The organism is Metapseudomonas resinovorans, from assembly GCF_002003485.1.
GTDB classification, from domain to species: Bacteria; Pseudomonadota; Gammaproteobacteria; order Pseudomonadales; family Pseudomonadaceae; genus Metapseudomonas; species Metapseudomonas resinovorans_D.
In genome coordinates this window covers 54,267-110,574 of record NZ_BDMA01000020.1, presented here as the reverse complement: position 1 = coordinate 110,574, position 56,308 = coordinate 54,267, and the positions used below count along the sequence as shown (strand labels likewise).

General features: G+C 62.3%; 49 protein-coding genes and 1 pseudogene (2 of these 50 only partly in view). 24 read left to right on the top strand and 26 right to left on the bottom strand.

Annotation, left to right across the window (positions count from 1 at the left end; genetic code table 11):
- Positions 1-947 carry the 3' portion of a DUF1329 domain-containing protein gene (locus MnOB_RS06395; RefSeq protein WP_158713770.1) on the top strand. The gene continues 403 nt to the left of window position 1, outside the view, so only the last 947 of its 1,350 coding nucleotides appear in the window; its start codon lies beyond the left edge, outside the window; its stop codon occupies positions 945-947.
- A 94-nt stretch (positions 948-1,041) separates the two neighbouring features.
- A complete protein-coding gene (locus MnOB_RS06390; RefSeq protein WP_234358201.1) occupies positions 1,042-2,598 on the top strand; it encodes an AMP-binding protein in 1,557 nt (518 codons plus the stop codon).
- A gap of 186 nt (positions 2,599-2,784) precedes the next feature.
- Here the strand turns inward: MnOB_RS06390 and MnOB_RS28560 are convergent.
- The 8 genes and pseudogenes from MnOB_RS28560 to MnOB_RS06355 all read right to left on the bottom strand — a co-directional run.
- Positions 2,785-2,955 (bottom strand): annotated as a pseudogene (locus tag MnOB_RS28560) (IS5/IS1182 family transposase); the annotation flags it as partial.
- A 6-nt stretch (positions 2,956-2,961) separates the two neighbouring features.
- Positions 2,962-3,795, bottom strand: coding sequence for a metalloregulator ArsR/SmtB family transcription factor (locus MnOB_RS28765; protein ID WP_077523166.1), 834 nt, complete (start codon positions 3,793-3,795; stop codon positions 2,962-2,964).
- Positions 3,796-3,829: 34 nt separating this feature from the next.
- Positions 3,830-6,037, bottom strand: coding sequence for an acyl-CoA dehydrogenase family protein (locus MnOB_RS06380; protein WP_077523164.1), 2,208 nt, complete (start codon positions 6,035-6,037; stop codon positions 3,830-3,832).
- Between the two features lie 25 nt (positions 6,038-6,062).
- Positions 6,063-7,082 (bottom strand): Rieske 2Fe-2S domain-containing protein, encoded by a 1,020-nt coding sequence (locus MnOB_RS06375; protein ID WP_077523162.1) that lies wholly within the window; start codon positions 7,080-7,082, stop codon positions 6,063-6,065.
- A gap of 46 nt (positions 7,083-7,128) precedes the next feature.
- Positions 7,129-8,682, bottom strand: a complete 1,554-nt coding sequence (locus tag MnOB_RS06370) for a class I adenylate-forming enzyme family protein (protein WP_077523160.1) — start codon at positions 8,680-8,682, stop codon at positions 7,129-7,131.
- Positions 8,675-9,841 carry an acyl-CoA dehydrogenase family protein gene (locus MnOB_RS06365; protein ID WP_077523158.1) on the bottom strand — a complete coding sequence of 389 codons (1,167 nt, stop codon included), beginning with the start codon at positions 9,839-9,841 and terminating at the stop codon, positions 8,675-8,677. Before MnOB_RS06365 ends, MnOB_RS06370 begins: the two co-directional genes overlap by 8 nt.
- A 2-nt stretch (positions 9,842-9,843) precedes the next feature.
- Complete coding sequence (locus MnOB_RS06360; RefSeq protein WP_077523156.1) at positions 9,844-11,046, bottom strand: acyl-CoA dehydrogenase family protein; 1,203 nt, start codon at positions 11,044-11,046, stop codon at positions 9,844-9,846.
- Between the two features lie 33 nt (positions 11,047-11,079).
- The gene (locus MnOB_RS06355) at positions 11,080-13,092 is read right to left on the bottom strand and encodes an oxidoreductase (protein WP_077523154.1); all 2,013 of its coding nucleotides are present in this window, start codon (positions 13,090-13,092) and stop codon (positions 11,080-11,082) included.
- A gap of 721 nt (positions 13,093-13,813) precedes the next feature.
- Between MnOB_RS06355 and MnOB_RS06350 the strand changes: the two genes are divergently transcribed.
- From MnOB_RS06350 to MnOB_RS06325, 6 genes are all read left to right on the top strand, one after another.
- The gene (locus tag MnOB_RS06350) at positions 13,814-15,418 is read left to right on the top strand and encodes a DUF1302 domain-containing protein (RefSeq protein WP_077523152.1); all 1,605 of its coding nucleotides are present in this window, start codon (positions 13,814-13,816) and stop codon (positions 15,416-15,418) included.
- Between the two features lie 39 nt (positions 15,419-15,457).
- Positions 15,458-16,837, top strand: coding sequence for a DUF1329 domain-containing protein (locus MnOB_RS06345; protein WP_077523150.1), 1,380 nt, complete (start codon positions 15,458-15,460; stop codon positions 16,835-16,837).
- A gap of 105 nt (positions 16,838-16,942) precedes the next feature.
- Entirely contained in the window at positions 16,943-18,007 is a 1,065-nt protein-coding gene (locus MnOB_RS06340; RefSeq protein WP_077523148.1) for a YCF48-related protein, read from the top strand.
- A gap of 35 nt (positions 18,008-18,042) precedes the next feature.
- Positions 18,043-20,547: an efflux RND transporter permease subunit gene (locus MnOB_RS06335; protein WP_077523146.1), complete on the top strand. Its 2,505-nt coding sequence runs from the start codon at positions 18,043-18,045 to the stop codon at positions 20,545-20,547.
- A 105-nt stretch (positions 20,548-20,652) separates the two neighbouring features.
- The gene (locus MnOB_RS06330) at positions 20,653-21,447 is read left to right on the top strand and encodes an SDR family oxidoreductase (protein WP_077523144.1); all 795 of its coding nucleotides are present in this window, start codon (positions 20,653-20,655) and stop codon (positions 21,445-21,447) included.
- 5 nt (positions 21,448-21,452) lie between these two features.
- Entirely contained in the window at positions 21,453-22,994 is a 1,542-nt protein-coding gene (locus MnOB_RS06325) for an AMP-binding protein (protein ID WP_077523142.1), read from the top strand.
- 92 nt (positions 22,995-23,086) lie between these two features.
- On the opposite strand, the gene MnOB_RS06320 is transcribed toward MnOB_RS06325, so the two are convergent.
- The gene (locus tag MnOB_RS06320) at positions 23,087-23,698 is read right to left on the bottom strand and encodes a cysteine hydrolase family protein (RefSeq protein WP_077523140.1); all 612 of its coding nucleotides are present in this window, start codon (positions 23,696-23,698) and stop codon (positions 23,087-23,089) included.
- A gap of 120 nt (positions 23,699-23,818) precedes the next feature.
- Here MnOB_RS06320 and MnOB_RS29515 point away from each other — a divergent pair, with 120 nt between their 5' ends.
- The 3 genes from MnOB_RS29515 (at position 23,819) to MnOB_RS06305 (ending at position 28,184) form a co-directional block, all read left to right on the top strand.
- Positions 23,819-26,161 carry an acyl-CoA dehydrogenase family protein gene (locus tag MnOB_RS29515; RefSeq protein WP_107504034.1) on the top strand — a complete coding sequence of 781 codons (2,343 nt, stop codon included), beginning with the start codon at positions 23,819-23,821 and terminating at the stop codon, positions 26,159-26,161.
- Positions 26,162-26,182: 21 nt separating this feature from the next.
- Complete coding sequence (locus MnOB_RS06310) at positions 26,183-27,370, top strand: acetyl-CoA C-acyltransferase (RefSeq protein WP_077523138.1); 1,188 nt, start codon at positions 26,183-26,185, stop codon at positions 27,368-27,370.
- 79 nt (positions 27,371-27,449) lie between these two features.
- Positions 27,450-28,184 (top strand): alpha/beta fold hydrolase, encoded by a 735-nt coding sequence (locus tag MnOB_RS06305; protein WP_077523136.1) that lies wholly within the window; start codon positions 27,450-27,452, stop codon positions 28,182-28,184.
- Between the two features lie 184 nt (positions 28,185-28,368).
- Here MnOB_RS06305 and MnOB_RS06300 read toward each other — a convergent pair whose 3' ends face one another.
- The 5 genes from MnOB_RS06300 to MnOB_RS06280 all read right to left on the bottom strand — a co-directional run bounded on the left by MnOB_RS06300 (position 28,369) and on the right by MnOB_RS06280 (position 33,551).
- Positions 28,369-29,511 carry an acyl-CoA dehydrogenase family protein gene (locus MnOB_RS06300; protein ID WP_077523134.1) on the bottom strand — a complete coding sequence of 381 codons (1,143 nt, stop codon included), beginning with the start codon at positions 29,509-29,511 and terminating at the stop codon, positions 28,369-28,371.
- A 3-nt stretch (positions 29,512-29,514) separates the two neighbouring features.
- On the bottom strand, positions 29,515-30,714 hold the full coding sequence (locus MnOB_RS06295) for an acyl-CoA dehydrogenase family protein (protein WP_077523132.1): 1,200 nt from the start codon (positions 30,712-30,714) through the stop codon (positions 29,515-29,517).
- 104 nt (positions 30,715-30,818) lie between these two features.
- Positions 30,819-32,021: an acyl-CoA dehydrogenase family protein gene (locus tag MnOB_RS06290; protein WP_234358200.1), complete on the bottom strand. Its 1,203-nt coding sequence runs from the start codon at positions 32,019-32,021 to the stop codon at positions 30,819-30,821.
- A gap of 5 nt (positions 32,022-32,026) precedes the next feature.
- On the bottom strand, positions 32,027-33,133 hold the full coding sequence (locus tag MnOB_RS06285; RefSeq protein WP_077523128.1) for an acyl-CoA dehydrogenase family protein: 1,107 nt from the start codon (positions 33,131-33,133) through the stop codon (positions 32,027-32,029).
- Positions 33,134-33,143: 10 nt separating this feature from the next.
- Positions 33,144-33,551 (bottom strand): Zn-ribbon domain-containing OB-fold protein, encoded by a 408-nt coding sequence (locus MnOB_RS06280; protein ID WP_016492783.1) that lies wholly within the window; start codon positions 33,549-33,551, stop codon positions 33,144-33,146.
- A 253-nt stretch (positions 33,552-33,804) separates the two neighbouring features.
- On the opposite strand from MnOB_RS06280, the gene MnOB_RS06275 reads away from it, so the two are divergent.
- The 3 genes from MnOB_RS06275 to MnOB_RS06265 are packed head-to-tail and all read left to right on the top strand — an operon-like array spanning position 33,805 to position 36,021.
- Positions 33,805-34,500, top strand: coding sequence for an SDR family NAD(P)-dependent oxidoreductase (locus MnOB_RS06275; protein ID WP_077523125.1), 696 nt, complete (start codon positions 33,805-33,807; stop codon positions 34,498-34,500).
- On the top strand, positions 34,500-35,243 hold the full coding sequence (locus tag MnOB_RS06270) for an enoyl-CoA hydratase-related protein (RefSeq protein ID WP_077523123.1): 744 nt from the start codon (positions 34,500-34,502) through the stop codon (positions 35,241-35,243). Before MnOB_RS06275 ends, MnOB_RS06270 begins: the two co-directional genes overlap by 1 nt.
- 10 nt (positions 35,244-35,253) lie before the next feature.
- The gene (locus tag MnOB_RS06265; RefSeq protein ID WP_077523121.1) at positions 35,254-36,021 is read left to right on the top strand and encodes an enoyl-CoA hydratase-related protein; all 768 of its coding nucleotides are present in this window, start codon (positions 35,254-35,256) and stop codon (positions 36,019-36,021) included.
- Between the two features lie 680 nt (positions 36,022-36,701).
- On the opposite strand, the gene MnOB_RS06260 is transcribed toward MnOB_RS06265, so the two are convergent.
- Both MnOB_RS06260 and MnOB_RS06255 read right to left on the bottom strand, forming a co-directional pair.
- Positions 36,702-37,349: an inositol monophosphatase family protein gene (locus tag MnOB_RS06260; protein ID WP_371579066.1), complete on the bottom strand. Its 648-nt coding sequence runs from the start codon at positions 37,347-37,349 to the stop codon at positions 36,702-36,704.
- Positions 37,350-37,651: 302 nt separating this feature from the next.
- Entirely contained in the window at positions 37,652-37,915 is a 264-nt protein-coding gene (locus MnOB_RS06255) for a type II toxin-antitoxin system Phd/YefM family antitoxin (protein WP_077523119.1), read from the bottom strand.
- Between the two features lie 417 nt (positions 37,916-38,332).
- On the opposite strand from MnOB_RS06255, the gene MnOB_RS06250 reads away from it, so the two are divergent.
- The gene (locus MnOB_RS06250; RefSeq protein ID WP_077523117.1) at positions 38,333-39,691 is read left to right on the top strand and encodes an SNIPE associated domain-containing protein; all 1,359 of its coding nucleotides are present in this window, start codon (positions 38,333-38,335) and stop codon (positions 39,689-39,691) included.
- 55 nt (positions 39,692-39,746) lie between these two features.
- On the opposite strand, the gene MnOB_RS29405 is transcribed toward MnOB_RS06250, so the two are convergent.
- Positions 39,747-40,049, bottom strand: a complete 303-nt coding sequence (locus MnOB_RS29405; RefSeq protein WP_285797861.1) for a BPSL0761 family protein — start codon at positions 40,047-40,049, stop codon at positions 39,747-39,749.
- 412 nt (positions 40,050-40,461) lie between these two features.
- Here MnOB_RS29405 and earP point away from each other — a divergent pair, with 412 nt between their 5' ends.
- The gene (gene earP / locus MnOB_RS06240; RefSeq protein ID WP_077523115.1) at positions 40,462-41,589 is read left to right on the top strand and encodes an elongation factor P maturation arginine rhamnosyltransferase EarP; all 1,128 of its coding nucleotides are present in this window, start codon (positions 40,462-40,464) and stop codon (positions 41,587-41,589) included.
- Positions 41,590-41,632: 43 nt separating this feature from the next.
- Positions 41,633-42,199, top strand: a complete 567-nt coding sequence (efp, locus tag MnOB_RS06235; RefSeq protein WP_077523113.1) for an elongation factor P — start codon at positions 41,633-41,635, stop codon at positions 42,197-42,199.
- Positions 42,200-42,257: 58 nt separating this feature from the next.
- Here efp and MnOB_RS06230 read toward each other — a convergent pair whose 3' ends face one another.
- Together MnOB_RS06230 and MnOB_RS06225 are read right to left on the bottom strand one after the other, a co-directional pair.
- The gene (locus tag MnOB_RS06230) at positions 42,258-43,277 is read right to left on the bottom strand and encodes an alpha/beta hydrolase (RefSeq protein WP_077523111.1); all 1,020 of its coding nucleotides are present in this window, start codon (positions 43,275-43,277) and stop codon (positions 42,258-42,260) included.
- 150 nt (positions 43,278-43,427) lie between these two features.
- A complete protein-coding gene (locus MnOB_RS06225; RefSeq protein ID WP_077523109.1) occupies positions 43,428-43,874 on the bottom strand; it encodes a MarR family winged helix-turn-helix transcriptional regulator in 447 nt (148 codons plus the stop codon).
- A 138-nt stretch (positions 43,875-44,012) separates the two neighbouring features.
- Here MnOB_RS06225 and MnOB_RS06220 point away from each other — a divergent pair, with 138 nt between their 5' ends.
- Entirely contained in the window at positions 44,013-44,522 is a 510-nt protein-coding gene (locus MnOB_RS06220) for an RDD family protein (RefSeq protein WP_077523107.1), read from the top strand.
- On the opposite strand, the gene MnOB_RS06215 is transcribed toward MnOB_RS06220, so the two are convergent.
- On the bottom strand, positions 44,523-45,476 hold the full coding sequence (locus MnOB_RS06215; RefSeq protein ID WP_077523105.1) for a LysR family transcriptional regulator: 954 nt from the start codon (positions 45,474-45,476) through the stop codon (positions 44,523-44,525).
- Positions 45,477-45,576: 100 nt separating this feature from the next.
- On the opposite strand from MnOB_RS06215, the gene MnOB_RS06210 reads away from it, so the two are divergent.
- Positions 45,577-46,329 carry a sulfite exporter TauE/SafE family protein gene (locus MnOB_RS06210; RefSeq protein WP_077523102.1) on the top strand — a complete coding sequence of 251 codons (753 nt, stop codon included), beginning with the start codon at positions 45,577-45,579 and terminating at the stop codon, positions 46,327-46,329.
- A 4-nt stretch (positions 46,330-46,333) separates the two neighbouring features.
- On the opposite strand, the gene MnOB_RS06205 is transcribed toward MnOB_RS06210, so the two are convergent.
- Entirely contained in the window at positions 46,334-47,185 is an 852-nt protein-coding gene (locus MnOB_RS06205) for a LysR substrate-binding domain-containing protein (RefSeq protein WP_077523099.1), read from the bottom strand.
- A gap of 97 nt (positions 47,186-47,282) precedes the next feature.
- On the opposite strand from MnOB_RS06205, the gene MnOB_RS06200 reads away from it, so the two are divergent.
- The 3 genes from MnOB_RS06200 (at position 47,283) to MnOB_RS06190 (ending at position 49,334) form a co-directional block, all read left to right on the top strand.
- Positions 47,283-47,516 carry a DUF1127 domain-containing protein gene (locus tag MnOB_RS06200; RefSeq protein ID WP_077523097.1) on the top strand — a complete coding sequence of 78 codons (234 nt, stop codon included), beginning with the start codon at positions 47,283-47,285 and terminating at the stop codon, positions 47,514-47,516.
- A 70-nt stretch (positions 47,517-47,586) separates the two neighbouring features.
- Positions 47,587-48,087 (top strand): DUF3291 domain-containing protein, encoded by a 501-nt coding sequence (locus tag MnOB_RS06195; protein ID WP_077523094.1) that lies wholly within the window; start codon positions 47,587-47,589, stop codon positions 48,085-48,087.
- 41 nt (positions 48,088-48,128) lie between these two features.
- A complete protein-coding gene (locus tag MnOB_RS06190; protein WP_077523092.1) occupies positions 48,129-49,334 on the top strand; it encodes a winged helix-turn-helix domain-containing protein in 1,206 nt (401 codons plus the stop codon).
- A 270-nt stretch (positions 49,335-49,604) separates the two neighbouring features.
- On the opposite strand, the gene MnOB_RS06185 is transcribed toward MnOB_RS06190, so the two are convergent.
- The 4 genes from MnOB_RS06185 to MnOB_RS06170 form a co-directional block, all read right to left on the bottom strand.
- Positions 49,605-50,954 carry a class II 3-deoxy-7-phosphoheptulonate synthase gene (locus tag MnOB_RS06185; RefSeq protein WP_077523089.1) on the bottom strand — a complete coding sequence of 450 codons (1,350 nt, stop codon included), beginning with the start codon at positions 50,952-50,954 and terminating at the stop codon, positions 49,605-49,607.
- A gap of 64 nt (positions 50,955-51,018) precedes the next feature.
- Positions 51,019-51,741: a sulfite exporter TauE/SafE family protein gene (locus MnOB_RS06180; RefSeq protein WP_077523087.1), complete on the bottom strand. Its 723-nt coding sequence runs from the start codon at positions 51,739-51,741 to the stop codon at positions 51,019-51,021.
- A complete protein-coding gene (locus MnOB_RS06175; protein WP_077523085.1) occupies positions 51,741-52,523 on the bottom strand; it encodes an SDR family NAD(P)-dependent oxidoreductase in 783 nt (260 codons plus the stop codon). Before MnOB_RS06175 ends, MnOB_RS06180 begins: the two co-directional genes overlap by 1 nt.
- 14 nt (positions 52,524-52,537) lie before the next feature.
- Positions 52,538-53,872 (bottom strand): flavin-containing monooxygenase, encoded by a 1,335-nt coding sequence (locus MnOB_RS06170; RefSeq protein ID WP_077523083.1) that lies wholly within the window; start codon positions 53,870-53,872, stop codon positions 52,538-52,540.
- 166 nt (positions 53,873-54,038) lie between these two features.
- Here MnOB_RS06170 and MnOB_RS06165 point away from each other — a divergent pair, with 166 nt between their 5' ends.
- The gene (locus MnOB_RS06165) at positions 54,039-54,785 is read left to right on the top strand and encodes a spermidine synthase (protein WP_077523081.1); all 747 of its coding nucleotides are present in this window, start codon (positions 54,039-54,041) and stop codon (positions 54,783-54,785) included.
- Between the two features lie 252 nt (positions 54,786-55,037).
- Here the strand turns inward: MnOB_RS06165 and MnOB_RS06160 are convergent, their stop codons facing one another.
- Positions 55,038-55,829, bottom strand: a complete 792-nt coding sequence (locus tag MnOB_RS06160) for a crotonase/enoyl-CoA hydratase family protein (protein WP_077523079.1) — start codon at positions 55,827-55,829, stop codon at positions 55,038-55,040.
- 371 nt (positions 55,830-56,200) lie between these two features.
- Between MnOB_RS06160 and MnOB_RS06155 the strand changes: the two genes are divergently transcribed.
- Positions 56,201-56,308, top strand: partial view of a DEAD/DEAH box helicase gene (locus tag MnOB_RS06155; protein WP_077523077.1) — the beginning only. The gene runs 1,578 nt beyond the window's last position; only the first 108 of its 1,686 coding nucleotides appear in the window; the start codon lies at positions 56,201-56,203; its stop codon lies beyond the right edge, outside the window.

Here is a 56,308-nt window from a genome sequence, read left to right as displayed (position 1 = left end):
ATGCCACTTCGGCACAGATGGTCGGTGAGAGCGATGGTGTCAGCGGCGCCCAGGGCGGTGTCCCGTTCCCCATTCCGAAGACTGCCGCTGAGGTGTTGTGGAACCACAACCTTTCATGGACACCGGAAGCCTACTTTCGCCACTCGCCGGGCTACCTGGTCGACACCTCAGGCAGCCGCATCGAGCTGACCACCCAGGACAACTATTACGAGTCCCCCTACTACAAACCTAATCAGCAGGCATCCTTCAGCGGCCCCTACATGAAGCTGTTCGTGCAAACCCGGTCTCCAGCACAGAGCAACGGCCGGCGCACCCTGATCCATTACTCGACCAATTATGCCGAGCAAGAGCAAAAGACTTGGATCTATACCCCTGGTCAGCGTCGAGTTCGGCTGGCACCCGACTTCAAGTACGACACCGCGGTTTCTACCTTCGGTGGCGCCATCTTCTACGACGAGGTGCTCCTGTACTCCGGGCGTCCGGACAAGTTCAACTGGAAGCTGGTCGGCCAAAAAGAGATGTTCGTACCAGCCAACAATTACGACTACTACGCGGCCAAGCCTGAACAGGTCCTGGGACCACAACACCTCAATCCTGATCTGGTGCGCTGGGAGTTGCAGCGTGTGTGGCAGATTGAAGGCACCCGCAAGGCCGGTGAACGACATGTCTACGACAAGCGCGTGTTCTATTACGACGGTGACACCTGGAAGCTGGTGCTGACCGACAACTGGGATTACTCCGGCACCCTAGCGCGTACCGGCCAGAACATCTGCGTGCAGGCCTACGATGCAGTGGAGCCGCAGTTCGCTTCCTGCGCCTCACAGGTGTATGACCTGCGTAAAGGCGCATACTCCAACGACAACGTCAGCTCGAAAATCATGGTGACGGCCGTACGCCCACCGCAAACCACTCAGCCGGCAACCCTGGCCGGACAGGGCGTGCGTTGACCATTGTCGCTTTGGCATTCACAACCCTTATCGCCGACCCACTGAACGGATGGCCTCTCGGTCTTCCAGGTCGGCCTACTCATGAGATATCGCGATGCTGATGACTTCCGAGGCTACCTTGCCGACGGCGCCAAGCTTCACCGCGTTGCTGCGCTACCGCGTGGCCGCTACCCCCGATGCACCCATGCTGCTCGATACTCAGGGTACATGCCTGAGCTTCGCCGAATACGCAGCGCAAGCCGAACGGATGGCCGCTTACTTGTTCGACCAGGGCGTACGCCCCGGAATGAAAGTGACGTGGCAGCTGCCCACCACGCTTGAGGCGGCGGTGCTGATCGCGGCACTGTCCCGCCTGGGGGTGGTGCAGAACCCTGTCATACACCTTTATCGTGAGCACGAGGTACGCCAGGTTTTGCGGCAGAATCGCCCCGCTTGCTTCATCGTTTCAGAGCGAGGGGAGGGCAACAGGCTGGCTGAAACCGTCCACCAGTCGGCCACCCGGGAGGGTCTTCGCTTGAAGGTTCTGGCATTGCCTGCGCGTCTTCCGAGTATGGGACGGGCCAAATTGCCGCTACCTCCAAAGGCTGACGACGTTCCAGCCTGGGTGTTCTACACCTCTGGCACGACTTCGGCGCCCAAGGGGGCATTGCACTGCGACGCCGCACTGATCGAGGCAGGCCGTGGCCTGGCCGAGAGCTACCAGTTCTCGCCGACGGACGTTGGCACAATCGCCTATCCCATCGCGCATATCGGCGGTCCCATGTACCTCGCCATGCTGATGATTGGCGGTGGTTCGGCGTTGCTGATGGAGCAGTTTTCTCCAACTGCGGCACGAGAGCTCTTCCAGCGCTACCGGGTGACCCTCAGTGGTGGCGCCACCGCACATTACCTGGGTTTTCTCAACGAGCAGGTGGGCCAGCCCGGCGAGCGGCTTTATCCAACGCTGCGCGTGCTCGGCGGCGGCGGCTCGGCGAGGCCGCCGGAGGTATTCCTGCGCGCTAGGAAGGAGTTGGGAGTGACTATCTGCCACAGCTACGGCATGACCGAATGCCCGGCATTGACCATCGCCCCGCTCCAGTCGAGCGAAGAGCAACTGGCCTTCACCGACGGCGTTCCGCGGAGTGACTTGGAAGTTCGCATTGTGCAAGCGGACGGTACATTGGCGCCTCAGGGCGTGGTCGGAGAGGTTAGGGTTCGGGGACGTGGCGTGTTTCTCGGTTATGCGGACCCGGCGCAGAATGCGGAAGCATTCGACGCCGATGGTTTCTACCGGACTGGAGATCTGGCGGTGCAGAGGGAAGACGGGTATTTGACGATCACCGGACGGCTTAAGGACATCATTATCCGCAAGGGCGAGAATATCTCCGCCAAGGAAATCGAAGACCTGCTGTGTGCCCACTCGAAGGTATCTGATGCTGCCGTTATCGGACTGCCGGATTTCGAGCGCGGTGAACGTATTTGTGCAGTGATCGAACTGCGTCCTGGCGCCGAGCCGCTGGAGTTCGAGGAAATGCGTGCCTACTTCGAGCAAGCCGCGGTAATGCGACAGAAAATCCCTGAGCAGCTCGAGATCATGGAGCGTCTTCCGCGCAATGACTCGCTGAACAAGGTGTTGAAGAACAAACTGCGCGAGATGTTCGCCGACAGTTGAAGAAGTTGTTGGTGGGGCGCTGTCGGGAGGCGTGCTAGGGATGGCCTGAAATAGCCATGTATTCCTGGCTGACTTCAGCGTCCGCCGATTTTTTGAAAGCGGTCAATTGATCAAAAACACTCGGATCATCAGCGCTTCCCTATCTTTTTCGCCGCCGCGGGCACCTCGCGACAGTCAGTTTCCGCATTACAGACGCACCTCACCTGTGGTTGCCAGCAAATGCCGACGTGCCATCCACAGGTTCGACAGGGCGAACAGCGTCACCAACTGCGCGGTGTTCTTCGCCAGTCCCCGGAAGCGCACCTTCACGTAACCGAACTGGCGCTTGATCACCCGAAACGGGAAGTCTTCTTCAGCGTTTCCCTAGTCGAGCTCTCGCTTGAGGTTGCGAAGCAGTGGGCGAAGTAGCTTGGCCAACTGCAAGCGCTCCTCCACGCTCATGCGATACACCGGCGAATGCTCGAGTTCGCGCTGTGAACAGAGGAGCCGGTGGATCAGCTCGCGACCGGATTCGGTAAGACTAATTAGTTGCGCATGGGCATCGGCTGGGTCGCGACGGCGACTGATCAGGCCAACTTGCTCGGTACGTTCGATGTGCCGCGAGGTTGCCGGCAAGGGGATAGGGCAGATCCGCACCAGATCGGCTTGGCTGCATTCCCGTGGCGCATCCGGGCGATCGAGTGTGGCCAGCAACAGCACCTGTGCGCTGCTCAGGTTGAAGCGGGACGCGGCTCGCTCCGAGAGACTTTCCAGGTAGGTGGCCACTAGGCGCAGGCGGACGATAATGCCCACCGATAGGCTGTCATGCTCCGGCCAGGCCTGCGCCCAGTGCTCCATGGTGCTGTCGATCTCGTCGAATTCGCGTTGCGTCGTCGGTGCGTGTTGCGCTTCTACCGTTTCCAACACCCTGTCCCGCAGGTCGCTGAATTGCAACGATAGCCTCTCCAGCACCGCTGGGTTTGCCGCATAGAGCCGCATACGGCCGAGGCGCCGCTCGAACACCAGATTGGCGAGCTTGAGCACCTTCAGGTGTTGGGATACCGCCGACTGAGTGACCGGCAGTTCGGCGGTGATCACTTTTACCGTCTTGGGGCCGTCCAGCAGCAATCGAAAGATCGCTCGCCGGGTGGCATCGGCCAGTGGACGGAACAGGACATCGCCTTGCAGACGGTCGTCGGCGGCATTCGAGGTCAGCATCGTGCAGGGTCTGTAAGGAATCGGTCCATATCGGTCACGTCCGGGAGCGGGGCATACCCAGCCCTTGTTCGGCAATCAGGCTGCGGTGGATTTCGCTGGTGCCACCGTAGATGGTCATGCCGATGGATTGGCGGTACCCCAGTTCGACCAGGCCGACACCGTGGTCGTCGCGGAGCAGCGAGTAGGGCGCGCATAGCTCCATCAGATCGACCGCATCGCGTTGATACTGCTCGGTGGAGAACAGCTTGGACATGGGCCCGTAGGCGGCGCGGTTCGGGGCTTTGGCCTGGACCGACCAGGTGGCGCGGTAGCAGAGGTCGCGAGCGATGGTGGTGTGCACCGCGACCTTGGCCAGGCGGCGGCGCACATCCTGCTCGCCCAGGCGGCCCTGTTCGCGGGCCCAGTCCACAGCGTGACGGTACATGTTCCAGAAGCTGATGCGGTACTGGTCGCCGCTGTGCTCCAGCTCCAGGGTCGCGGCCATCACCGAGGTGCCAGCGTTGACCTCGCCGACGCGGTAGCGGTCGGGCAGGCGCACGCCGCTCAGGTAGGTGATGTTGGTGCGCTCGTCCTGCACGGTGTACACCGGGTGCACCTCGATGCCCGGCAGGTCCATCGGCACCAGGAACAGGGTCAGGCCGGCGTGTTTCGGTGCGTCCGGATCGGTGCGTGCGAGCAGGAAACAGTAATCGGCCAGGTTCGCCGCGGTGGTGAAAATCTTCTGTCCCTCGATCAGCCAGTCGCCCTCGACGGTGCGGGTGGCGCGGGTCCTGGCTGCGAAAACATCGGAGCCGCAGGACGGTTCGCTGAAGCCGAGGCAGGCCAGGGCCTCGCCGCGGGCGAAGCGGGGCAGCGCCTCTTGCTTGGCCTCCTCGGAGGCGAAGCGCATGACGATCTGCGCCACCTGGTTGGTGATGGGGCCAGTGATGCGCTGCCAGTTGAACGACTCGAAGACCTCCTGCAGGGCGTGCATGTCAAAGGCGTTCTTGCCACGACCACCCCATTCTTCCGGCCAGTGCGGGTAGAGCAATCCGGCCTCGGCCAACTGGCGGTTGAAGCCCGCATGGTAGCCGTCCACCGAGTGGTGGGCGTGGGCCTTGAGGTCGTCGGTCAGGTTGGTCTCGAAGAAGGTACGTACTTCTTCGGCGAAGCGCGCCGCCGCGTCGCCGTAGCCGAATTCCAGGCTCACCTCGCCGGCTTCGGGCAGTGGTGTGTCGGACTCCGGATTCCAGAGACGATCGGCGATGGCGTCCAACTCCTGTACCGGATCGCCGGTCAGCAGGGACCAGGCGCGAGCGCGGCGATAGTACAGCTGGATGTCGTACTCCAGCGACACGCCGTAGCCACCGAAGCTGTGCAGGGCTCGGGCCACGGCACGGTTTGCGGACTGTCCGGACCACCACCAGGCCATGGGCACCAGGGCGGAGGCATCTGGCTCGTTGCGAGCGATGGCGGAGACAGCATGCCAGAGTAACAAGTGGGCACCTTCGATTTCGGTCAGAGCGTCAGCCAGGGGATGAGCGATACCCTGGAAGCTGCCTATGAGCTTGCCGAACTGCGAACGCTCGCAAGAATAGTCGGCGGCCAACTGGATAGCCTGGCGAGCCAGTCCGGCGAGCATGGCACCCTTGAGCAGCTTCCATTCTTCCACCGCCGCGAGAAAGGTGCGGCGCGCACCATCGCTGGAGGCCAGGTGCTGGCGCTCCAAACTGGCCAATTCGTTGATGTCCAGCACGACGCAGCTGTCGCTGCCTAGATTGACCTGTTGCCGTTGCAGGGCCTCTCCGCGCAAGGCAAAAATCCGCTTCCCCTCCATGGCCAGCACTGCCTCGGCGGCGCGCGCGCCCGGTAGCACCAACGGCGCTGTTTCGTCCAACGGCTGTGGTAGCAGGCTGACCACCGCACCTTGAGCGATACGCGACAGCAACTCGGCCGCTTCGGGACCGTCCAATTGGGCCAGCAGGCGTGCCGCAGGCAGACTTTCGGCTATGGGCGCGCTGACGAGATGGCGACCGGCTTCCTCGGCAACCAGCAGGGCTTCCAGCATTCCCATGTCGCTGCCACCGGCTTCGGCCGGGACCCGCATCATGGGGATGCCGAGCTCCACCAGCTTTTCCCATAGGTTCCGGTCGAAGCCGTCGGCTTCGGCTTCGCGCACGCGAGTCGGGGTGGATTCGCTGGCGAACAACCGAGCGACCGTGTCTCGCAGCATCAGTTGTTCTTCGGTAAACGACAAATTCATGGCAAAACCTCAATGCTGGTGGGGGTTACTGCTCGTCTTCCATCACCTTCAGCGGCCCCCTCGGGTAGCCTTCGGCCTCATAGAACTGCTTGCACCATTCACGCAGGGCGCGGTAGCCGGCGACGTCCCGCTTGGCGAAGATCGGTTGCTGGCGGAAGCGCTGGTGACGCCACATGCGCGCGTCCTCCTCGAACAGCTCCTCGGTTTGTCGGGCCATTTCACGCACGTGCTGGGGCATTACGTCAGGCGACTTCGGATCGCGTGGGAAGAAGTAGCTGACGCGCAGATCCGAGCTCTCGTCGTCCACCGGCGTGCAGGAAAGCACCAGTCGGCGGCCCAGCGCGCCGTGTTCGAAGATGGTGAAGGACAGGCCCACGCCAGCATTGCGCGCGTGCAGGCGCAGGGCGATTTCCTTGGTGTGCTTATTGAGGAAGCCCATCTGCGACTTCCACACCCTGGTACTGGTGTCGAAGTCCAGCAGCACAGGATCTTCCGGGGCATTGTGCGTATAGCGGAAATGCGCGGTATCCGCTGCGTTCTCAGTCATCAATTGCGGATGGATACGCTCGTCGGGCTTGAAGACGATGGCATCGGGATAACAGGGATAGAAATCTTTGGGATCCGCCGGAAGTTCCGGGTGTGCGAAGGTATCCGGCAGCTCCCAGCCTTCACGGGGCTGGCCTCCAAGGTTCGACGGGTCATGCCAGAGGAAGAGGATGCCGTGGCGCTCCACTACATGCCATTTGCGCATCTTCTTTGGAATCTTGCGCTCCTCGCCCGGAATCAGGGTGTTCTGCCCCTCAGCTCCCCACTCCCAGCCGTGGTAGGGGCAGGCTATGCAGTCACCCTTTACCTTGCCGCCGTAGCCCAGATGGGCGCCCATATGCGGGCAGTGGGCGTCGAGCACGGTCAGTACACCGGCGTCGCTGCGAAAAGCCACTAGCTCATGCCCGAAGTACTTCATCGGCTTGACGCCGCCTGGGGGGATTTCCGCACTCCAGCCGATCTGGAACCAGCCGGTGGGCTTCATGGACAGGTTGAGCATCTTTTTTCTATGCCTCTTCTTGTTGTTTTCAGCAGCATGCCGTGCTTCAGGGCTTGGCGTAGAGATTGCGCAATTCGATCTTGTTGACCTTTCCGGTCACCAGCTTGGGCAGGGCGTCTACGACTATGACCTTCTTCGGCTTCTTGTAGCTGGCGATAAGACTGCGGCTGTGCTCGATGAGATCAGCTTCACTGGCACTGTGGCCGGTCTTGAAGGTGATGACCGCACAGACGTTTTCTCCCCACTTGGCATCGGGGATGCCAATCACCGCGCATTCCGATACGGCAGGGTGCTGCAGCAGAGCTTCTTCCACTTCGCGGGAGTACACGTTCTCGCCGCCGGTGATGATCATGTCCTTCTTGCGGTCCACCAGGTACAGGAAGCCGTCCTCGTCGAAGCGGCCCATGTCGCCGGTATGGCACCAGCCGTCGCGCAGGGTCTCCAGGGTGGCGCCGTGGTTGTTCCAGTAGCCGCGGAACATGGCGCTGCTCCTGGCGAGGATTTCGCCGGGTTCGCCCATTGGGCACTCGTCGCCGTTCTCATCTACCACCTTGGCCAGCAGGTTGGGGTATGGCTTGCCCACCGAGCCGAGTCGCTTGCGATCCTTCTCGCTGCCATCCGGCCGGTGTTGTTCCGGAGAGAGGCAGAACATGCAGATCTCGCTCTGACCGAAGAGGTTGACGAAACCGCAGCCGTCAAATACCTCGATGGCGCGCTTGAGGACCGGTACCGGCATGGGCGCAGCGGAATAGATGATGGTGCGGACGCTGGAAAGATCGGCCTCGGCCACATACGGGTGGTCGAGCACCATCTGGACCATGGTCGGAGCGAGCAGCAGGATGCTGAGGCGTTCCTGCTCAATGGCCTTGAGCACGTCCAGTGGCTCGAACTGGCGCTGCAGGTAGGCGGCGCCACCACGCACGTGCTGGGACAGGCTGATGACCATGCCGCCCAGATGGAACATGGGCATGACGATCAGCGTGACATCCGGCTGCTGCATGTCGCACAACCAGGTATCCACCTGAGCCAGTTGGCGGTATTCGCGATGACCCCAGATCACGCCCTTGGGCTTGCCGGTTGTACCGCTGGTGTAAATCAGGCAGCAGATGTCTTCCTCGTTGGAACGAATCGGCGGGCCGGCCTCGTCCCCGGTGCTGAAGAAGTCCTCGTGATGCACGGCCCAGTCGGTTTCGCCTCCGATGCAGACGTAGGTCTGTACCGAAGGCAGCTCATGGCGCAGTTGCTCCATTACCGGCAGGTACTGGGCCTCGAAGAAGAACAGCTTGGGCGCGCCGTCGCGGATGATGCTGGCGATCTCCGCTGGCGCCAGGCGGAAGTTGACCGGCGCCAGGATGAAACCAGCCCACTGGGTGGCGGCCATTATTTCGCCGAACTCGATGGAGTTCATCGACAGGATGCCGACACGGTCCTGGCGGCGTACTCCAGCCCGATAGATGGCAGAGCCGATCAGCCTGGCGCTGGTCAGGAGCTCGCCGTGGCTGATGCGCCGCTCGTTCTGAATATAGGCCGGCTCATCGGTGTAGAAGCGGGCGCGCTGCTCCAGGTCGTCGGCGAAGGAAAGGGGCAGGTAGTCATGCATTGAGGGCACTCCGCAGGGGGCGACCATCGGCCGGTCTCAGGTCGGCGTTGGAGCGGTCGAGGTGGAATTCGCTATCGCCGAAGCGCTTGTCGTAGACCACTGCGGCCTTGTAGTGGTGGCCCACGGCGTATTCGTCGGTAGTGCCGATGCCGCCATGGAGCTGGATGCCCTGACCGCTGACGAAGTACTGGGCGCGGGACACCACCACCTTGGCACCGGAAATGGCCAGGCGGCGTTGCAGGGGATCGCCTGATTCCACTGCTCGAATGGCGCTGAACAGCATGGAGCGCGCCTGATCGGTCTCGACGAACATTTCCGCCATGCGGTGTTGCAGGGCCTGGAACTGGGCCAGGGGCTGCCCGTATTGCACACGGGTCTTGAGGTAATCGGCGGTCATGGCCATGACCTGCTCCATGGAGCCCAGGCACGCGGCGCTGGTAGCCAACACTGCGTGGTCGAGGGCTTCCTCCAGGATTTCCTGGGCTGCCTCGCCGCGAATGAGCAGGGCGCTTTCCGGAATTACTACATGGTCCAGGGTGATGTCAGCCGCGCGGGTTCCGTCGATCAGCTCGTAGCTGTCCAGCACCGCCCCCACCGGGTGACGCTCGACCAGGAACAGGGCGAAATCACCGGTGCCTTCGATTTCGGCACTCACCACCCAGTGGTCGGCGCTGGCGCCGTGGAAGACCCGGTGCTTGACGCCGGAAAGGCTCCAGCCGTTGGACACTGGACGGGCCTTGGTAGTCAGCTCGAAGTCGTACTCGTGGCGCATCTGCTGTTCCTGGTGCGCCAGCGCCAGTACCACTTCGCCAGTGGCTATCTGGCCGAGAAGGCGTTCGCGCAACTCGGGGTTGTCGCAGGCTCGCAGCAGGCGAGCGCAGAGCACGGCGGTGTCCACCAGTGGCTCGGCGACCAGGCCGCCTCCCAGCTGTTCCATCAGCAGAGCCAGATCATGGCTGCTGCCACCCAGGCCGCCGAATTCCTCGGGAATGTCCAGGGCCAACCAGCCCATTTCGGCGAAGGCGTTCCAGTGCTGGCGTGAAAAGCCTTCGGGGTTCTTGAACAGGTGCCGGCGGTCCTCGAAGGTGTAGCGTTCGCGGATGTAGCGCTCGGCGCTGTCGGCGAGCAGTTTCTGCTCATCAGAGAGATCGAAGTTCATGGTCAGAATCCGAACGCCAGTTTGGCGATGATGTTTTTCTGGACTTCCATGGCACCGCCATAGATGGTGCAGGCCCGAAGGTACATGAGGTCGGTGGTCACGCCCGCTGTATAGGCCGGCCAGAGTGGGTTGCCGGTCGGCTCGGCGTAGGCCTCGTCGCGGCGGTACTGGCGCAGGCTGCGCTGACCCAGGGCTTCCACCATCATCTCGGTGAGCTTCTGCTGCAGGCTGGAGCCGCGTACCTTGAGTACCGAGGCGCAGGCAGCGATAGGATGGCGGCTGGGGGCTTCGTGCATTACCCGCAACACTGACCATTCCAGGGCCTCTACCTCCAGACGCAAGGCGCCGAAGCGACGGGCGAAGTTCGGATCCTCCAGCAGTGGGCGGCCGTCCTTGAGTTCCTGGCTGGCAATGGTGCGAATGCGTTCCAGGTCGCCACGCGCCTTGTACAGGTCGGCGCTGGAGGTACGCTCGTTGGAAAGAAGGAACTTGGCCTGGGTCCAAGCGCTGCCCGGCTGACCGATCAGGTTCTCGCGCGGCACCCGGACATTGTCGAGGAACACCTCGCAGGTAGAACCCTCGCCATTGATCATGGGGATTTGGCGCACGGTGACGCCTGGCGTGCGCATGTCGATGATGATCATCGAGATGCCTTTCTGCGGACGGTCGCTGTTCTCGGTACGAACCAGGAAGAAGCCCTGCTCGCAGTACTGACCTTCGGTAGTCCAGAGCTTCTGGCCGTTGATCACATAATGGTCGCCGTCGAGCACTGCGTTGGTCTTGAGCGATGCCAGGTCGGAGCCTGCGCCCGGCTCGGAGAAGCCCTGGGCCCACATTTCCTCGCCCTTGAGGATGGCCGGCAGATATCGGGCCTTCTGCTCCGGGCTGCCGAAGGTATAGAGAACGGGCCCGATCAGGCGCAGACCCTGCCAGCGCAGCTCAGGGGCGCCCGCCAGCCAGGATTCGTACTCGAAGATGTGGGTCCTGAGGTGCGACCAACCGGTTCCGCCATACTCTACCGGCCAATGGGGAGCGGCCCAGCCTTTGTCATGCAGGGCCCGATTCCACCAGCGGCGGTCATCCTCGTGTGGCGGATGCATGCCGGTGCGGCTGCGGCGAATCACATCGCCGGGCAGGTTGGCCTTGAGGAAGGCGCGGACTTCGTCGCGAAACGCTTCGTCTTCCGGGGAGAGATTCAGTTGCATGGCAATTTCCTTCAACAGATTTCCTGTTCTCGATCAGCAGGCCAGAGGGCGCAGTGGCGCCGTTCCGGAGCAAAGGCTGTGGACCGCGCGGTAGGCGTCATGGACCGCATCGCCGATACGTCCACCGCGACGCGCGTCGCCGATCACGGTGACCGGCAACTGGGCCTCCAGCAGGCCGCGCAGTAGGCTCTCGTCAGGGCGTCGACCCTGGGCGATGAGTACGGCACTGGTCTGCAACTCGCTGCTGCTGCCGTCTTGGTGGCGCAGCAGCACGCGACCGTCGTCGTCGATGCGCTCGATGCTGGCGTTGTCCTGAATCTGGATGCGTGGGTTTTCCAGCAGGCGGCGCTTGAGTACGCCCCGGTAGATCATCTCCGCCGAGCGAGCGAGTTGTTCGGCCGGAGAACGGCTCACTAGCACGACCTCATGACCTTGTTCGCTGAGCAGTTCGGCGGTTTCACAACCGGTCTCTCCGCCGCCATAGACCAGCACCGGCCGCTCGCCGATCTCGACGGGCAGGCGCGCGCTGTCACCCATCAGCAGCTCGTAGGCGTCGCGTACTGCAGGGCCGTCCGCGCCCTGTATAGGCATACGGATAGGCTGGCCGCCGGTAGCCAGAAGGACGATGGCCGGAGCTTCACCTTGGGTGAGATCGGCCAGGCCTACCCGGCTTCCCAGGCGCACCACTACCTCGCTTCGCTCAAGCTGGCGGTGCAGGTAGTCCAGGTACCAGGTGAGCTTGTCCTTGAAAGGAGGGGCAGCCGACGCTATCAGGCCGCCACCCAGTACAGAGCGAGACTCGTGCAGCTCGGTGGCGAATCCAGCCTGCTGGAGCATGAGCGCTGCGGCCATGCCGCCAGGGCCGCCGCCAATCACCACGGCGCGTTGGCCCCGTCGGCTACCAGCGTCCGGCAGACTGTCCAACTCATGGCCGGTGCGCGGGTTTTCGGCGCATCCGATGGCCCCGTCGGCAGCCGAGCTGATGGCAACGCAGTAATTGCAGGACGTGCAGGGGCGGATGCAGTCTCGTTCGCCACGTCGGGCCTTGTTCGCCCACTCCGGGTCGGCCAACAGCGGCCGGCCGAGGGCGATCATGTCGGCGTCGCCGTCGCGAATAGCCCGCTCGGCGGTTTCCGGCCAGCGGATCTGGCCGACGCTGATTACGGGTATGCCGGTGGCGGCGCGAATGCGCCGGGAGTAGGGGAGGCGCCAACCTTCGGGGGTGGACATGGGTTCCACTACCTTGTCGAAACTGGTCCAGCCCAGGCCGATGGAAACGTGCAAGGCATCCACCCCGGCCGCGACAAGCTTGGGCGCGATGCGCTCCATGTCGTCGATGGAAAGGCCTTCAGGGGTGAACTCGTCCGCTGACAGGCGGAAGATCAATGGCCGGTCGCCGATGCTCTGTCGTACCCGCTGAATTACCCGGCGCGGAAAATTGAGCCGGCGTTCCTCGTCCCCGCCCCAACGGTCGGTACGTTGGTTGGAGTAGGGCGAGAGGAAGGACGTCAGCAGGTAGCCGTGGGCACCGTGCAGTTCGACGGCCTGGTAGCCGGCCTGCACACCCAGTTCGGCAGCGCGGCCGAAGGCCTCGATCAGGCGCTCGACCTCGGCGTCGTCCATGGCGCGCGCCATCAGTCGACCAGAGCGTGTAGCGACATCACTGGGCGCGATGGGCATGCCATCTGCCAGGAGGTCGCGTTTGGCGCCGCGGCCGCCGTGCTGCAGCTGCAGGCAGGCAACCGCGCCGGCGGAGGTAATGGCTTCCACCAGGCGCTGGTGCCCGGCCACCTGGGCTGGGGATTCCAGAGTCAGTTGGCGATGCTCGGAGCGGCCGGTCGCGCCTTCCACGCAGCAGAACTCGACGATGATCATCCCCGTGCCGCCGGCCGCGCGCTCGCGATAGAAGGCGATCTGTTCGGGGGTAACGAAACCATCCGTGCTGCCCAGGTTGGTGGACATCGGGGCCATCACTGTGCGGTTGGGAATTCGCAGGTTGCGCAGGACCAGGTCCTGGAACAAATGGGGGTAGGGAGCGTCGGGCATTGTTGCCTCCTTGTATTACCGCTCTTGGCCTTCGCCTCTGTGGCAGGATCTGGCCTGACGTTGTCGTGGCGCGTCTGTTGATGATGTATAGCTGACGATATATCAGTTATAGCGGCAGCGCTAGGGGCTATGCGAGAGAATGAAGTTGGAGGACAAAGCTGGCGGAATGGCGCTGCTGCTGACGTTGAGAATGATGATCGAAGCGGAGTGTGGGGGGAGTGAGGAGCGCCGTTCGTCGCTGCAGCGGTGGCTCAGGTCCTGCCCTGATTACCCGTTGAAGCCGCTCTGGGGCGCTATTCTTGACGTGGCAACGCGTTTGCCTCGATAGAAATTTTTGCCAGTTGCCGGCCTGGGCTATTGCGCAGTCAACTCGCCATCAGGATGGTTAAGTTACTGATTGGAAACGGAAACCTTGGGGTTGATCATTTTTTCTGGACGAAGGGGTTGCGCAAAGCTGACTGTATGTTAGCTTATGACCCAGGAGTTCCGGTCGATAGGGCGTTACCGTGGGCCGGCCGACTCCTCCCTTGCCGATGTTCCGACCGCCTCCTGGCGTGCGGGATCGACAATAAAAACCGATCTGAATCGGAGAAGCAGCCAAGTGAAAAGAACAAAAACAAGAAGTGCTTGCAGTGGTGTTTCTGGCCGTCCAAGCCCTTCCAAGCTGTCCTGCTCGATCGCCCTGATCCTGGGTGCGGCGGGTACCACCTGCGTACAGGCAATGCCCTTCGAGACCGGCAACCCGGACCTCGAAGTCCGCTGGGACAACACCATCCGCTACAACGCCGGCTGGCGCATGGAAGGGCAAAACGACCATTTCAATCGTTCGCCCTTCTTCGACGACACCGAGAACAAGTTCGACCGTGGCGACATGGTAACCAGTCGCCTGGACCTGCTTACAGAGCTCGACGTTGTTTGGCAGAAAAAGCACGGCTTCCGCGTCAGTGCGGCGGGCTGGTATGACGATGTCTATCAGGGGAATCCTGAGCCGAACGACGCGTTGGCCCGCAGCGGCAACTACACCAACGATCACTACAACTCCTATGCGGACCGCTACATCGCAGGCCCGTCTGGGGAATTCCTCGACGCGTTCGTCTTCACCGGTTTCCACGTTGGCGATATGGACGTAAACGTCAAGGCTGGCCAGCACAACGTCTACTGGGGCGAGTCGCTGTTCTCCATTGGCAACAGCATCGCTTACTCCCAAGGTCCGGTGGATACCATCAAGGCAGCCACCAGTCCAGGCTCTGAGGCCAAGGAGCTGTTCCTGCCTCTCGACCAGATTTCTACCACCATACAGCTAACCGATGAACTGGCGCTGTCGGCGCAGTATCTGTTGGACTGGAAACCCTTCCGTCTGGTCCCGGGCGGTACATACTTCGCCGGTTCCGACGGTGCGCGCTCCGATCTGGGTTCACCGGCCGCGGTCTTCCGTATTCCCAACGGTGACGACCTCGAGCCGGACAATAGTGGTGATTTTGGCGTGAACCTGCGCTGGAGCCCCTACTGGCTGGAGGGCACCGCCGGTCTCTACTACCGCAGGTTCGACGAAAAACTGCCTTGGAGTTTTACCCAACTGGGTGTGACCCAGGTTGCGCCAGGTGTGTTCCGGCCTTTGCCTAACGCGATTCGCCTTAACTACGCCCGGAATACCGAACTGTACGGCTTTAGCCTGACCAAGAACATTGGTACCGTGAGCGTTGCGGGTGAGGTCTCCTATCGCAAGGACGCCGCACTGAACTCGGTTGCTGGCTTCACCGTTCTGCCGAGCAACAACGCCCAGGCGACATACGACGAGGCCGAGGGCGCACGGGGTAATACCTGGCATGCGCTGGTCAACGGCATCTACCTGCTGCCCAAGACCGCGCTCTGGGAAGGTGGCACGCTGCAGGGCGAACTGACCTACAACCGCCTGGACAAGATCACTGAGAACGAAGCGCGTTTCAATGATCGTGCCCATGCGTGCGTCACCGCCTTTACCGAGAACTGTGCCACCAAGGACTCCTGGGGTATGCAGGTCGGCTTCACTCCCGAGTGGCCCCAGTTGTTCCCAGGTTGGGATGTGTCGATGCCGGTCAGCGTTGCCTATGGCCTGGATGGCAATAGCCCGACCCTAGGCGGCACCAGCGAAGGTGCTTACAACTATTCGATCGGCATCAGTGGCAAGTACCGCCAGGTGCACAACTTCACCCTGAAGTGGATCGACTCTTACGCCGATTACGACGTCAATCCGGCACGTAACTACGTGACGACCGACTACACCAACGGCTCTGCCGTGCAGAACGACCATGGCTGGTTGTCCTTCACCTACAAGGCGACTTTCTAGTCCGTTCCCCTTTTCCTGCCCGACGTGAGGGAATAGTCAATGAACTACAAGAAAATGTTGATAGTGGGTACCGCTGGCGTGTTGCTCGCCGGCCAGGCCATTGCAGCCCCCACGGATGAAGAAATCAGCCAGCTCGGCAATACGCTGACGCCCTTGGGCGCGATCAAGGCCGGTAATGCCGATGGCACCATTCCCGCCTGGGATGGTGGCCTGTGCACGGCGCCAGCCGATTACAAGCCGATCATGGGTGCCAAGGGCGGTTCCCCCTATGCCGACCCCTTTGCTAGCGAAAAGCCGCTCTATAGCGTCACTGCGGCCAACCTGGCGCAATACAAGGACAAGCTGGACGAAGGCACGCTGGAACTGTTCAAGCGCTATCCGGACACCTTCCGCGTCGATGTGTATCCGACCCACCGGACTGCCTGCTATCCGCAATGGGTGTACGACAACACTGTCAAGCGCGTGAAGAATCCCAAGCTCGTAGGTAACGCTCCCGGTCTGGAAGGCGCACATGCGCAGATTCCGTTCCCGATTCCGAAAGACGGCTACGAAGCCATGTGGAACGCCAACGTCAAGTACGAGCTGCCGTTCTCCGAAGGAACCCAGGCGGCCTATCTGATCGACAGCTCCGGCGGTGTGAGCCTGACCAGCGTCCAGAAGATCGAGAACCGTAACCTCTACTGGGACAACAGCCTGGAGAAGGTACCGGACAACCAGCCGTACTGGGCGCTGATCGCCTCCACCAGCCAGCCTTCGGCTTCGGCTGGCGTCAAGCAGATGCGCTTCAACTTCCTGAATGTCCAGGAACGTGACGCCATGGCCTGGTCCTACGTGCCGGGTCAGCGGCGCGTGCGTTTGGCGCCGGAGTTCAAGTACGACACTGTCAGTACCTCCAGCGGCGGTATCCTGCTGTTCGATGAGATCAATGGCTTCGACGGCAAGATGGACAAGTTCGACTTCAAGCTGGTCGGTCGCAAGGAAATGTTCGTGCCCTACAACACGTACAAGGCCTGGAGCGTCGACCCGGCGGTAGCCAACACACCCAAGCACCTGAACCCTGACGTCCTGCGTTGGGAATTGCACCGGGTGTGGGTAGTGGAGGCGACCCTGAAGCCGGGCGAGCGCCATGTGCAGAAGGTCAAGCGCTTCCTGCTGGACGAAGACAGTTGGAGCATCCTCGTCTATCACTCGCTGGACCAGGCTGGCAAGGTCCACCACCTGATGTACCAGCCGTCCATTCAGCAATATGAGAAGCCTGCCTACCGTAACGGCCAGTACGTCTTGTACGACATGACCAAAGGCGTTTACGGCAACGGCTCCCTGATGGGCGCGCCGAAGATGACCGGCTTCTTCAAGGTCGATCCTTACCCGGTGAGCTTCTTCACTTCAGGTGCACTGGGTGGTAGTGGGGTGCGCTGAGCGCCCCACTGCAAGGTTTGAGCGTAGGGGGGAGAAATCCCCCTTTTTTTTCCTGACTGTTCAGGGATTGAATGCACAACGGTCCGGCGCTGCTGTGAGGATGAAATGGCTGCTGTACGTAATCTGTTCCTGATGTTCCTCCTGTCGTGCTGCCTGCCGGCCTACGCGGGTCAGGCGAGCGATTTCCTCGAACCGCTGGATCGTCCGGCATCTGCGGTGAGCAACCTGGCTGGTGCCCACCTCAATGCGGTGGCTGCGGCGGGGGATCGACTGGTGGCGGTGGGAGTCAGGGGACTGATCATGATCTCCGATGATGCCGGGGCGAGTTGGCGCCAAGTCGATTCACCGGTTTCCTCCGACTTGCTGGGCGTGACCTTTCCTACGCCGCAACAGGGCTGGGCAGTGGGCCACGAAGGGGTGGTGCTGCACAGCGCCGATCAGGGCAAAAGCTGGGTCAAGCAGTACGACGGTCGGCAGGCCGCCACGCAGCTGGTGGAGCATTTCACCAAGCTTGCCGAAGGCGGGGACCAGGCAGCCCTGGCCTACCTCGATGGTGTGAAACTGAACTACAAGGACGGCCCCGAGCAGGCGCTGATGGACGTCTGGTTCGCCGACGATCAGCACGGCTTCGTGGCTGGGACCTTCGGCACCCTGCTGGCCACGGAAGACGGTGGCAAGACCTGGGTGTCCTGGATGGAGCGGGTGGACAATCCGGAATTCCTCCATTACCTGGCTATAGCCGGCTCTGGTGAGCAGGTGTTTATCGCCTCCGAGCGCGGCATCGTCTTCCGCTACAACAAAGTTAGCGGCCGCTTCGACTTGGTGGAAACCGGGTACACCGGCAGCTTCTTCGGTGTCGAAGTCACTCCGCAGGCTGTGGTAGCCGCCGGCTTGCGTGGCACGGCCTACAAGTCCATGGACCAGGGCGCATCCTGGTCGCCTATGGAGACTGGCGTGAAGGTGGCGTTGAGCGATGTCCAGGCGCTGCCGGATGGGCGCTTCCTGCTGGCCAGCGTCGATGGTCGGGTCATCATCAGCGACGCGAAGCTCGACGGCTTCCAGGCCGTTGCTACCAGCCGGCCGGGGCGCTTCTCCAGTCTGGCGCTGCTGCCGGGCGGCAGGGCAGTCACAGTTGGATACTCTGGTGCGCGTCAGGTGAACCTGCGTTAGGCATCAGTCGAAATACAGAACAACAAGAGGCGAATATGGCTTTTTCAAACGCACTCGACATGCCTGTCATCTCGGATCCGCGGCAGTTCGACAGGGCAAGTGGGAACTGGCTGGAACGTATGGTGTTCAACCATCGCGGCATGGTCATCCTGCTCTGTGCGTTGCTGACGCTGTTCTTCGGCTGGAGCGCACTCAAGCTGCCGGTCAACACCAGCTTCGAGAAGATGATCCCGCAGTCCCACCCGTACATTCAGAACTACTTCAAGCATCGCGATGCGCTGCGCGGTATGGGCAACTCCACTCGTATCGTGGTGGAGAACACCAAGGGTGACATCTTCGACAAGGATTATCTGCTGGCCCTGCAAAGGGTGAATGACGCCGTGTTCCTGATGCCCGGCGTCGACCAGGGGTGGATGCGCGGCCTCTGGACCAGCAGCCTGCGCTGGACCGAAGTGACCGAGGAAGGCTATCGCGGTGGCCCGGTGATTCCGGACCGCTGGGATGGCAGTCCGGCCTCCATGGAGCGCCTGCGGGAAAACATCACCCGCGCCGGTATCGTCGGCAGCTATGTGGCCAACAACCTGCGTTCCTCGATGATTTTCGTACCGCTGTTGGACATCAACCCCGAGACCGGCAAGTCGCTGGACTACTCGGAGTTCTCCCGACAGCTGGAAACCCAGGTGCGCTCGCTCGAGAACGATAAGATCAAGATCCACATCATTGGCTTCGCCAAGTTGGTGGGTGACCTGATCGACGGTCTCTACGATGTGATGACCTACTTCGCCTACTCGGTGCTGATCGCCAGTGCTCTGGTGCTAGCCTACACCCGTTGCCTGCGCAGTACCCTGCTGCTGGTGTTCTGCGCGATGCTCGGGGTGGTCTGGCTGCTGGGTCTGCTCAGCGTGCTTGGTTACGTGCTCGATCCCTATTCGATCCTGGTGCCCTTCCTGATCTTTGCCATCGGCTTGTCCCATGGCGCGCAGAAGATGAATGGCATCATGCAGGACGTTGGTCGCGGCACCCACAAGTACGTTGCCGCCCGCTACACCTTCCGCCGCTTGTTCATGGCTGGCCTGACGGCGCTACTGGTGAACATCGTCGGCTTTGCCGTGCTGATGATCATCGACATCCCGGTGATCCGCGACATGGCCCTGACTACCAGTCTGGGCGTGGCCATCCTGATATTCACCAAGCTGTTCCTGATTCCGGTACTGCTGTCCTACTTCGGCGTCAGCCCCTCGGCCGCCAAGCGCAGCGTGCAATCGGCAGAGCAGCTGAACGCCGGCCGCAGCCCGATGCAGGCCATTCGCACCTGGTTGATCCGCCTGACCGAGCGCCGGCGTGCCACCTTGGCCGTGTGCGCCGCGGTAGTGCTGACCGGCGCCGGTCTTTCGATCAGCCAGCAGGTCAAGTTCGGTGACCTCAATCCCGGAGCGCCGGAGCTGCGCCCCGAATCCCGCTATAACCGTGACGTGGCTTTCGTCAGCCAGAACTACGGCCTATCCACCGACCAATTCGTGGTGATATTGAAGACCCCACTGGGAGAGTGCACGCAGTTCGCCTCCCTGATTGAGGCCGACCGCCTGAGCGCGCGCCTTCGCGAGCTACCAGGCGTGCAGACCACCTTCTCGCCGGCCGACGGGATACGTTTGGCCACTTCCGGGATGTTCGAGGGCAACCCCAAGTGGATGACCATCCCGCATAACAACAGCAATCGCACCCAGGCGTTCAACATGTTCTCCACGGACCGGCCCGAACTGGCCGACCGCAGTTGCGCCATCACGCCCATCGTTGCGTACCTGGCCGACCACAAGGCGTCCACGCTGGATCGCGTGGTGCAAGAGGTGGAGAAGCATGGCGCCGAGTTCAACAGTCAGGATCGCGAGTTCATTCTGGCGGCCGGCAGCGCCGGGATCGAGGCGACTACCAATATCGTGGTCAAACGCAGCTTCTGGACCCTGCACCTGGTGCTCTACGGTGCCGTTGCCTTGCTTTGCTTTGTCACTTTCCGAAGCTGGCGTGCGGTAGTGGTGGCGCTGATCCCGCTGATCATCACCTCGATATTGTGCGAGGCCCTGATGGTGATGCTCAACATCGGCATCAAGGTGGCCACGCTGCCGGTGATCGCCGTGGGCGTCGGCGTTGGCGTTGACTATGCCCTCTACCTGCTGAGCGTGCAGCTCGGCATGCAACGCCAGGGCATGACGCTGGCCAAGTCCTACGAGGGTTCCCTGGACTTCGTTGGACGCATCGTCGGGCTGGTCGGCCTGACCATGGCGGCGGGTGTACTGCCTTGGATCTGGTCGCCGATCAAGTTCCAGGCCGACATGGGCATCCTGCTCAGCTTCATGTTCCTCTGGAACATGCTGGGCGCGCTGGTGTTGATTCCGGCCCTGTCCTACTTCCTCCTGCCATCCTCCACCAGTGGTGAACGGGCCCAGGCTGCGCCATCCGGGAGCGAGCCTCCGGAGACCATCGAGCCGGAGTCGGTATTGGCTGACGAGGATCGCCGAGCCCGACACTACCGGGCCACGGTCTGATAGAAGAGTCTGGGCGTCGGAGCAGGGTAGGGCGAAGCTCTTGCAGCAGGCCGTCCGGCCTGCTGTCGTGCGCCTGAAACCGCAATAATGCTTGGAAATCGAACCATGAAGCTTGGATTGGATGGACGTGTTGCACTGGTCTCGGGCGGCAGCAAGGGTATAGGCCGGGCCTGCAGCGAGATGCTCGCCGCCGAAGGATGCCGAGTAGTAGTGGTGGCTCGTGGTCAGGAAGCCCTGGATGAAACCGTGACGGCCATCCGCGCCAACGGAGGCATGGCTATCGGGGTGAGCGCAGACCTGACCCGCGACGCCGACGTGCAGCGAGCGGTGTCCTTGGCGCGCGAGGCATTCGGTGCCCCGGAAATTGTCATTACCAACGTCCATGGCGGCGATCCCGGGGACTTCCTGGAAGACAGCGCCGACGTCTTCACCGAGTCCTTCCGGGGCCTGGTGATGAGCGTGGTGCACCTGGCGCGGGCGACCCTGCCGCATATGCGCGAACAGCGTTGGGGTCGTCTGCTCACCATAGGCACGGCCGCTGCCAAGGAGCCTGCTCCTGGACTGCGGCTGATGGCGGCCAACACTGCCCGCGCCGGTGTGGTGACCCTGAACAAGCAACTGGCCGACGAGTTCGCCGCCTTCGGCATCACCGTCAATACTCTGGCCACTGGCTGGATCGCCACCGAGCATATGCGCGATCAGGTGGGCAAGATGGCAGCGGCCAAGGGCATGGCCCTTGACGACATGCTCCAGCGCTTGTCCCGTGGTGTGCCGGTGCAGCGAATGGGCCGGCCGGAGGAGATCGCGTCCCTGGCAACCTATCTCTGCTCAGAACTCGGTGGTTACCTCACCGGCTGCCTGATACCCGTGGACGGCGGCGCCCACCGAGCCGCCTGGTAAGCAGCATGGAACAGCAACTGTTGGAAGCTCCGACCCTCTGGGCACTGCTGCAGCGCCGGGTGGTGCTTAGCCCTCAAGCCATCATGCTGATCGACGGGCATCGACGTCTGCGCCTGACGTTCGCTCAGGCCCTGGATATCTCGGCGCGCCTGGCAGCCGGCTTTCAGCAGCGTGGCATTGGACCCGGCTCTGTGGTGACCTGGCAGCTACCCACCGGGATCACTGCGGTGATGACCGCTCTTGCGCTTGCGCGCCTGGGGGCCGTGCAGAATCCGATCATTTCGCTCTATGGCGAACGCGAGGTGCGCTGTGTGCTGGAGCGCAACCGCTCGGACTTCTTGCTGGTCCCCGATGCGAAAGAACGTGATTTCCCGGCTATGGCCCAGCGCATTCGCGACAGCTTGGAGAGTCCGCTTCAGATAATCGTGATGTCCGGCGACCTGCCCCAGGGCAAGGCGGTAGACCTTCCGCCAACACCGGAAGATGGCGAGTCAGTGCGCTGGGTCTACTACACCTCGGGCACTACTTCGGAGCCTAAAGGGGCGTGCCACAGCGATCAGACGCTGATGATCGGTGGCCGGAACCTGGCGCGGGCCATGCAAGTCGGACCCGCCGATGTGGGGACCGTGGCTTTCCCCTACGCCCATATTGGCGGCGCCATGTACACCGCCATGCTGCTCTCCAGTGGCATGAGTGCTGTGCTGCTGGATAGGTTCCAGGTGGCAGAAGCGGCGGCCATCTTCCGCCAGTTCGGTGTCACCACAACGGGCGGCAGCACTGCCCACTACGAAGCCTTGCTGGCGGAGCAACGCCGCCAACCGGGCGAGCCACTGATACCATCGCTGCGCCTGCTTTGCGGCGGCGGCGCGCCCAAGCCGCCAGAGCTCTACTACCAAGTGAAGGCCGAACTGGGCTGCGTGCTGACCCACAACTACGGCATGACCGAGGTGCCGCTGATCTGTGCCGGTTCCCCCGGCCATGGAGACGATCAGTTGGCCTTCTCCGAAGGTCTGCCCGTCGAAGACATAGAGCTGCGCATCGTGCGCCCGGACGGTAGTCTTGCTGCCGTGGGGGAGAGCGGCGAAATACGAGTACGCGGTCGTGGCGTGTTCAAGGGCTATACGGACAAGGCATTGGAAGCGGATGCGTTCGATGCTGATGGCTTCTTCCACACCGGCGACCTCGGCCTGCTGCGCACCGATGGCCGGGTGACGCTGACCGGGCGCCTCAAGGACGTGATCATCCGCAAGGGCGAGAACATCTCCGCGCGGGAGCTCGAGGATATCCTCTACGGCCATCCCAAAGTGCGCGCAGTCGCTGTGATAGGCCTACCCGACGCCGAGCGGGGAGAGCGGGTCTGCGCGGTAGTCGAGCCTGCCGAGGGCCAGCCGCCGCTGGCGTTCGAGGAAATGGTCGCCTACTTCTGGGCTAGCGGGATCATGGTGCAGAAGATCCCGGAGCAGTTGGAACTGGTGGATCGCCTGCCGCGCAACGAGACCCTGAACAAAGTGCTCAAGCATGTCCTCAGGGAGCGCTTCGCCAGCTGAAGCATCAGGGGCGGTGGAATCCCAATGATCGTCCGGTAAATGGGGGCCAATTCATCCGCGAATGAACTCGCCCCCACGCAGAGCGCAGGTCCTCAGCTTATCGCCTGTACCACCGCATCGCTGTCGCACACAGTACTGTACAGGGGCAGCAAGTTGCGCAGGATGAATTCGTGGCTCTCTGCCGAGGCGCCGGCGATGCAGTCCTCGGGGACCACCACCTGGTAGCCGAGGTCCGAGCCGCAGAGAGATAGCCCGGAAATCGCCACATTGGTGGACACCCCAACCGCTACCAGCGTCTGCACGCCCATGTGGCGCAACATGGCGTCCAGTTCGGTTCCGTGGAAAGCCACCAGGGCAAAACTGCGAGCATGGACGATATCCGTCGGGTGGGGCTGCAGTTCTTCCACCGCCAGCACGTCCTGGCTGCCCGCGATCATTCGCTGATCCTTGACCGAGCGGACGATGATCGCGCTGGTGCGGGGCAGGTCGGGGTAACCTGGTCGATGCACTACGTGTAAATGAATAACCGGCAGTTCTGCATCCCTGAAGCACTGTGCCAGGCGGGCGATGCGCGGCACGATGCTTCGCGCCGCGGCTTGTTCGGCCAGGCTCTGGAACGGTGACAGAGCAGGGTCGATTACCCCTTGCTGGCATTCACTGATCAGCAGCGCAGCGCGCTGTCCTTTATCCAACCCTCTGAGCATGGAACCTCCAGTTTCTACGTGTTGTTGTCGAGGCGAGCCTATTCCAACGCATTGACTTGTTGCTTCCCTGAGGCATTATAGCTGATAGTTTATCAGTTATTAAGCGACGAGAAAGCTGAAATGAATGATGATACTGGTGTGGTGCAACTGCTCAAGGACTCGGCTAATGACTACTTGGCTGGCAACCACGAGCCGGCTCGCCTGCGTGGCTGGATAGGGCGCGTACGTCCCCTCGAGCGCAGTCTGTGGCAGGGCATGTCCGACCTTGGCTGGACCTCGGTCATGCTGCCTGAACATTTGGGTGGAAGCGGACTTGGCCTGCGAGAAGCATGCGAACTGGCAGAAGTGATGGGGGAACGGCTGCTGGCCGAGCCTTTCGTCGCCTGCTGCGTAATGCCGTCGGTACTGCTGGAGGCCGCATACGCCAAGGACGCGGCCAATGGCGTGGCGCAGCTCGCCGACTGGTTGCAGGCGGCTGAACGCCCGCTCGCGCTGGCCTGGCAGGAAGGTGCCGGGCTACTGGAGCCGGGCCTGCCGACCTGCAGCGTCGAGAATGGTGTGCTGAGCGGCAGCAAGCAGTTCGTTCTTGGCTGTGAGGCCGACTCGGTGCTCTTGGTGTCCGCTCAGCTGGAGGGCCAGTTGGCCTTGGTGGCGGTCGCGGCTGATGCTCCTGGTGTCTGCATTGAAGCCTTCGCGGCTGGCATCGGCACGCAAGCGCACGTGCATTTCCAGCAGGCGCCGTTGCTATTCGCCCAACCGTTGCTACTGGGCGAGGGTGCTGAAAAGGCGTTGCGCCAGGCGCTGGCCGCCGGGCGCTTGGCCCTCGGTGCCGAACTGGCCGGACAGGCAGCGGGTTGTCTGCGCCAGACCATCGACTATGTCAGCCAGCGGGTTCAGTTCGAGCGCCCCCTCGGCGCATTCCAGACCGTGCAACACCGCTGCGTGGACCTGCATATTGAAATCTCCCTGGCGAACGCAGCATGGCGCCACGCCCTGACTTGTTATGAACGTGCGCCGCTATCCGCCGAGACCCTGGCCTCCATCAGCGCTGCCAAGGCTCGCTGCGCCACGGCGGCTCTGATAACCGGCAAGCAGGCGGTGCAGTTGCACGGCGCCATGGGCTTCGCCGAGGAAGTGGATATCGGCCTCTACCTGAGGTCGGCTTTGTTCGGCGCGGCCTGGCTAGGGTCGGTAGAGGCCCACCGTCGAGCCTTTGCCGCGGCGTATCCGTCCCTGCGTCAGGATCAGTTGGCCCGTGGCGACCGGCTGGACGTGGCTTTGAGCCTGTCCAGCGACCCGCGTGACTGGAGTGACGAAGAGTTTCGCCTGCGTCTGCGGCGCTGGCTGGAAGAGTATTACCCCAAGCACTTGAAGCAGAATGACAGGCGCCCGTTCCTGCGCCTGCGCGGTGATGACCTGTGCAACTGGCTGCGGCTGCTCGACGATCATGGCTGGCGTGCCCCTGCCTGGCCTCGAGAACATGGCGGCATGGGAATTTCCTTCAGCAAGCAGTGGATTTACCAGCAGGAAATGGAACGCGCAGGAGTAGGGCGGATCATCGACAACGGTGAAACCCAGCTCGGCCCGACCTTGATCAAGTGGGGCAGCGAGGCGCAGAGGGCCTATTACCTGCCGCGCATCCTGCGTTGCGAAGATGTCTGGTGCCAGGGGTATTCGGAACCGGGCGCCGGATCTGACCTGGCCAGCCTGCGCACCCAGGCGGTGCGCGAGGGCGACGAATTCGTCGTCAGCGGGCAGAAGATCTGGAGCACCCACGCCACCGATTGCACCCATATCTTCACCCTGGTGCGCACCGGCAAGTTCGAGAAGAAGCAGCAGGGCATCAGTTTCCTGCTGATCGACCTCAAGGCTCCCGGTGTGAGTATTCGGCCTATTGCCAACATTGCCGGCGAGAACGAGTTCTGCGAGGTGTTCTTCGACGCGGTGCGGGTGCCTGCCGAGAACCTGGTGGGAGAGTTGCACCAGGGTTGGAGCGTGGCCAAGGCACTGCTTGGCCATGAGCGTATCTGGCTGGGCAGTTCGGCCATGGCAGGCAGCGCGCTGGACCTGGCCGAGCGTCTGGTAGCGCAACTGCAGCTTTCGACTGATCGGGGCGTACTCGATCGCCTGGCCGGACTACAGGCCGACCTGCACGACTATCGCCTGCTCTACGCCCAGCTATGTGATCGCATCGCCCTGGAAGGCATAGAGCCCGGCGCCGAGGCTTCGGTGCTGAAGGTCTATGTCTCCGAGCTGTTGCAGCGGATCACCGAGTTCAACCTGGAAGTCAGCGGCGAGTACGGCGGCATTGTGGGCGATGTCCAGTTGGGCGATCTGCATACTGACCTGCACTGGCCTCTGATGATGTCCCGGCCGGTGACCATCTATGCAGGCGCCAACGAGATTCAGCGGGACATCCTGGCCAAGGCCGTCCTCAACATGCCCAATGCACCCCGTGGCTGAAGCGGCCATCTGGAGAACCTCATGAGAGAAGCTGTCATCGTATCCACCGCGCGTACCCCCATAGGCAAGGCCCACCGTGGCGCGCTGAACGACATCAAGTCACCCTCGATGACCGGCCATGTGCTGCTGCAGGCTGCTCTGCGCGCGGGCATTGACCCGGCCGAAGTCGAAGACGTGATCATTGGCGCGGCCATGGGCGCCGGCACCGCTGGCCGCAACTTGGCGCGCGCCGCCGCGCTACGTGCTGGAATGGGCGTGAACGTCGCCGGCTCCACTGTCGATCGGCAGTGCGCCTCCGGGTTGATGGCGGTGGCCATCGCCGCCAAGCAGATCATGGTCGATCAGATGGATATCGTGATCGGCGGCGGCTCGGAGAACGTCAGTGCTCTGACCCCCAGCTACCTCGAGTGGGCGGTACGTGAAAAGGACGAGGCGCTGGTGGAAGTCGTGCCACATGCCTACATGCCAATGATCGAGACCGCCGAGTTTGTGGCGAAGAAGTTCGGCGTCAGCCGCGAGGCACAGGACGTCTTCGCGCTAGAGGCCAATCGTCGCGCGGCAGCCGCCCAGGCCAGTGGCGTGTTCGATGAGGAAATAGTGCCTCTGCACGTCCGGCAGAAACTGGTGCACAAGGAAACCAAGGAGGTCAGCTACAAAGACTTCCTGTTCAGCAAGGACGAATGCCTGCGCCCCGATACCACGGCCGAAGGCCTGGCCAATCTCAAGCCGGTGCTGGAAGGTGGCAGTGTCACGGCCGGCAACGCCAGCCAGCTGTCCGATGGTGCCTCGGCCTGCCTGCTGATGGAGGCGCGACTGGCCGAACAGCGTGGCTTGCAAGCCCTGGGCGCCTATCGTGGCTTCATGGTTACAGGCTGCGCACCTGAGGAGATGGGCATAGGTCCGGTCACCGCCGTTCCCCAATTGCTGAAAAAGCATGGCCTAACCGTAGGCGACGTCGGTCTCTGGGAGTTGAACGAGGCTTTCGCCTGCCAGGCGCTCTACTGCCGTGACAAGTTGGGCATCGACCCTGCGCGTTTCAACGTCAATGGTGGTGGAATTGCACTTGGTCATCCTTTCGGCATGACCGGTTCGCGCCTGGTGGGCAGCGCGCTTCTGGAAGGCCGACGTCGTGGTGTGCGCTACGTGGTGGTAACCATGTGTGTCGGCGGTGGAATGGGCGCAGCTGGGCTGTTCGAAGTCTACGGCTGATTGCTTGAAGGGCTGGCCGGGCATCCACGAAACGGGGGTGTCCGGCCTTGTTCATTTCTAGGCGAGAAGGAAACCCAGAATGGCAGACTTGATCTTCCTCCACGGCGGTCAGCATGGATCCTGGTGCTGGGACCCTCTGATCGCAACGCTGTGTGCAGGTGGTCATAACTTCGACCGTATCATCCTGCTGGATATGCCAGGCTGTGGGCGCAAGCGTCATCGCGATCCGCAGGACGCGACGCTGACCTCCATCACTCGGGAGCTGAATGACGAGCTTCGAGCCCTCGGAGTGCGCGGTGGCGTCCTGGTCGGTCACTCCATCGCCGGTGTGCTGCTGCCGATGATGGCTGTGGATGCCCCAGCACTGTTCTCGCGCCTGGTCTACCTGACCACGGCCGTGCCGAAAGAAGGCCAGACCATCATGGAGATGTTGGGGACAGGACGGCAGGGAGACAATCCGGAGCAGGTGGGTTGGCCGGTTGATCTGGCGACCACGTCACCCGAGGCGCTTAGTGTCGCTATCTTCGGTCGGGATCTCAGTCCGGCACAGCTCGAATGGCTGCTCAACGAAGTCAGTCAAGACCAAACGCCACCCGCGGCTCAATTCGAGCCTGTGTCGAGGCGGGGTTACCGGGAGGTCGGGATAGTGGCGAGCTACGTCCTGACCTTACGTGACGATATCCTGCCACCACTCTGGCAGCGGCGCTTTGCCGAGCGGCTGGGGTGTGAGGAGGTGGAAGAGATCGATACGCCTCACGAGCCTTTTGTGTCCCATCCAGAGTTGCTGGCCGAGGTGTTGCGCCGATTTGCTTGAGCGGTGCAGGCGTCCTCTCAGCGATGCTTCGATATGTAGGGGGAGGGCCTGCTTGTTCCCCGCAAAAAAAACAAGGCATGGCCGGGCGAACCCGAGCATGCCTTGTGAAGGAGCACCCTCCAGCGGCGTTGGCGGGTGCCCGATATGCCCGGACAGCAATCGACGCCCGGGCTTGCACTCGTGCTCAGACGACGGCTGACCTCTCCTGGGCTGCCAGCTGCTCGAAGTGGTGCATGCTGCTGCCAAGGGCGCTGTTGATCAGTGTCATGCGTTTGAAGTAATGGCCGATCACGTATTCCTCGGTGACGCCGATACCACCATGCAGCTGGATGGCCTGGCCGCAAACGAAGTGACCGCTTTTGCCGATATGGGCTTTGGCCGCTGACAGTGCGCGGGTACGTTCGGCCGGCCCCTTGTCAAGGCTGGAGAGGGCGTAGTGAAGCATTCCACGAGACAGTTCAAGCTCAATCAGCATCTCGCTCATGCGGTGCTGCAGGCTTTGGAAGTCCCCCAGCAACTGGCCAAACTGCTTGCGGATCTTCAAGTAGTCACGGGTGATCCAGAGGGAACGCTCCATGACGCCAACCGCTTCGGCGCAGAGCGCCGCCGTGGCCTGCTCGATGCCATGGCGCAGGGCGGCCAGGCCGAGGCCGGCGACACCCAGCAGGTTCTTTTGGCTAACCTCCACGTTTCGCAGGTAAAGGTGGCTGGCCCAACGGTTGTCGATCAGGCGCACATCGCGACGTTCCACGCCCGGCGCTTTGGGGTCCACCAGGAACAGGCTGATGCCTTGTTCACTGTCGTGATTGCCGCTGGTACGGGCAGAGACGATCAGCAGTTCGGCGACGTTGCCCGCCACCACCGCGACCTTCTCGCCATTGAGGTGCCAACGCTCACCATCGATGGCGGTGGCACGGGTCTGCACCAGGGCCGTGTTACCTCGAGCTTCGGCTTCCTCGTGCGCCAGTACCGGCAGTACTTCGCCCAGGCAGAGCGCCTGGAGCAATGGTGCGGCCTTAGCGTCACGGGTAGCGACTAGGGTCTGGGCAGCCAGAACCGCCACAGCCCAGTAAGGCTCCACGCAGAGTACCCGGCCGATTTCTTCCATCACCAGAGCGGATTCGACTGCTGAGCAGTTCATCCCGCCGAACTGCTCCGGCACTGTCAGCCCCAGCAACCCCAAGTCGGCCAGTTGTTGCCAGTGGCCCGAGTCGAAGGAGCCCTTGCCGACCACCGAGGCGCGCTTGTCGAATGCGCAGTTATCCTCCATGAACCGGCGGACGCTGTTCTGCAACATGCTCTGTTCTTCGTTGAGTTGGAAATCCATGGTTCAGAGCTCCAGGAATGAACGGGCGATGATGGTGCGCTGGACTTCGTTGGCCCCGCCGTAGATGGTGGTGGCGCGGCGATAGAAGTAGTCGGCCATGATGCCGGGCGCGTAGTCAGGGCCTGGGGCCCAGGCTTCTTCGAGATTGGAGTCACCCAATGGGTCCGGGTAGACGTAACTGGCGTAGCACCCCAATGCCTCGACTTGCAGTTCGCCGATCTTCTGCAGGAGCTCCGAACCACGGATTTTCAGCAGCGAGCCCACCGGCAGCTTGCTCTGGCCACCGGCTTTTTCGTGCAGGGCACGCAGGGAAAGCCAGCGTAGGGCAAGTAGGTCGGTTTCCAGCTGGGCCAAGCGGCTGGCGAAACCAGGGCGATCAATCAAGCGCTGGCCATCGGCCTGTCTGAGATTGAGGAACTTGCGCAGCCGAGCCAGGTTGGCGTTGTTGCGCGGCCACTCGGCACTGAAGGCTCGCTCATTCTCCAGAAGGAACTTGGCGTAGGTCCAGCCCTTGCCTTCCTCGCCTACCAGGTTCGTCAGCGGCACCCGCACATCGTCGAAGAAGACTTCGTTGAGGCTATGGCTCTCGCCGATATCATGGATCGGGCGGATAGTCACGCCGGGTGCCTTACGGTCCACCAGAATCATGGAAATACCGCGTTGACGGGCCTCGGGGTCGGTTTTCACCAGGACGAAGATCATTTCCGCGGTCTCGACGAAAGAGGTCCAGATCTTGCGGCCGTTGATCACGTATTCGTCGCCGACGCGGTCGGCACGGGTGCTGAGCGAGCCCAGGTCGGAACCTGCGTTGGGCTCGGAGAAGCCCTGGCCCCAGTACACATCGCCATTGAGGATGCGTGGGCCGTACTCCTGTTTCATGGCTTCGCTGCCGAAGGTCATGATCACCGGGCCGATCATCTTGAACCCGGCGGTATCCACCGGCGGCGCGCCGGCGAGGATGCATTCCTCATCGAAGATGAACTGGCGTACTGGCAACCAGCCGGTGCCACCCCAGTGTTTGGGCCAGTTGGCGCCGGACCAGCCCTGTCGGTTGAGGATCTTCGTCCATTGACGGATGTCCTCGCGCAACGGGTGGTAGCCACGGCGGTTGCGCTCGGCCAACTCTGTCGGGAGGTTGTCCTTGAGAAAGGCGCGGACCTCCTGGCGGAAGTTTTCGTCTTCCTGATCCAGTGTGAAATGCATGGGTTCAGTCCTGTTTGCTGCGAGCGGTGGTTCCGCTCCTGTTATTAGCGGGAGTCGCATGCGCCGCCCGGTGGGGCGGCGCACAGATCAGCCGTGGCGTGGCCTCACTTGGGCGCGGCGTTGAAGGGGATGCCCTTGTCCGGCCGATGGTCCTGGGGTAACCCCAGGACCCTTTCAGCCAGGGTGTTGAGCAACAGCTCGTCGGTTCCGCCGGCAATGCGCAGACTGGGATCCAGCCAGGCGCGCGCGAAGTCAGTTACCGCATGCCCATGAGGGGCGAGTTGCGCACCATTGGCGCCCAGCATGTCCATGGCCATGGCACCCAGTGACTGTCGGGTGCGCCCTAGCAGCAGCTTACGGATAGCGCCCTCCGGTCCGGGAGCCTGACCGCGGGCGAAGGCTTCAAGGGCGCGACGGTGGATGGCACGCAAGCCTTGGCGCTCGACGAAAACTTCGGCGATGCGCGCGCGTACTTCGCCGTCTTCCAGCGCTGGCCGGCCGTTGAGACGGGCATTGCCAGCCAGGTCGACGAAATTTTCCAGGGTGGGGCCGTAACCGGACTCGTCGGTGACGGCGTAGCGTTCGATCATCAGCGTCTCGACCGCCACCTTGAAGCCGCCGTTGATCTCACCCATGCGTTGCTCGTCAGGGACGAAGACTTCATCGAAAAAGACCTCGTTGAGATCCTTTTCCTCGCCCAGGCGGTGAATTGGCTGGACGGTGATGCCCGGCGACTTCATATCGAGGAAGAAGTAGGTGAGGCCGGCGTGCTTAGGCAGGCTAGGGTCAGTACGGGCGACCACCACTCCCCAGTCGGCAATCTGCGCCCAACTGGTCCAGACTTTCTGGCCACTGAGCAGCCAGCCACCTTCCGTAGGCACGGCTTTCAGACGCAGGGAGGCGAGGTCGGAACCAGCCGAGGGCTCTGAGAACAACTGGCACCAGATTAGTTCACCGCGCACGGTGGCCGGCCCCAGTTTCTGTTTCCACGCGTCCGGCGCATAGCGCAGGAAGATTGGCAACGGATTGTTCAGGCTGATACTGAAGTAGACTAGGGGCAGGTCATAGCGCATTTCTTCTTCGCAGAAGATGACCTTTTCCAGCTCGCTACCACCTCCGCCGCCGTACTCGCGGGGCAGGGTGATGCAACCGTAGCCATGCTGGACTTTGTGGGCCTGCCAGGCACGGGCCAGGGCCAGGTCATCTTCGAAGGGCAGGCCGTGACGGGCCTGGCCCGAGTATCGGGGGGCGTGCTCGGCTAGCCAGGCCCGGGCGCGTTCGCGGTAGAGCTTGAGTTCATGATTCATGTTGTTCACCCCACCAGCGCGGTTGCGGATTCGAGTCCAAGATCAGCCAAGAGGCGTTCCCGCCAGTAGGCGAGGCTGCCCAGTTCCAGGGCCAGGCTGCGAGAGCGCCGGTAGAAGTGGTGGGGCATGGCTTCCCAGGTCACGCCCATGCCGCCGTGCACGTGGAGGTTCTCCTGGGCGGCCAGGTTGTAGGCGCGAATGGCGGCAATGCGCGCGGCGGAGGTCAGCTGCTGTCTCGTAGGCAGCTGTTGATCCCACGCATCCAGGGCGTCACTAGCGCAACCGCGGGCGATTTCCAGCAGGCAGTAGATTTCCGCCAGCTTGTGTTTGATGCCCTGGAAACCACCGATAGGCTGGCCAAAGGCGCGGCGTTCGCGAGCGTAGTCGCAGGCCATGTCGAGGCAGGCCTGAGTGCCGCCAATCTGTTCGAAGGCAGTGGCCAGGGCGGCAAGATTGCCGATTTCGCCAATCAGTTCGGCGCCGCCGAGAGGGGTGACCTCCGCCTGGATGAACTGGAGAATCGCCGTTGCACGGGAGTTATCGAAGCCTTCTACCAAGCGACGCTGCACGCCCGGCTGGTCCAGACGCACGAGGTAGAGTCCATTGCCGCGTTCATTGCCGGCCTGAACAAGCGCAATGTCGGCGACGGCAGCAAAAGCAGCCAGGGCCTTCTCGCCGTTGATACGACCATTGCGTACCTGGGCCGAACTGCTTCCACAGAGGCCGCTTTCGGCGGGATCGGCCAGCGCCAGAGTGGCGATGGTGTCACCGCTGGCCAGGGCGTCAATCAATGCCTGGTGCTCCTCCGTACCCGCGTGAATCAGGGCATGGGCGGCGAGGGTATTGCTAATGAGGGGCAGGGAGCCGGTGAGCCGACCCAGTTCTTCGCAGATCACGGCGAGGCCGCTCCAGCCGAGTCCCAGCCCTCCGGCACTTTCCGGAATGGCCACGGACGGCCACCCTTGCTCGACGGCATGGTGCCAGAGCACCCGGTCGAAGCTGCCGGGCTCGTTGAGCAGTGATTTCAGGTGCTCGGGTGTCGCCTGGTCCTGGAGCAGGCGTCGGGCCTGTTCGCGGATGCTGGCGAGGTCTTCAGCGTGATCGGCTTGCATGCGGACTCTCTCAGGCTGGAGTGAAGAGGGGGAGGTACACGTCCTCCGCTGCCTCGAAGACCACCTTCACCCGTTGGCCGATGAAGGCGGATTCGGGTGGGCAGCCAACGATGTTGGTCGTCAGTTGCAGACCTTGCTGCTCGTCGAGACTGACGATGGCGACGGTGTAGGGAACTTCCTGGCCTGGACTCCAAGGTTGGTGGTTGACGGTCAGGGCTTCGATCGTGCCCAGGCCGGAAACGGTCTCGGGGGCGAGATTCCGGCTCAGGCACTTGGGGCAGACGATTCCCGGCGGGTGCAGCCAGAAGCGGCAATCGGCACAGCGCAGGACGCGCAGCTGGCCGTCTGCACCGCTGGTCCAGAAGAAGCGGTTCAGGCTGTCCAGCTCGGGAAGGATTCGGTTCGAAGCAGTGCTCATGGGGTTCTCCAGGGGGGCGTTGGCGTTGCCTGAATCATGCGTCAGGTTTCGCCTAGCCATCTATGGCTCACTCGCTTGGGATTAAAACTAACACACTGTTATTTTTGTTGTATAGTTACTTCCAAGACAGGCGTCCTTCTAGCTAAGCCTGAATGATCGGAATCCCCTATGTCATCAGTGCTTCAGGCATTCTGCGAGGGGAATAATCAAGCTGACTATAGGTCAGCTATATAAGACGTAAGGAGGTTCATGAATGTCCAGTCTGGTCGTGGTTACGGGCGCTGCAGGCGCTCTTGGGCGCGCCGTTGCCCATGCCTTCATCGAGGCGGGTCATCCACTGTTGCTGGTGGATTGCAACGAAGCGGTTCTGCGCTCGGCCTATGAGGGGGTGACTGGCAACCTGCATTTCGTGGTGGCCGATCTGACCGATAGCGCAGCGACTCTGGCGGCCCTCGGCGGTGCCGTAGATGCACATGGTCCCGCGGCAGTTCTCTGCAATATCGCCGGTGGCTTTGCCATGGGTGTGGAAGTACACGACGCCGATGCCTCCGTGTGGGAGCGCATGATGGACATGAACGTGTCTACCACCTTGAATGCTTGCCGGGCTGTGGTGCCGAGCATGGTAACTGCTGGGCGTGGCAAGATCGTCAACGTTTCGGCGGCTTCGGCCAGCAGCGGCAAGGGGAGCATGGGTGCCTACTGCGCATCCAAAAGCGTTGTGGCGCGTATTACCGAGTCCATGGCCCAGGAGCTGCGGGAGCGGGGAATTAATGTGAACGCCGTTGCGCCCAGCATCATCGACACGCCGGCGAACCGTGGAGACATGCCGGACGCGGACGCCAGCAAGTGGGTGTCCACTCGCCAACTGGCGGACGTGATCACTTTCCTCGCCTCCGAACGCGCTAGCGCCATCCACGGTGCGGTGATCCCTGTGGTGGGACTGTCCTGATGGGCGGCGGAGTCCTGGTCATGCAGCCGGCGGATGGGGTCTGTCAGATCACCATCAACCGCCCCGAGCGGCGTAATGCGCTGGACGTGGCGACCTACTCGCAACTGGGGGCGGCATTGCTGGCGGCTGACCAGGACGACGCCATCAGAGTCATAGTGCTGAGCGGTGAGGGCAAGCACTTCACGGCTGGAAACGATCTGGCGGACTTCCGCCTGTTGAAGGACGCAGCGTCCGTGCCGGGCATCGACTTCCTGCGCATTCTCTCCGGACTGTCCAAGCCGGTGATCGCGGCGGTCGAAGGCTATGCCATCGGAATCGGCACGACCTTGTTGCTGCATTGCGACCTGGCCTATGCCGGCAAGGGCAGCACCTTCCGCCTGCCCTTCGTGGGACTGGGATTGTGTCCCGAGGGTGGTGCTACCTATTTGTTGCCACGGCTCTCGGGCAGCAAGGTGGCGAGCAACCTGTTGTTCTTTGGCGAACCTTTCCTGGCTGACCTTGCGCGGGAGATTGGCTTGATCAACGAAGTGGTCGAGGAGGGCGGGGCGCTGGGGGTGGCCATTAGACGCGGCGAGGCGCTGGCCCGACTGCCTGTCCAGGCGTTGAGGAAGACCAAGGCACTGCTGGCAAGTCATGGGCGCACCGAGTTGGACGCTGTAATGGCTGCCGAAGAACGTGAATTCCTGGCCTGTTGCTCATCGAATGAAGCCCAGACTGCATTCGATGCCTTTCTCAATAGATAGGAGTGCTTGAATGTCCGTTCTGCTGCGGCGCCGCGAAGGTGCCGTCGAGATTCTGACCCTCAACCGGCCGGCGCAGCGTAATGCCCTCAATCCGGATTTGATGGAGGAGTTGTCCTGCGCCCTTGAGGAAATCGAGGCGAGCGAGGAGGTTCGGGTCGTGGTGCTGTCCGCCGCCGGTGACAAGGCCTTCTGCGCTGGAATGGACTTGAAAGCCTTTGCCGAGGCTCCTTCGATGCAGGGATCGCGATCGACTTCCTGCTTCGAGTCATTCCTGGAGGGGCGCTATTCCAAGCCCGTAATTGCGGCGGTCAATGCGACGGCGGTTGCAGGAGGTTTCGAGTTGGTCCTCGCTTGTGACCTGGCAGTGGCGGCGAACAACGCAAAGTTTGGACTTCCGGAAGTGAAGTACGGTCTGTTCCCGGCAGGTAGTGGCGTCCTGCTGCCTGCACGAATTCCCTTGGCCATCGCCCTGGAGCTGGGGCTAACCGGGGAGTTGATCGACGCGGACAGGCTTCTTCAGCTCGGGCTGGTCAACCGTGTGGTAGAGCCGGCGAGGGTGCTTGAAGCGGCGCTGGAGCTGGCGCTGCGAATCGCATCCAATAGCCCGCTCGGGGTTTCGACGACCAAGCGGCTGATGTGGTCGTGCGCGCAGCAAGGTGTCGAAGCGACAAGGCCGGAACTGAAGGCGTCGATCCCCACGGTTTTCAGCAGCGATGATGCTCTTGAAGGGGCGTTGGCTTTTGCGGAGAAGCGGGTGCCTGTATGGAAAGGGCACTGACGTGCAACAGTACGTCACCCCGACTGGAAAAGTGCCGCAGCAAGTGATTGGCCTTGCCGCGCATTTCTTCGCTGACCGATAAGTCCTGTTCTAGCTGCTTCAAGAAGTCGTGGGCAGGCCAGATCCAGGAGCCGCGTACCAGAGACGGCTATGGGCAAGGCGAACGGTTAGAGGGATCTGCTCATCTTTGAAGCCCAGGTGAACCTGAAAGCTGCTCCTGTACCATCAGCATAACTCTGGCAGGTATCGCCGAAGCCACGCCCAGCCCTCCTGGTTTTTCGATTAGGACGGCTGAGCTTTTTCCGGTTTTTAAGCAGTGACGCCCAAATTACTGGGAAAGGGGACGGCTTTATATAGAGAACAGACCGTCCGCTTCTGGCCGAATGCAGTCGGTGGCAAACAATAGCTAACGGTCAGGAGGGGCTGCTGGTATCGCTGAAAGCCACCCATCAGCCACTGACTGAGTTGTCAGTCGTTCGTCACATTTCACTAGATTAAGGGACGGCTCTGTCGCGAGCCTTTCGGGCGCCCAACCGGAATTTAACTTCACATTTAATTTCACATTCTCTGCCCTGATCGGAAGCTGATAACCGATTTCCAGAAAACAACGAGTTGACAGCTGCTGACCGGGAGCTAACAAAGCAAGAGGCGCGGAGCGAGGTCGCTGGTGATGAGGGACCTCACAAAGTGAACAGCCTGTCCCAGTCTCTCCGGGCGAGCTCCCTACATGCCTTTAGGGCACCGCCAAAGCACCTTGAGGATGCCCTCGCCATCCGTGTCTCAGATTCGTACGTGATGGGAAGTCCATCCTGGTCGAGCAATGCGCCGCGAGCTCCGATCAGCAACGCATGAGCTCCAACGACATCATGTGCCGACACCGGGACAAGGGACGCGCCTGCGACCGCGTCGCCCGCGGCTACACGGGCAAGGCGGTAGGCGATGCTCGGCATTGGAATGAATTCGGCAGGTGCACAGAGTTCAGCATTGAGTTCTGGCCTTTTGGCAGCGGCGGTGCTCACCAGCACTTTGCTGCCAGGAGACAGGTCGAGGTGTTCCAGCCGGGCCAGTCCTATTCGGCCATTGCGGATGACACCGCCAAGCCCCCTTGCCCAGGAGATACAGTCAGGGCCGCGGTCTGAAGTAACTGGTGCGTAGACCACACCTAGAACAGGGACAGCGTTACGTAAAAGACCTACTGAAATCGCCGAGCCCTTTCGGCCCTGCAGGAAGTCACTTGTCCCATCATTGGGGTCGACGACCCAGCAGTACTCGTGATCGGTCAGGCGACTCCCGGTCTCCTCGCCCCAGAAATCGCAATCCAGAAGCACCAGAAGATTCCGGCGCAGCTCTGACTCTATCTCGGCGTCGACTTCTGCTTTATCGCCCTGGCCTCTTGGTCCGCCCAGGGCGGGCCCACTCTGCAGTCAGTCGCTCTCCTGCCGAAAGTACTTTTTCGGTGACTGGCCCCAGCAAGTCCAAGCAGTCCATAGAATCTTCCAGAACATGGCACTCGGTCTGATGAACGGAGCTTAATCGAGCTGGCCTGAATTGGCCTGGCCTTTACCCACAGCATTGAGTGAGATGGCACAAAACCGCTTCTGGCCGAAAGTAGCCGGCTCCGACGTCCATTTCAGAGGCCTGAGTTGTCAGTACGAGTGGAGCGACTCGCCAGTTTCTGCAGGAGTTCGTCGCCTGTGAGGAGTCGGCCGCTCTCGATGTCTTTGTCACCCATGCTGAGCAGCTTCACCAGTGCGATGGCCTCCTGGGTTTGTTGATACTGCTCGAAGGACTGAACGACCATCGTGGGAAGTCCGTTCTGGGTGATACAAAGCGGTTCGTCGAGATCCAGCGTTGCTGCGTGCTGCTTGAGGTAGCTGATCGTTTGGATACGCATTGGAAGAACCCTCTCGCGAAAGCAAACAGAAGTCTGAAAATAAACGGGATTTCAATCCAGGGCGCGCTCAACTGACAGCAGGATATTTCCATGGGTCGACCCCGCTGCCAGGGGCCATTGTCAGCACGGCGATGACCACTTTCTTTAGCTGTTAAGGCTGATTTAGCTGGACAGCTAATCATGCGTTTTTAGCTAATGACTCGGCCGAACGACGGAATCTGCTGGTAGCGAATCGGTCGGTCGACCGGGCCTTGTCGGCCAAAAGCGGATGGCTAGGACCACGCGGGTGAGATATCGCTGTGGGGTTCTAAGGGCTCCAGAGAAGCAACTGCCAGACCGTAGAGGTTGCGCTATAAATCTTCCAGATTGGCATTCAGAACTGAATCACCCTTAGATACAGCAACCAAGAAGGAACCTATGTCATTTAGCGACTACTGGAAGGGCCCAGAGCACCGGCAGCGGGCAGATGACCTGGATATCCAGCTTACCGACCTTCAGGCGCGCTATGCACAGCTGCAAGCGCTCAATAGAAAGATCGGGGCCATGGACGTCCTGGACGTTCAGCAGCTGATTGAGCAAGAGAAGGGAAAGCTTGCGGCTGTCCGCCAGGAAGTTCAGCGCGCGGAACAGGAGAAGGCGAAGCTTGAGCAACGCTCCTCCGAGCTACAAGGGGAGATCCTCGTATGGGAGGAGACGCTACTGCTGGAGAGCTTTGCGCTCTATGAGCCGAAGTTCAAGCTCAATGCCAGCCACGAGTACAAGTCCCGGTTGGACAGTGTGCGCGAACAGCAGAAGACAATGATCAAGGGCGGCACAGCAGCCACTGGGAACATGGCCTGGACGGTCAACGGCAGCCAAGCCCAAGGCCGTAAGCTCGTGACCGACATGATCAAGCTGGTGATCCGATCGTTCAACAACGAAGCAGACTACTGCGTGGACAACGTGAAGTTCGACAACGTCGAGCTGGGCGAGAAGCGAATTCTCAAATCGTTCGAAGCCTGCAATCGCCTGGGCAAGATTATGGACGTGGAGATCTCCCGGCGGTACCTGGCCCACAAGCTCGATGAGCTACACCTTGCCCACGAGTTTCAGATCAAGAAGCAAGAGGAAAAGGAAGAAGCCAAGCGCGCCCGCGAAGAGCTGAGGGAGCAGCAGAAGCTTGAGCAGGAGATTCGCGCGGCTCGGGAGAAGATCGCCAAGGAGCGTAAGCACTTCGCGACCGCTATGCGTGACCTTCAGGCTCGCCTGGACAAGGCAGTGTCTGAAGAGGAGCGCGCGCCACTCTTGGCGAAATTGGCTGAGGTTGAAATGGGCCGGGCCGCGTTGGAGAGCGAAGAGAAGCTCATTGACTATCGCGAACAGAATGCCAAGGCCGGCTACGTCTACGTGATCTCCAACGTAGGGGCATTTGGGGAAGGGGTTTACAAGATCGGGATGACTCGCCGCCTGGAACCGATGGACCGTGTTGACGAACTGGGCGACGCATCGGTGCCGTTCTGGTTTGACGTGCATGCGATGGTCTTCTCTGACAACGCCCCAGCGCTGGAAGCGAAGCTGCACGAACGTTTTGCCGCAGGTCGCCTAAACAAGGTCAACGGACGCAAGGAATTCTTCCGTGCGGACATTGCTGAGATCGAGTCGGTCATTCGAGAAAACTACGACGCTGCCGTCGAAGTCATCCACGAATCGCCAGCCGAGCAGTATCGCGAAAGTCTCCGCATGACACTGCCCACGGCCACAATCCTGCAATCAGAACGGGTTTCGGCACAAATCTAGCTTTACCGATTGGATGCCTCTGTACGGGGCCTTGGCTTTCTAGAGGCCTGGCCAATCACTTTTGACAATCCAGTAGGAGGGCTGCCAATTTGCTACAGAGCCTACCCCACATGTGGCCATCCGAAGGGCAACTAGTAGGGCGGTAAGTTGGTGTTGAAGCAAAAAAAGGCGAGATAAGAAGCTTTGCCGAGAGCCTTTCTTCAAGCAGTCCCTGCAACAGCACTTCGCCCCGGCTGGGATAGTGCCGCAGCAACTGGTTGGCCATGCCACGCATTTCTTCGCTGACCGACAAGTCCCGTTCTAGCTGCTTTAAGAACTCGCGGGTCTGTATGACTGCGCGGGTTCGCTCATGAGGCATCGTCATGCGACAACCTCCGCTAACCGATTCGTTTGCTTCAGGCAAAAAAACAAACCCCCTGGTGCGCAGTGCGGGAAAAATCCCGTCCGAGGCGTGGGGGTTATGGTCAGCTATTATCCTAGCCTAGGATCGTGAGGCCTTCTACTCGAGGCGACCAAGCGCTTCCACAGTGCCGACCTGGTCGGCTGCTCCCGATCCCTACTGTATCCGAGGATTCGGCCTCGACCGCCTGGTTTGGGCCACCCTTAGAAAACCTAGCGCCGCTGGCTTCCTAGCCAGCGGCGCTAGGTTTTCTCGATCCATCCGTTCCAGTTGTTAATGAAAAAGTTCCAAATCTTAGTGGATCACTTCGATTTTGTTTTTGTGTCCCCGGTCTTGGTTAAACTGCGTTTTTTCTTGGGAATCACGCACCGTGAAGTGGGACATCTTCTGCAACGTCGTCGACAACTTTGGCGACATCGGCGTGACCTGGCGGCTGGCTCGTCAACTGGTGGCCGAGCATGGCCAATCGGTGCGCCTCTGGGTGGATGAGCCCGCCGTCTTCGCGCCGCTCTGTCCCCAGGCCGACCCCGAGGCGGATAGCCAGTGGCAACAGGGCGTGGAGATTCGCCACTGGCGCCAGGACTGGCAGCCGGCCGAGGCGGCGGATGTGGTGATCGAGGCCTTTGCCTGCCAGCTCCCCGGTGCGTATCTGGACGCCATGGCCGCGAGGCCGGAAAAGCCCACTTGGCTGAATCTGGAGTACCTCAGTGCAGAGGATTGGGTGGCCGGCTGCCATGGCCTGCCGTCTTTCCAGGCCAACGGCCTGCAGAAGGCTTTCTACTTCCCCGGCTTCATCGAAGGCACCGGCGGGTTGCTGCGAGAGTCCGGACTACTAGAGCGGCGCCAGTCGTTCCTGACCGATCCTGATGCGCGGCGGGCCTTCCTCGAAGAACTCGGTGTGGAGCTGGATGGCGACGCGCTACTGATTTCGCTGTTCGCCTATGAGAATGCCGCCCTGGCCGGTTGGTTGGACGTCCTTGCGGCAAGCGATCGGCGGGTGCAATTGCTGGTGCCCGTCGGTCGGGTGCTGGCCGATCTCGCTGACTGGCTAGGCGAGGAAAAGCTGGCCGCAGGGGCCGAATTCCGCCGTGGAAATCTGGCTATCCAGGTCCTGCCTTTCGTCAGCCAGGACGATTACGACCGCATCCTCTGGTGCTGCGATTTCAATGCCGTGCGCGGCGAGGACTCCTTTGTCCGTGCCCAATGGGCCGGGAAGCCGCTGCTCTGGCACATCTACCAGCAGGAGGAGGGAGCCCACTGGGACAAACTGGAGGCATTCCTCACCCTCTATTGCGGTGGCTTGTCGTCGGCCGCGGCGGCTGCGCTGACCGAGAGCTGGCGGGCCTGGAACCGGGGAGAGGGTATGGGCGAAGCCTGGAATGGCCTACTGGCGCAGTGGCCGGAAGTCAGTCGGCATGCCGATCATTGGTGCCGGCAGCAGTCCGCGCGCACGGACCTCGCGACGGGTCTGGTGCAGATTTGTACAAAACCGCTATGATACGCGGCCAGTTTTTTGTCACCCATCCACATCGGATATTCGTATGAAAACCGCTCAAGAGTTCCGCGCCGGCCAAGTTGCCAACATCAATGGCGCTCCCTGGGTCATCCAGAAGGCCGAGTTCAACAAGTCCGGCCGTAACAGTGCTGTCGTCAAGATGAAGCTGAAGAACCTGCTGACCGGTGCCGGCACCGAGACCGTGTTCAAGGCCGACGACAAGCTGGAGCCGATCATCCTTGAACGCAAGGAAGTGACCTACTCCTACTTCGCCGATCCGCTGTACGTGTTCATGGACACCGAGTTCAACCAGTACGAGATCGAGAAAGCCGACCTGGAAGGCGTCCTGACCTTCATCGAAGACGGCATGACCGACGTCTGCGAAGCCGTGTTCTACAACGATCGCGTGATCTCGGTTGAACTGCCGACCACCATCGTTCGCCAGATCGCCTACACCGAGCCGTCCGTCCGTGGCGACACTTCCGGCAAGGTCATGAAGACTGCTCGCCTGAACAACGGTGCCGAGCTGCAAGTGTCCGCCTTCTGCGAAATCGGTGACTCCATCGAGATCGACACCCGCACCGGCGAGTACAAGTCCCGCGTCAAGGCCTGAGCCTTTTAGCGAGACAGGAAAAAGCCCGCGAAAGCGGGCTTTTTCGTTTCTGCCATTCCTACCTCAGGTGCTCCTTGATGGCCTCGCCGGCCTGTTGCATTGCGGCGCGCGTGCCGGGGACCTTGGCCAGTACGTTGAGCAGGCCGAAGTCGTGGATCATCCCGTTGTAACGCACCGAGGTGACCTCGACGCCAGCGGCGTCCAACTTGCGGGCGTAGGCCTCACCTTCATCCCGCAGCACATCGAACTCGGCGGTCTGCACCAGTGCCGGCGGCAGGCCTTTCAGCTGCTCGGTCGAAGCCTGCAGCGGCGAGGCGTAGATCTCGGCGCGCTGTTTCGGGTCAGTGGTGTAGCTGTCCCAGAACCACTTCATCATGTTGCGGGTGAGGAAGTGGCCGTTCTCGAACTGGTTGTACGAGGCGTTGTTGAAGTTCGAATCGGTTACCGGCCACAGCAGGGCCTGGAAGCGGATCTTCGGCGTGCCCTTGTCCTTGGCCATCAGGCTGACCACTGCGGCCATGTTGCCGCCAACACTGTTGCCGGCGACGGCCAGGCGCTTGCCGTCCACGCCGATCTCCTTGCCGTGCTCGGCCACCCATTTGGTGGCGGCGTAGGCCTGGTTGATGGCGGTCGGGTATTTGGCCTCGGGAGAGGGTGTGTAGTTGACGTAGACAGCCACCGCGCCGGAGTTGGTCACCAGATCACGGATCAGGCGCTCGTGAGTCGGGTAGTCGCCCAGCACCCAGCCGCCGCCGTGGAAGAACATGAACACGGGCAGTTCACCCTTGGCGCCTTCAGGGCGGACGATGGTCAGGTCGATCTTCTGGCCATCGGCGTCGATGGTCTTCGTGCTGACATCGGCTTTCGGCAGCTCCAGCTTCACACTGGCCTGTGCGCCTACCAGCACCGCGCGGGCATCCTTGGGTGCCAGGGTTTCCAGGGGTTGGCCACCGCCGGCGGCCAGGGCTTCGAGGAAGGCCTGGGTGTTGCGTTCGACGCCCGGGCTGCCAGCGGCGAACGCGTGACTCACGGAGAGGGCGAGAAGGCTGCCTGCGACTACGGTGCTGATCGATTTCATGGCGTGTTCCTCAGTCTGTTTAATTTGCTATCTAAAATATTGCGCGCTAAGTAAGTGCGTGAGGCAGAAATTAATCGCGATTTATTTAGTGCGCAAGATAAATGTTGGAAGACTTTGGAATAACACCGTGGAGATATGGGTATAAGGCCGTCAGACGGCCTTTCCCAGACTGTTGCGCAGTGACACGAGGTCTTCCTTGAGGACGGTCAGCTCATCCGTCGTACGTTCGGTCGCCGCGAGAATGCACGCCGGCACCTTCCTGGCCTTCTCCTGCAGGACACGGCCTTGCTCGGTAAGGCGCAGTTCCACCACGCGCTCGTCCTTGCTGCTGCGCGTGCGGGTGATGAAACCTTCGGCTTCCAGACGCTTGAGGAGGGGGGTGAGGGAGCCGGGATCGGTGAGCATGCGGTTGCTGATTTCACCGACCGTGATGCCATCGCCTTCCCAGAGCACCATCATGGCGAGGTATTGCGGGTAGGTCAGGCCCAGCTCCTGGAGAAGTGGCTTGTAGACCTTGGTCATCATCAGCGACGTGGAATAGAGGGCGAAGCAGAGCTGGTTGTCGAGCATCAGCTCCTTGCAGGTGGAATCGGACATGGTCGGTCTCCATGGGCAGTGATGGTGACCAATTTAGCGCGCAAGCCTTTCGTGGGCAAAATTCATTCTTCCCATCGCGCAGCAAGGTGTTCTCGCGTAGGCCACAATTTCCCGGTCAACCACTGCAAGGACTGCGTCATGGACAACCTGCAAAACCCCTATCAGGCACCCGCTGCGGAACTCACCGTCAACAGTGCCGCCGAACCTCTGCTCGCTTCACGCTGGACGCGCCTGGCTGCGGCGCTGATAGATGGCTTGATCATGAGCCTGGTGACCGTACCGGTGGCCTATTTCTCGGGCACCTTCGCCGCCGCCCAGCAGGGCATCGAACCGAGCCTGGGCCAGCAGTTGCTGAGCCTCGTGGTCGGGATCGCGGTGTTCCTGCTGGTCAACGGGCATTTCCTCAAGAACTTCGGCCAGACGCTCGGCAAGCGGCTGCTGAAGATCGCCATCGTCACCCTCGATGGCCAGGTCCCCGAACTGGGCAACCTGCTGCTCAAGCGATATCTGCTTTGGTGGCTGTTGGCCTATATCCCGGTCGTGGGCGTGCTGCTGGTGCTGGTGGATTACCTGTTCATCTTCCGTGGCGATCGCCGTTGCCTGCATGACCTGCTGGCAGGCACACGGGTGGTTCAGCTACCGCGTTGATCAGTCGCGTCCGAGGCCGCTCAAGGCGAGGTCCCAGGGCGGCACCGGGCCGAATCGACTCTTCAGGAATTCCAGAAACAGCCTGCTCCGCGAGCTGGCTTCCCCTTCCAGGCGTAGCGCATAGATGCCGCTGGGCTCCGGCGGCGGCAAGCCGTCTTCGCAGAACAGCGGCACCAGTTCGCCGCGCACCAGATGTTCACTGATGAGCCAGGTCGGCAAGTGGGCGATTCCGTGACCGGCCACGGCACTGAAAAGCAGGGTCTCGGCGTTGTTGGCCGTCATGCGCATGCGCCCCGGTCGAATGTGCTGGAGCTTGCCGTCCACTTCGAAGCGCCAGGCGTAAGGGGGCGCCAGCGCGTCCCAGTCGAGGCCGTCGTGGTCGGGCAGCTCGCGCGGATCGCGGGGGATGCCGCGACGGCGCAGGTAGTCCGGGCTGGCGCAGAGAATCCGCACCAGTGGCGCCAGCGGCGTGGCAACCAGGCGCGTATCGGCCAGCGGGCCGATCCGCAGTACCAGGTCTACCTGACCGAGGCTTTCGCCGTGCATGTCGATGAAGCTGTCGATCAACCGCAACTGCACATCGAGGCCGGGGTAGTGGGTGAGAAACTCCGCAATGGCCGGTGCCAGGTGCCGGCGCCCGAACGGGCTCGGCGCATCGATGCGGATCAACCCTTCCGGTGCGCTGCTCAGGGACACCGCTTCGGCGCGGGCCAGGCGCAGTTCCGCCAAGACCCGTTTTGCCCGTTCGGCAAAGGCCAGGCCAGCGGGCGTCGCTTTCACCGCATGGGTGTTGCGGACGAACAGATTGCTGCCCAGGGCGCGCTCCAGGGCATCGATGCGCCGCGCGACGGCAGAGGGTGTGAGCGGGTGGCGACGCGCCGCAGCGGAAAAGCTTCCGGCCTCCAGGACGTCGAGAAAGAGGGCCAGTTGCTCGGTCAGGGCATCAGGGTTCATCAGGTTTGCCTTTGCGAGATACGCAAAGCCATTGTGCGCCGCTGTGCGTTTCCGCGACAACCGGTCGCCGGTAGCATCCCTCTATCGACGCGGAGGTGGCATGGATCTTTTGGCTTTTGCACTGAACATCGCGCTGGGTGCCTTGCTCGGCACCGTGGGTGGACTTTTCGGCATCGGTGGGGGGTTGATCGCCATTCCAGCGCTGGGCGTACTCTTCGGCCTGGACCAGCAACTGGCACAGGGCACGGCCCTGGTGATGGTGGTGCCCAATGTGCTGCTGGCGCTGTGGCGCTATCACCAGCGCAACCGCATAGACCCGCGCTATGCAGTCCTGCTGGCGGCCACCAGTTTCGGTTTCGCCTGGTTGGCATCGTTGTTTGCGGTTCGGGTCGATGCGGAAAGCATGCGCCTGGCGTTCGTCGTCTTCCTGCTGGCGCTTGCCGCGTACAACTTCGCGCGGATGTTCATGGCCAAGGCCCAGGCCAGCGCAGAGTTGCGCCACCCTTGGCCTTGGCTCGGGGTGCTGGGCGGCATCGCAGGGGCTGCGGGCGGCCTGTTCGGCGTTGGCGGGGCGGTGATTGCAACGCCGGTGCTGACCAGCGTATTCGGCACCAGCCAGGTCATGGCCCAGGGTCTTTCGCTGGCGTTGGCCGCGCCGAGTACCGCAGTGACCCTCGCCACCTACGGTCTGCACGATCATGTGAACTGGGCGATGGGGCTGCCGCTGGCGCTGGGTGGCCTGCTCAGCATCAGCTGGGGAGTCCGCATGGCGCATGCCTTGCCGGAGCGCGTACTGCGTTCGCTGTTCTGCGCCTTCCTGCTGCTGTGTGCCGTGTTGCTTGTGGTCAAGTGACGCGTCAGATCCGGAAACCTTCGATGATGTGCTCGGCCAGGGTGTCGGTCACGGGCGACTGATTGCGCTCATTGCGCAGCAGCATGATGTTGCACAGCGGCAGCTGGGGCAGTCCCTCGCTCTCGTCGAGGATGCGCAGCTCCGGCGTGATCAGGCTCTGCAGTTGCGCGGTCACTGCCAGGCCGGCGGTCACCACGGCCATGATCGCTGACAGGCTCGGGCTGGTGTAGGCGACGCGGTACTCGCGGCCCATGGCGTCCAGCGCGTTGCAGGCCCAGGCGCGGCAGAAGCAGTCACTGTTGAACATGGCCAGCGGCATGGGCGATTGCTCGTGGGGGCTGAAGCCGATGGCTTCGGCCCAGACGAAGCGTTCCTGGCGCAGCAGTTCACCGATTTCATGCCCCGGCATGCGGGTGACGATGGACAGGTCCAGGTCCTGGCGCTGCAGCAATTGGGACGTGGATTCGCAATGCACCTCCACCTGCACCAGCGGATAGGCCTGGGCGAAGCGTGAGAGGATGCCCGGCAGGAAGCGCATGACGTAGTCATCCGGCGTGCCGATGCGCACGGTGCCCACCATGTGCGGCTGGCGCAGGGTGTTCATCACCTCGCCATGCAGCTTGAGTATGCGCCGCGCGTAGCCCAGCAATATCTGCCCTTCGGCGGTGAGTTTGACCTGGCGGCCGTCGCGCTCGAACACCGCGCGCTGCAGCACGTCTTCCTCCAGTCGCTTCATCTGCATGCTCACGGCCGACTGGGTGCGGTTGACCATCTCGGCTGCACGGGTGAAGCCGCCGTAATCCGCGATGGCGACGAAGGTGCGCAGCAATTCGGTATCAATGGATGGGTAGTTCATTCATCAAATCCTGAGATGCACTGCATCAGAAACATTCGTTGGATTGATCTTAGTCCTGGTTGGAAACTGGCGCCATCCCCACTGGGAGGACACCAAGATGAAAGGTCAACACGGTTTTATCGGTACTTCACATCACGCTGGGTACGGGCCTCATCAGGAAAGCTGGCTCGCCGCTGTCTGGCACACGGTAAGGCGCTGGGAGCAACTGGCGCATGAGCGCGAGCAGCTCCAGCGGATGAGCGATGCGATGCTCAAGGACATCGGTTTGTCCCGGGCTGATGTAATGGAGGAAAGTGAGCGCCATTTCTGGGAAGACCCGCTGAAGAAGTGACGCCTGGATGCGGCCCGCCAACGGTGAAGCGCAGGGCGGGCCGCACATTTGATGAAAGGGAAAGGAAACCATGTCGAACACCTACGAGCTTGCCCAACTGAATATCGCCGTGATGAAGGCGCCTCTGGACTCCCCCGAGATGGCCGATTTCGTGGCCAACCTGGTGCCGGTCAATGCCCTTGCCGAGCGGTCGTCGGGCTATGTCTGGCGGCTTCAGGACGAGGAGGGCGATGCCACCTCCCTGCGTCCTTTCGGCCCGGAAATCCTGGTCAACCTTTCGGTCTGGCGCGATGTGGGCAGCCTCACTGATTTCGTCTACCGCTCGGCCCATGTCGAGATGCTGAAGCGGCGCAAGGAATGGTTCGAGCGAGCCTCCAGCATGCACCAGGTGCTCTGGTGGATTCCCAAGGGGCATCGGCCCGATGTCCAGGAGGCCGCGGCACGCCTGGCCCGGCTGCGTGAATCCGGCCCCACGCCGGAGGCCTTCACCTTCCGCCAGACCTTCCTCGCGCCGGACCAGTCCGTGCCTTTCGTTCCTGCTGAACTGGAGCGCGAAAGCCAGGCGGGCTGATGCTAGTGTGAAGCGTCATTCCCCTGTTGGCATGAAGCCCTATGACGCTGAGTCTGTCCCTTCCCGAAGCCCGTCGCCTGGCCCTGGCGGCACAGGGCTTCGCCCGTGCGCCACGTGGCGCGATCCGCCATCGGCAATTGCTGGCGCAGCTGGACGCGCTGGGGGTGGTGCAGATCGACTCGGTGAACGCCCTGGTGCGCTCCCACTATCTGCCGGCCTTTTCCCGTCTGGGCCACTACGATCGTGAACTGCTGGACGACCTGGCCTGGGGCAAGCCCCGGCGCCGGGCGTTGTTCGAGTACTGGGGCCATGAGGCGTCGCTGCTGCCGCTGGAACTCTATCCGCTGATGCGCTGGCGTATGCGCCGGGCGGCCAATGGCCAGGGCATTTACCAGCAGCTGGCGAAGTTCGGGTTCGAGCAACAGGAGGTGATCCAGCGCGTCCTGCAGTCGGTACGCGAGCAGGGACCCCTGGGGGCTGGAGCGCTGAGCACGCGCGAGGAGCGAGCCGGACCCTGGTGGGACTGGAGCGCGGAAAAGCATGCGATGGAATGGCTGTTCGCTGCCGGCGAGGTGACCGTAGCTGGGCGCCGGGGGTTCGAGCGTCTCTACGACTTGCCGGAGCGCGTGATTCCCGCTGACATCCTCAACCAGCCGGAAATGTCCGAGACCGATGCCCAGCGACAATTGCTGCTGCGCGCGGCCCAGGCGCTGGGCGTGGCCACTGAGCGGGATCTGCGCGATTACTACCGCCTGGAGACCAGCGACAGCCAGGCTCGGCTGGCCGAACTGGTGGAAGAGGGCGCGCTGCAGCCGGCGCAGGTCGATGGTTGGAAGCAGCCCGCCTATTGCCTGGGTGATCCCAAGGTGCCGCGCAAGGTCAAGGCCAGCGCACTGTTGTCGCCCTTCGACTCGCTGATCTGGGAGCGGGCACGTACCGAGCGCCTGTTCGACTTCCGCTACCGGCTGGAAATCTACACGCCCCAGCACAAGCGCCAGTTCGGCTACTACGTGCTGCCGTTCCTGCATGACGAACGCCTGGCTGCTCGCGTCGACCTGCGTGCCGAGCGTGCCCAGGGCCGCCTGGCGGTGCACGCGTTGCATGAAGAGGAACATGGCCTCAGCGAGTCCGGCATGCAGGCCCTGGCGGACAACCTGCAGGGCATGGCGGCGTGGCTGGGGTTGGACGAGGTAGTGGTCACCTGCCGGCGGCCGGGGACTGTGCGGTTGCAGGCGTGCCTGGGCTAAATCCCAGTAGGAGCCTGTGGGAGCTGGCTCATTCGAGCTTGGGAAGCCAAGTCCTTTGTCACCGGCTGATTCGGTAGGGTGCGCCGTGCGCACCGGCTGTTTGATGTGGTGCCTGGGCGGAGCCTTGAATCGGTGCGCGTAGCGCACCCTACGGTCCAGACCGAGCTAACGAGGTCGGACTACTGTTCGGGGAGCTACCGCAAGTCCACGTTCTACGAACGTGGATGCTTGTTCGCGAATGAATTCGCCCCCACAGGAAAAGCGAATGCCCTAGCGCCGAATCTGCTTCAGCGTCTCGGCGATCAGGAAGGCCAGTTCCAGGGACTGGTCGGCGTTCAGGCGTGGGTCGCAATGGGTGTGGTAGCGGTCTGAGAGGCCGTCTTCGGTGATCGGGCGGGCGCCGCCGATGCATTCGGTGACGTTCTGTCCGGTCATTTCGATGTGGATGCCACCGGCATAGGTGCCCTCGGCGCGGTGGACCTCGAAGAACTGCTTCACCTCGCCGAGGATGGCAGCGAAGTCGCGGGTTTTGTAGCCGCTGGAGGCCTTGATGGTGTTGCCGTGCATGGGGTCCGAACTCCACAGCACCTTGCGGCCTTCACCTTCGACGGTACGGATCAGGCGTGGCAGGTGATCGCCGACCTTTTCGGCGCCCATGCGCACGATCAGGTTGAGGCGGCCGGGGTCGTTTTCCGGGTTGAGGATGTCGATCAGGCGAATCAGGTCGTCGCTGTCCATGCTCGGTCCGACCTTGACCCCGATGGGGTTGCCGACACCGCGCAGGAACTCCACATGGGCACCGTCCGGCTGACGGGTGCGGTCACCGATCCAGAGCATGTGCGCGGAGCAGTCGTACCAGTTGCCGGTGAGGCTGTCGCGACGGACGAAGGCCTGCTCGTAGTTCAGCAAGAGTGCTTCATGGGCGGTGAAGAAGCTCGCTTCACGCAATTGCGGGGCGCTGTCCAGGCCGCAGGCGCGCATGAAGGCGAGGGTTTCGTCGATGCGGTCGGCCAGTTGGCTGTACCTCTCGGTCAACGCCGAGTTGGCGATGAAATCGAGGTTCCACTGATGCACCTGGTGCACGTCGGCGAAGCCGCCCTGGGCGAAGGCACGCAGCAGGTTGAGGCTGGCGGTGGCCTGGTGGTAGGCCTGCAGCAGGCGCTCCGGGTCCGGCACGCGGCTGGCGGCGTCGAAGCCGATGCCGTTGACGATGTCGCCACGATAGGCCGGCAGGGTGACGTCGCCTTGGGTTTCGTTGCCGGAAGAGCGCGGCTTGGCGAACTGGCCGGCCATGCGGCCGACTTTCACCACCGGGCAACCGGCGGCGAAGGTCATGACGATGGCCATCTGCAGCAGCACCTTGAAGGTGTCGCGGATCTTCGCGGCGGAGAATTCGGCGAAGCTTTCAGCGCAGTCGCCGCCCTGCAGCAGGAAGGCACGACCCTCGGTCACCTCGGCGAACTGGCGGCGCAACTCACGCGCCTCGCCCGCGAACACCAGCGGCGGGTAGCTCGCCAGGGTCTGCTCGACATGCGCCAGTTTCGCGGCGTCCGGGTACTCGGGCTGCTGCTGGATGGGTTTTTCCCTCCAGCTTTCAGGACTCCATTCTTGGCTGCTCATCAGGGTCTCGATACGGCTGCTTGCGGTAGATGCGCCATGGTAACCGAAAGGCCCGGAAGCGGCGCTAGGCGCGCCAGCATAGGAGTACGCCGCAGAGGCACAGCAGCAGGTGGATGGCGGTACGGAAATGCGCTTCGGCCAGGCGCTTGTGCAGGTATTCCCCGGCGAGCACCCCGAGTACCAGCAGCGGCGCATAGACGGCGACGCGAGGCAGCGCCGGCGCCAGGCTGCCGTCGATGAAGAAGGCCAGGGTCAGCAGGCTGTTGAGGCCGAACCAGACGCAGAGGAGGGTGGCGCGCAGCCTTGCCTTGTCCAGCGGGGTAGCGGCCAGGGCATGCACCAGCAGCGGTCCGCCAGAGGCGAACAGACCGTGGCTGATACCGGCCGCACCGGTTTGCAGGCGCGTCATCCAGGTCGGCGTGCGGCCCTGGGGAGCGCCCTGGAGAAGCCCGCGCAGGGCGAACCAGAGGATCAGCACGCCGAAGCCCAGCTGCATCGCTCCATCGTCCAGCCAGGGGCGCAGGCCATAGCCGACCAGCGTGCCGACGACCATCCCCGGCAGTACGGTCACCAGCAGCAGGCGCCATTGCACCAGGCGTCGATGGCGCCAGGCGAGAAATCCACTCATGAGGATATTCAGCGGTACCAGTACCGGCAGCAGATCGTGGATCGGCAGCAGCAGGGCGCCCAGGGACAGGGCAACGATGGTGCTGCCGAAGCCGGTGATGGCTTCCAGGGTGTAGGCAAGCAGGATGAAACCGCCCAGGACCAGCCAGGCGAATTCCATCAGCCCAGTTCTCCGGCGAAGCGCTGACTCATTTGTCGGTAATACAGGGCTGGCGCCAGCCGCCACAGCAGGCTGGCGAGCCAGCTCCCGCGGTCGGGGAACAGTCGCTGCTGGCGGGTGCTCGCGCTCTTGAGTATCTCCCTCGCCATCCAGTCGGCACCGCGTACCTTGCCCACCGTCGAGCGTGCGTGTTGCGCGGGACGGCCATCGCCCCCGAGTGCGTTGCGCTCGATGGGGGTGTCGAGAAAGCTGGGATAGACCATCAGCAGCCCCACACCGTCGCGGGCGATTTCCGCGCGCAGCACTTCGAACGCCTGGGTCAGGGCGCTTTTGGCCGCGCAGTAGCCGGCGCGGCCGAGCACCGGCATCCAGCCGGCCATCGAGCCGATGGCAATCACCTGGCCCCGACTGGCTCGCAGCAATGGCAGGGCGGCCAGGGTCAATTCCAGCGGCGCGTGGTAATCCACCGCCATCACCCGGCGCAGCACCTGCGGTGCGGTGTGAATGGTCGGTGAGCGGTGGGTGATGCCGGCATTGTTGATGAGCAGGTCAAGGCGGCCAAAGCGCTCGCTGCAGACGTCGACCAGTTGCGCATGGATGCCGCTGTCGGTGATGTCGCCGGCTACGCCTGCGACGCGCTCTTCACCCAACTCTGCGACTCGTGCAGCCAGGCCGGCGGCATCGACGTCTGTCAGCAGCAGTGCGTCGCCAGCGGCGTGACAGGCGCGCGCCAGTTCCCAGCCGAGGCCGCTGGCGGCGCCGGTGATCAGGACGACTCTCATGGTGCGCCTCCGCGTCAGGCCAGGTTCTGGGCGGCCATGGGCTGGCTGCGGGTGGTCAGGTCCTTGCGCAGTTCCGCGCTGTGCTGGGCGATGGTGGCGCGGTAGCTGTCCTTGTGGACGTAGTAGGCCATGCGCTCGAGTTCCAGATACTGGTAGCCGCCGTCCAGGCGCAGGCCGGCGCGCTCGCGCTTGAGTTGCTGGAAGGAGCGAGCCGCCGGGCTGCCGGTCTTCAACTGGCGAATGTACAGGGCCACCAGTTCGGCCTGCTCCGCACGGCCCTGCCAGCCGAGGCCGGAGGCCTCGACCATGCCCATCATGAACAGGTCGTCGTACTCGGGATGGAAGATGTTCAGGTAGAGCTGCGGTGCGCCGGCACGCTCGGGCCAGTTCAGCTCGGCGCGTTCGATGAAGGGGTAATCCAGCTTGTAGCCGGTGGCTTGCAGGATCAGGTCGTACTCGGCCTGGCGGCCGTCGCTGAAAGTCACGCTGCGCCCCTCGATGCGGGCGATGTCCGGGCGCGCCTTGATGTCGCCATGACCCAGGTGGTGGAGCACCAGGGAGTTCATCACCGGATGGGACTCGTACAGCCGGTAGTCGGGGTCGGGCAGGCCGTACTGTGAAGGCTTGCCCACCAGCGCGCGGACCAGCAGCCCGTCGACCAGTTGCTTGAGCCGGCGGGGAAGTTTCACGGCGCCGCCGAACGTATCGGTCGGGCGGCCAAGGATGAACTTGGGCAGGAAGTAGTAACCACGGCGCACCGAAAGGTCGACCGAAGCAGCGCGATGCACAGCGTCGACCGCGATGTCGCAGGCCGAGTTGCCGCAGCCCACCAGCAGCACGCGCTTGCCGTCGAATAGGGCGGGCGAGCGGTAGTCCGCCGAGTGCAGCACTTCGCCGTCGAACTGGCCGGGCAGGGCGGGGCGGTTCGGTGTGTGCAAGGTGCCGTTGGCGATCAGAATGCCGTCGAAATGGTCTTCGCGACGCTGGCCGTCCGTTTCGCTGACCAGCTTCCAGCCCTTCTCCTGGCGTTCCAGGTGCAGCACGCGGGTATTGAAGCGGAAGTGCCTGTAAAGGTCGAAGTGTTTCGCGTAATCACGGAAGTAGCGGCGCATTTCGCTGTGGTGCGGGTAGGGGGCTACCTCGGCATCCATCGGAAATTCGGTGAACTCGGTGGTGCGCTTGGAGGAGATCAGGTGCGCCGAGTCGTACATGGTGCTGTGGGGATTGTCGATGTCCCAGAGGCCGCCGACATCGCCGTTCAGCTCGAAGCCGATGAAGGGAATGCCGTGTTTCTGTAACTGGCGGGCACTGCACAGGCCCATTGGGCCCGCGCCGATGATGGCGTACATGCTGGGTTCGACCTCTGCGCTGTTATTCTTGTGCGGTTTTCGCCCCTGGGGCGCGCGGTTCGGATTATGCCGGGAGCACCAGCTCCGGCTTCAATGGCAATAGGCGCCGGTGTTGCGCCGGGTTGGTGCGAATTGTCAGCACCGGCCTTGAAGGAGTGATGACTTGATGTCCGAGGAGCGCCTGCTCGCGGAAGTGCATGATGAATTCGGCGTGATCCGCGTCTACGAAGTCGGCCCTTACCGCATCCTCGAATTCGGCGAGGCGGTGGAGCAGAGCTGCGTCTTCACGGCTGACCCGGCCTGGCTCGAATACGACTACACCCGCGCCATGCTGCTGGGCGCGCTGTGCCATGCAGCGCCGGAGAACGCGTTGTTCCTCGGTCTCGGGGCCGGGACGCTGACTCAGGCCTGCCTGAAGTTCCTGCCACTGGAAGATGTGGAAGTGATCGAGCTGCGCCCGGATGTGCCACGGCTGGCCATGGAGTATCTCGGCCTGACCGACGATCCCCGCCTCTACGTGCGCATTGGTGACGCCCTTGAACTGCTGGACAGCGCCGAGCCGGCGGACCTGATCTTCGTTGATCTTTATACCGATCACGGTCCGGGCGTTGGCCATCTGGCCTGGAATTTCCTCGGCGCCTGCCAGAAGCGCCTCAGCCCCGGTGGCTGGCTGGTGATCAACCAGTGGGCGGCGGACGACGGCAAGCCTCTGGGCGCCGCCTTGCTGCGCGGGCTTTTCCATCACCATTACTGGGAGTGCCCGGTGAAGGAGGGCAATGTGGTGCTCTTCGTTCCGGCTGACCTGGACCAAGTGCTGGATCACGAGGCGCTTCAGGCGAAGGCCGAGGCCCTGGCGCCGAGTCTCGGGTATTCGCTGCAATCGCTGCTGGATGTGGTGCGGCCGGCGACCTGAGTGCCCGCGTGGATGGGGTGGTCTGGTAGGAGCGAGCTTGCTCGCGAAGGATCGTGCTTGGTCTGTTCGCGAGCAAGCTCGCTCCTACAAACAGGGCCATGCGTGGGTTGATCACTGCAGGATGAACTCGGTGCTTCTGTAGGAGCGAGCTCTGCTCGCGAACGCTCGTGCTTGGGCGGTTCGCGAGCAAGCTCGCTCCTACAAATAGGGGCCGTGCGGGGGTTGATCGCTGCAGGATGAACTCGGTGTTGGCTATTTCCCTTTGAATTTCCCTTCGCGCTTTTCCAGCATCGCGCGCAGGCCTTCCTTGGCATCTTCGGTGGTCAGCAGCTGCTGTGCGGTGGCCTGCAGTGCGGCGGCCGCTACCTTCTCGCCGTCATCCAGGGTCTGGTGCGCCGACGCCAGGGTGGCGCGGACGCCGAGTGGGGCCTGGGCCGCCACGCGCTCGGCCAGCCAGATGGCGCGGGGCAGCAAGTCTTCGCTGGCGAGCACTTCCTGGACCAGTCCCAGGCGATAGGCTTCATGGGCGTCAAATTCGTCTCCGGTGAGCAGCCAGCGCATCGCATTGCCCCAGCCGGCGATCTGGTGCAGCCGCAGGGTGGCGCCGGCGAAGGGGAAGATGCCGCGCTGGACTTCCATCTGGGCAAAGCGGGTATTGCTGGCGCAGAGGTTGATATCGGCCGCCAGCATCAGCTCGATGCCGATGGTGTAGCAGTAGCCCTGCACGGCGACCACCAGGGGCTTGCTCAGGCGCGGGCCGCCGAAGGTGCCCCAGGGGTCGACGGCGCCAGCGGGCACTGTCCAGCCCTGGCGGAAGGCGTCGCCGACATTGGCCAGGTCCAGCCCGGCGGTGAAATGCTCGCCATGGGCGAAGACCAGCGCGCAGCGAGCATCGTCGTCCCGTTCGTACTCGCCCAGCGCCAGTACCAGATCATCCAGCATCGCCTGGTCGAAGGCATTGCGCTTGGGTGTGCGGTCAAGGCCGATCAGCATGATGTGGCCGCGCTTTTCACGACTGACGCGGCCGACGGAACTGGTGGACATGGATGGTGTTCCTTTGTGGGAATAGCGGGAGGGCAGGTGGGATATAGACCCGCACGGAAGGCTTGTCCATTGGCCTAAACCGTCTGGCGGAGAGGTAATGCGGGTGTAGAAAAATCTGCACGCGAGCAAGATATATCCTGTATGATGCGCGCCGGCCAATCGACGGCTCCGTTCAAGTACTGCGTTTTTTCCCGAGGCACTTTGCCTTCGGCTGCAAGTCCGCGCTGCGGGCTACCCTTGACGTTTCATCCATTCCCAATAAAGCGATCACGCAAATTCTCTACCAGGCTGCCAGGGCGACCCACAAGGTCCTTCACGGCATGTGCAGCTATGGAACAAAGGGTCTTTGCGGATGCACATGAGGCAGACCCATGACCCAGGAAATCGGCACTTTCGCCGCGCTCGGCATTCATCCCAATGTACTGGCCGCAATCGCTGCGGTCGGCTATGAAGAGCCGTCCCCCATCCAGGCCCAGTCG

Coding starts and splice junctions, on each gene's coding strand:
- MnOB_RS06390 (WP_234358201.1), top strand. CDS start 1,042: ATGCTGATGACTTCCGAGGCTACCTTGCCGACGGCGCCAAGCTTCACC.
- MnOB_RS28765 (WP_077523166.1), bottom strand. CDS start 3,795: ATGCTGACCTCGAATGCCGCCGACGACCGTCTGCAAGGCGATGTCCTG.
- MnOB_RS06380 (WP_077523164.1), bottom strand. CDS start 6,037: ATGAATTTGTCGTTTACCGAAGAACAACTGATGCTGCGAGACACGGTC.
- MnOB_RS06375 (WP_077523162.1), bottom strand. CDS start 7,082: ATGCTCAACCTGTCCATGAAGCCCACCGGCTGGTTCCAGATCGGCTGG.
- MnOB_RS06370 (WP_077523160.1), bottom strand. CDS start 8,682: ATGCATGACTACCTGCCCCTTTCCTTCGCCGACGACCTGGAGCAGCGC.
- MnOB_RS06365 (WP_077523158.1), bottom strand. CDS start 9,841: ATGAACTTCGATCTCTCTGATGAGCAGAAACTGCTCGCCGACAGCGCC.
- MnOB_RS06360 (WP_077523156.1), bottom strand. CDS start 11,046: ATGCAACTGAATCTCTCCCCGGAAGACGAAGCGTTTCGCGACGAAGTC.
- MnOB_RS06355 (WP_077523154.1), bottom strand. CDS start 13,092: ATGCCCGACGCTCCCTACCCCCATTTGTTCCAGGACCTGGTCCTGCGC.
- MnOB_RS06350 (WP_077523152.1), top strand. CDS start 13,814: ATGCCCTTCGAGACCGGCAACCCGGACCTCGAAGTCCGCTGGGACAAC.
- MnOB_RS06345 (WP_077523150.1), top strand. CDS start 15,458: ATGAACTACAAGAAAATGTTGATAGTGGGTACCGCTGGCGTGTTGCTC.
- MnOB_RS06340 (WP_077523148.1), top strand. CDS start 16,943: ATGGCTGCTGTACGTAATCTGTTCCTGATGTTCCTCCTGTCGTGCTGC.
- MnOB_RS06335 (WP_077523146.1), top strand. CDS start 18,043: ATGGCTTTTTCAAACGCACTCGACATGCCTGTCATCTCGGATCCGCGG.
- MnOB_RS06330 (WP_077523144.1), top strand. CDS start 20,653: ATGAAGCTTGGATTGGATGGACGTGTTGCACTGGTCTCGGGCGGCAGC.
- MnOB_RS06325 (WP_077523142.1), top strand. CDS start 21,453: ATGGAACAGCAACTGTTGGAAGCTCCGACCCTCTGGGCACTGCTGCAG.
- MnOB_RS06320 (WP_077523140.1), bottom strand. CDS start 23,698: ATGCTCAGAGGGTTGGATAAAGGACAGCGCGCTGCGCTGCTGATCAGT.
- MnOB_RS29515 (WP_107504034.1), top strand. CDS start 23,819: ATGAATGATGATACTGGTGTGGTGCAACTGCTCAAGGACTCGGCTAAT.
- MnOB_RS06310 (WP_077523138.1), top strand. CDS start 26,183: ATGAGAGAAGCTGTCATCGTATCCACCGCGCGTACCCCCATAGGCAAG.
- MnOB_RS06305 (WP_077523136.1), top strand. CDS start 27,450: ATGGCAGACTTGATCTTCCTCCACGGCGGTCAGCATGGATCCTGGTGC.
- MnOB_RS06300 (WP_077523134.1), bottom strand. CDS start 29,511: ATGGATTTCCAACTCAACGAAGAACAGAGCATGTTGCAGAACAGCGTC.
- MnOB_RS06295 (WP_077523132.1), bottom strand. CDS start 30,714: ATGCATTTCACACTGGATCAGGAAGACGAAAACTTCCGCCAGGAGGTC.
- MnOB_RS06290 (WP_234358200.1), bottom strand. CDS start 32,021: ATGAATCATGAACTCAAGCTCTACCGCGAACGCGCCCGGGCCTGGCTA.
- MnOB_RS06285 (WP_077523128.1), bottom strand. CDS start 33,133: ATGCAAGCCGATCACGCTGAAGACCTCGCCAGCATCCGCGAACAGGCC.
- MnOB_RS06280 (WP_016492783.1), bottom strand. CDS start 33,551: ATGAGCACTGCTTCGAACCGAATCCTTCCCGAGCTGGACAGCCTGAAC.
- MnOB_RS06275 (WP_077523125.1), top strand. CDS start 33,805: ATGTCCAGTCTGGTCGTGGTTACGGGCGCTGCAGGCGCTCTTGGGCGC.
- MnOB_RS06270 (WP_077523123.1), top strand. CDS start 34,500: ATGGGCGGCGGAGTCCTGGTCATGCAGCCGGCGGATGGGGTCTGTCAG.
- MnOB_RS06265 (WP_077523121.1), top strand. CDS start 35,254: ATGTCCGTTCTGCTGCGGCGCCGCGAAGGTGCCGTCGAGATTCTGACC.
- MnOB_RS06255 (WP_077523119.1), bottom strand. CDS start 37,915: ATGCGTATCCAAACGATCAGCTACCTCAAGCAGCACGCAGCAACGCTG.
- MnOB_RS06250 (WP_077523117.1), top strand. CDS start 38,333: ATGTCATTTAGCGACTACTGGAAGGGCCCAGAGCACCGGCAGCGGGCA.
- MnOB_RS29405 (WP_285797861.1), bottom strand. CDS start 40,049: ATGCCTCATGAGCGAACCCGCGCAGTCATACAGACCCGCGAGTTCTTA.
- efp (WP_077523113.1), top strand. CDS start 41,633: ATGAAAACCGCTCAAGAGTTCCGCGCCGGCCAAGTTGCCAACATCAAT.
- MnOB_RS06230 (WP_077523111.1), bottom strand. CDS start 43,277: ATGAAATCGATCAGCACCGTAGTCGCAGGCAGCCTTCTCGCCCTCTCC.
- MnOB_RS06225 (WP_077523109.1), bottom strand. CDS start 43,874: ATGTCCGATTCCACCTGCAAGGAGCTGATGCTCGACAACCAGCTCTGC.
- MnOB_RS06220 (WP_077523107.1), top strand. CDS start 44,013: ATGGACAACCTGCAAAACCCCTATCAGGCACCCGCTGCGGAACTCACC.
- MnOB_RS06215 (WP_077523105.1), bottom strand. CDS start 45,476: ATGAACCCTGATGCCCTGACCGAGCAACTGGCCCTCTTTCTCGACGTC.
- MnOB_RS06210 (WP_077523102.1), top strand. CDS start 45,577: ATGGATCTTTTGGCTTTTGCACTGAACATCGCGCTGGGTGCCTTGCTC.
- MnOB_RS06205 (WP_077523099.1), bottom strand. CDS start 47,185: ATGAACTACCCATCCATTGATACCGAATTGCTGCGCACCTTCGTCGCC.
- MnOB_RS06200 (WP_077523097.1), top strand. CDS start 47,283: ATGAAAGGTCAACACGGTTTTATCGGTACTTCACATCACGCTGGGTAC.
- MnOB_RS06195 (WP_077523094.1), top strand. CDS start 47,587: ATGTCGAACACCTACGAGCTTGCCCAACTGAATATCGCCGTGATGAAG.
- MnOB_RS06190 (WP_077523092.1), top strand. CDS start 48,129: ATGACGCTGAGTCTGTCCCTTCCCGAAGCCCGTCGCCTGGCCCTGGCG.
- MnOB_RS06185 (WP_077523089.1), bottom strand. CDS start 50,954: ATGAGCAGCCAAGAATGGAGTCCTGAAAGCTGGAGGGAAAAACCCATC.
- MnOB_RS06180 (WP_077523087.1), bottom strand. CDS start 51,741: ATGGAATTCGCCTGGCTGGTCCTGGGCGGTTTCATCCTGCTTGCCTAC.
- MnOB_RS06175 (WP_077523085.1), bottom strand. CDS start 52,523: ATGAGAGTCGTCCTGATCACCGGCGCCGCCAGCGGCCTCGGCTGGGAA.
- MnOB_RS06170 (WP_077523083.1), bottom strand. CDS start 53,872: ATGTACGCCATCATCGGCGCGGGCCCAATGGGCCTGTGCAGTGCCCGC.
- MnOB_RS06165 (WP_077523081.1), top strand. CDS start 54,039: ATGTCCGAGGAGCGCCTGCTCGCGGAAGTGCATGATGAATTCGGCGTG.
- MnOB_RS06160 (WP_077523079.1), bottom strand. CDS start 55,829: ATGTCCACCAGTTCCGTCGGCCGCGTCAGTCGTGAAAAGCGCGGCCAC.